General features: G+C 50.9%; 50 protein-coding genes and 2 tRNA genes (2 of these 52 cut by a window edge). 30 read left to right on the forward strand and 22 right to left on the reverse strand.

Translation table 11 applies throughout. From position 1 onward, the window contains the following. A protein-coding gene (locus L6J37_RS15040) for an ABC transporter ATP-binding protein (protein ID WP_330872802.1) crosses the window boundary here: on the forward strand, nucleotides 1–100 show its 3' portion. It extends 467 nt beyond the left edge of the window; only the last 100 of its 567 coding nucleotides appear in the window; the start codon falls outside the window, past its left edge; the stop codon is at nucleotides 98–100. Continuing rightward, nucleotides 93–863, forward strand: a complete 771-nt coding sequence (locus L6J37_RS15045; protein ID WP_237795716.1) for an ABC transporter permease — start codon at nucleotides 93–95, stop codon at nucleotides 861–863. The genes L6J37_RS15040 and L6J37_RS15045 overlap by 8 nt, the downstream gene beginning before the upstream one ends. Here L6J37_RS15045 and L6J37_RS15050 read toward each other — a convergent pair. Further along, nucleotides 852–1,766 carry a LysR substrate-binding domain-containing protein gene (locus L6J37_RS15050; RefSeq protein ID WP_218387080.1) on the reverse strand — a complete coding sequence of 305 codons (915 nt, stop codon included), beginning with the start codon at nucleotides 1,764–1,766 and terminating at the stop codon, nucleotides 852–854. The two genes, L6J37_RS15045 and L6J37_RS15050, sit on opposite strands and share 12 nt — an antisense overlap. A 202-nt stretch (nucleotides 1,767–1,968) precedes the next feature. Here L6J37_RS15050 and L6J37_RS15055 point away from each other — a divergent pair, with 202 nt between their 5' ends. The 3 genes from L6J37_RS15055 to L6J37_RS15065 all read left to right on the forward strand — a co-directional run bounded on the left by L6J37_RS15055 (nucleotide 1,969) and on the right by L6J37_RS15065 (nucleotide 6,354). Beyond that, nucleotides 1,969–3,222 carry a D-amino acid dehydrogenase gene (locus L6J37_RS15055; protein WP_237795718.1) on the forward strand — a complete coding sequence of 418 codons (1,254 nt, stop codon included), beginning with the start codon at nucleotides 1,969–1,971 and terminating at the stop codon, nucleotides 3,220–3,222. A 326-nt stretch (nucleotides 3,223–3,548) separates the two neighbouring features. Further along, the gene (locus L6J37_RS15060) at nucleotides 3,549–4,265 is read left to right on the forward strand and encodes a DUF2799 domain-containing protein (RefSeq protein WP_192017192.1); all 717 of its coding nucleotides are present in this window, start codon (nucleotides 3,549–3,551) and stop codon (nucleotides 4,263–4,265) included. A gap of 301 nt (nucleotides 4,266–4,566) precedes the next feature. Next, entirely contained in the window at nucleotides 4,567–6,354 is a 1,788-nt protein-coding gene (locus L6J37_RS15065) for a M28 family metallopeptidase (RefSeq protein WP_237795719.1), read from the forward strand. Between the two features lie 69 nt (nucleotides 6,355–6,423). On the opposite strand, the gene L6J37_RS15070 is transcribed toward L6J37_RS15065, so the two are convergent. Continuing rightward, nucleotides 6,424–6,609 carry a hypothetical protein gene (locus L6J37_RS15070; RefSeq protein ID WP_237795720.1) on the reverse strand — a complete coding sequence of 62 codons (186 nt, stop codon included), beginning with the start codon at nucleotides 6,607–6,609 and terminating at the stop codon, nucleotides 6,424–6,426. A 322-nt stretch (nucleotides 6,610–6,931) separates the two neighbouring features. Between L6J37_RS15070 and L6J37_RS15075 the strand changes: the two genes are divergently transcribed. Beyond that, nucleotides 6,932–7,576 carry a CatB-related O-acetyltransferase gene (locus L6J37_RS15075; protein ID WP_237795721.1) on the forward strand — a complete coding sequence of 215 codons (645 nt, stop codon included), beginning with the start codon at nucleotides 6,932–6,934 and terminating at the stop codon, nucleotides 7,574–7,576. Nucleotides 7,577–7,611: 35 nt separating this feature from the next. Here the strand turns inward: L6J37_RS15075 and L6J37_RS15080 are convergent, their stop codons facing one another. Further along, entirely contained in the window at nucleotides 7,612–7,803 is a 192-nt protein-coding gene (locus L6J37_RS15080) for a hypothetical protein (protein ID WP_192017189.1), read from the reverse strand. A 234-nt stretch (nucleotides 7,804–8,037) separates the two neighbouring features. Here L6J37_RS15080 and L6J37_RS15085 point away from each other — a divergent pair, with 234 nt between their 5' ends. Then, nucleotides 8,038–8,595, forward strand: coding sequence for an NAD/FAD-utilizing enzyme (locus tag L6J37_RS15085; RefSeq protein ID WP_192017188.1), 558 nt, complete (start codon nucleotides 8,038–8,040; stop codon nucleotides 8,593–8,595). A gap of 39 nt (nucleotides 8,596–8,634) precedes the next feature. Here the strand turns inward: L6J37_RS15085 and L6J37_RS15090 are convergent, their stop codons facing one another. Genes L6J37_RS15090 through L6J37_RS15110 form a run of 5 tightly spaced genes read right to left on the reverse strand, consistent with a single transcriptional unit; the run spans nucleotide 8,635 to nucleotide 13,273 of the window. Next, nucleotides 8,635–8,982, reverse strand: a complete 348-nt coding sequence (locus L6J37_RS15090; RefSeq protein WP_192017187.1) for a cytochrome C oxidase subunit IV family protein — start codon at nucleotides 8,980–8,982, stop codon at nucleotides 8,635–8,637. A 24-nt stretch (nucleotides 8,983–9,006) separates the two neighbouring features. Next, a complete protein-coding gene (locus L6J37_RS15095; RefSeq protein WP_192017186.1) occupies nucleotides 9,007–9,729 on the reverse strand; it encodes a cytochrome c oxidase subunit 3 in 723 nt (240 codons plus the stop codon). A gap of 33 nt (nucleotides 9,730–9,762) precedes the next feature. Next, nucleotides 9,763–10,377, reverse strand: a complete 615-nt coding sequence (locus tag L6J37_RS15100; RefSeq protein ID WP_192017185.1) for a cytochrome c oxidase subunit 3 — start codon at nucleotides 10,375–10,377, stop codon at nucleotides 9,763–9,765. After that, nucleotides 10,374–12,134: a cytochrome c oxidase subunit I gene (ctaD, locus tag L6J37_RS15105; protein WP_237795722.1), complete on the reverse strand. Its 1,761-nt coding sequence runs from the start codon at nucleotides 12,132–12,134 to the stop codon at nucleotides 10,374–10,376. The genes L6J37_RS15100 and ctaD overlap by 4 nt, the downstream gene beginning before the upstream one ends. A gap of 20 nt (nucleotides 12,135–12,154) precedes the next feature. Further along, entirely contained in the window at nucleotides 12,155–13,273 is a 1,119-nt protein-coding gene (locus L6J37_RS15110; RefSeq protein WP_237795723.1) for a cytochrome c oxidase subunit II, read from the reverse strand. 338 nt (nucleotides 13,274–13,611) lie between these two features. Between L6J37_RS15110 and L6J37_RS15115 the strand changes: the two genes are divergently transcribed. The 6 genes from L6J37_RS15115 (at nucleotide 13,612) to fhuB (ending at nucleotide 20,197) form a co-directional block, all read left to right on the forward strand. Further along, nucleotides 13,612–14,529 carry a DUF808 domain-containing protein gene (locus tag L6J37_RS15115; protein WP_192017182.1) on the forward strand — a complete coding sequence of 306 codons (918 nt, stop codon included), beginning with the start codon at nucleotides 13,612–13,614 and terminating at the stop codon, nucleotides 14,527–14,529. 55 nt (nucleotides 14,530–14,584) lie between these two features. Next, nucleotides 14,585–15,277: a hypothetical protein gene (locus tag L6J37_RS15120; RefSeq protein ID WP_192017181.1), complete on the forward strand. Its 693-nt coding sequence runs from the start codon at nucleotides 14,585–14,587 to the stop codon at nucleotides 15,275–15,277. A 300-nt stretch (nucleotides 15,278–15,577) separates the two neighbouring features. Next, nucleotides 15,578–16,360, forward strand: a complete 783-nt coding sequence (locus tag L6J37_RS15125) for a siderophore ferric iron reductase (protein WP_237795724.1) — start codon at nucleotides 15,578–15,580, stop codon at nucleotides 16,358–16,360. 63 nt (nucleotides 16,361–16,423) lie between these two features. Then, entirely contained in the window at nucleotides 16,424–17,209 is a 786-nt protein-coding gene (locus tag L6J37_RS15130) for an ABC transporter ATP-binding protein (protein ID WP_218387100.1), read from the forward strand. Between the two features lie 75 nt (nucleotides 17,210–17,284). Further along, entirely contained in the window at nucleotides 17,285–18,223 is a 939-nt protein-coding gene (locus L6J37_RS15135) for an iron-siderophore ABC transporter substrate-binding protein (protein ID WP_237795725.1), read from the forward strand. Nucleotides 18,224–18,226: 3 nt separating this feature from the next. Further along, nucleotides 18,227–20,197, forward strand: coding sequence for a Fe(3+)-hydroxamate ABC transporter permease FhuB (gene fhuB, locus L6J37_RS15140; RefSeq protein WP_237795726.1), 1,971 nt, complete (start codon nucleotides 18,227–18,229; stop codon nucleotides 20,195–20,197). Between the two features lie 138 nt (nucleotides 20,198–20,335). Here the strand turns inward: fhuB and L6J37_RS15145 are convergent, their stop codons facing one another. Continuing rightward, nucleotides 20,336–21,058: a YebC/PmpR family DNA-binding transcriptional regulator gene (locus L6J37_RS15145; RefSeq protein ID WP_192017176.1), complete on the reverse strand. Its 723-nt coding sequence runs from the start codon at nucleotides 21,056–21,058 to the stop codon at nucleotides 20,336–20,338. Nucleotides 21,059–21,372: 314 nt separating this feature from the next. Here L6J37_RS15145 and L6J37_RS15150 point away from each other — a divergent pair. Next, a tRNA-Ser gene (locus L6J37_RS15150) sits at nucleotides 21,373–21,463 on the forward strand. A 42-nt stretch (nucleotides 21,464–21,505) separates the two neighbouring features. Beyond that, nucleotides 21,506–21,582: transfer RNA gene (locus L6J37_RS15155), tRNA-Asp, on the forward strand. Nucleotides 21,583–22,127: 545 nt separating this feature from the next. On the opposite strand, the gene L6J37_RS15160 is transcribed toward L6J37_RS15155, so the two are convergent. From L6J37_RS15160 to L6J37_RS15180, 5 genes are all read right to left on the reverse strand, one after another. Continuing rightward, nucleotides 22,128–23,774, reverse strand: a complete 1,647-nt coding sequence (locus L6J37_RS15160) for a methyl-accepting chemotaxis protein (RefSeq protein WP_192017175.1) — start codon at nucleotides 23,772–23,774, stop codon at nucleotides 22,128–22,130. A gap of 389 nt (nucleotides 23,775–24,163) precedes the next feature. Further along, a complete protein-coding gene (locus tag L6J37_RS15165; RefSeq protein WP_237795727.1) occupies nucleotides 24,164–25,282 on the reverse strand; it encodes an ABC transporter ATP-binding protein in 1,119 nt (372 codons plus the stop codon). Nucleotides 25,283–25,284: 2 nt separating this feature from the next. Beyond that, complete coding sequence (locus L6J37_RS15170; RefSeq protein ID WP_218387106.1) at nucleotides 25,285–26,127, reverse strand: carbohydrate ABC transporter permease; 843 nt, start codon at nucleotides 26,125–26,127, stop codon at nucleotides 25,285–25,287. 8 nt (nucleotides 26,128–26,135) lie between these two features. Further along, a complete protein-coding gene (locus L6J37_RS15175) occupies nucleotides 26,136–27,125 on the reverse strand; it encodes a carbohydrate ABC transporter permease (RefSeq protein WP_218387110.1) in 990 nt (329 codons plus the stop codon). A gap of 51 nt (nucleotides 27,126–27,176) precedes the next feature. Next, the gene (locus tag L6J37_RS15180; protein WP_237795728.1) at nucleotides 27,177–28,391 is read right to left on the reverse strand and encodes an ABC transporter substrate-binding protein; all 1,215 of its coding nucleotides are present in this window, start codon (nucleotides 28,389–28,391) and stop codon (nucleotides 27,177–27,179) included. Between the two features lie 239 nt (nucleotides 28,392–28,630). Between L6J37_RS15180 and L6J37_RS15185 the strand changes: the two genes are divergently transcribed. Together L6J37_RS15185 and L6J37_RS15190 are read left to right on the forward strand one after the other, a co-directional pair. After that, a complete protein-coding gene (locus L6J37_RS15185) occupies nucleotides 28,631–29,710 on the forward strand; it encodes an ROK family transcriptional regulator (RefSeq protein ID WP_192017170.1) in 1,080 nt (359 codons plus the stop codon). Between the two features lie 9 nt (nucleotides 29,711–29,719). Then, complete coding sequence (locus tag L6J37_RS15190) at nucleotides 29,720–31,519, forward strand: family 20 glycosylhydrolase (RefSeq protein WP_237795730.1); 1,800 nt, start codon at nucleotides 29,720–29,722, stop codon at nucleotides 31,517–31,519. Nucleotides 31,520–32,103: 584 nt separating this feature from the next. On the opposite strand, the gene L6J37_RS15195 is transcribed toward L6J37_RS15190, so the two are convergent. From L6J37_RS15195 to L6J37_RS15215, 5 genes are all read right to left on the reverse strand, one after another. Beyond that, nucleotides 32,104–34,299 carry a DEAD/DEAH box helicase gene (locus L6J37_RS15195; RefSeq protein WP_237795732.1) on the reverse strand — a complete coding sequence of 732 codons (2,196 nt, stop codon included), beginning with the start codon at nucleotides 34,297–34,299 and terminating at the stop codon, nucleotides 32,104–32,106. Then, entirely contained in the window at nucleotides 34,296–35,606 is a 1,311-nt protein-coding gene (locus tag L6J37_RS15200; protein ID WP_237795734.1) for an ATP-binding protein, read from the reverse strand. The genes L6J37_RS15195 and L6J37_RS15200 overlap by 4 nt, the downstream gene beginning before the upstream one ends. After that, on the reverse strand, nucleotides 35,607–38,081 hold the full coding sequence (locus tag L6J37_RS15205) for a tellurite resistance TerB family protein (RefSeq protein WP_237795736.1): 2,475 nt from the start codon (nucleotides 38,079–38,081) through the stop codon (nucleotides 35,607–35,609). It lies immediately after the preceding gene. Between the two features lie 608 nt (nucleotides 38,082–38,689). Beyond that, entirely contained in the window at nucleotides 38,690–39,040 is a 351-nt protein-coding gene (locus L6J37_RS15210; RefSeq protein WP_218386774.1) for a type II toxin-antitoxin system RelE/ParE family toxin, read from the reverse strand. Next, nucleotides 39,018–39,299: a type II toxin-antitoxin system Phd/YefM family antitoxin gene (locus tag L6J37_RS15215; RefSeq protein WP_218386776.1), complete on the reverse strand. Its 282-nt coding sequence runs from the start codon at nucleotides 39,297–39,299 to the stop codon at nucleotides 39,018–39,020. The genes L6J37_RS15210 and L6J37_RS15215 overlap by 23 nt, the downstream gene beginning before the upstream one ends. Before the next feature lie 257 nt (nucleotides 39,300–39,556). Here L6J37_RS15215 and L6J37_RS15220 point away from each other — a divergent pair, with 257 nt between their 5' ends. Together L6J37_RS15220 and L6J37_RS15225 are read left to right on the forward strand one after the other, a co-directional pair. Further along, nucleotides 39,557–40,297 carry a hypothetical protein gene (locus tag L6J37_RS15220; RefSeq protein WP_237795738.1) on the forward strand — a complete coding sequence of 247 codons (741 nt, stop codon included), beginning with the start codon at nucleotides 39,557–39,559 and terminating at the stop codon, nucleotides 40,295–40,297. A gap of 318 nt (nucleotides 40,298–40,615) precedes the next feature. Further along, nucleotides 40,616–41,815 (forward strand): type III PLP-dependent enzyme, encoded by a 1,200-nt coding sequence (locus L6J37_RS15225; RefSeq protein WP_192014506.1) that lies wholly within the window; start codon nucleotides 40,616–40,618, stop codon nucleotides 41,813–41,815. A gap of 98 nt (nucleotides 41,816–41,913) precedes the next feature. On the opposite strand, the gene L6J37_RS15230 is transcribed toward L6J37_RS15225, so the two are convergent. Continuing rightward, entirely contained in the window at nucleotides 41,914–42,204 is a 291-nt protein-coding gene (locus L6J37_RS15230) for a hypothetical protein (RefSeq protein ID WP_192014505.1), read from the reverse strand. Between the two features lie 184 nt (nucleotides 42,205–42,388). Here L6J37_RS15230 and L6J37_RS15235 point away from each other — a divergent pair, with 184 nt between their 5' ends. Further along, complete coding sequence (locus L6J37_RS15235; protein WP_237795740.1) at nucleotides 42,389–42,745, forward strand: hypothetical protein; 357 nt, start codon at nucleotides 42,389–42,391, stop codon at nucleotides 42,743–42,745. A gap of 23 nt (nucleotides 42,746–42,768) precedes the next feature. On the opposite strand, the gene L6J37_RS15240 is transcribed toward L6J37_RS15235, so the two are convergent. Both L6J37_RS15240 and L6J37_RS15245 read right to left on the reverse strand, forming a co-directional pair. Further along, entirely contained in the window at nucleotides 42,769–43,416 is a 648-nt protein-coding gene (locus tag L6J37_RS15240) for a MalM family protein (protein WP_192014503.1), read from the reverse strand. A gap of 927 nt (nucleotides 43,417–44,343) precedes the next feature. Beyond that, nucleotides 44,344–44,958, reverse strand: a complete 615-nt coding sequence (locus tag L6J37_RS15245) for a LysE family translocator (RefSeq protein WP_218386853.1) — start codon at nucleotides 44,956–44,958, stop codon at nucleotides 44,344–44,346. A 522-nt stretch (nucleotides 44,959–45,480) separates the two neighbouring features. On the opposite strand from L6J37_RS15245, the gene L6J37_RS15250 reads away from it, so the two are divergent. The 10 genes from L6J37_RS15250 to L6J37_RS15295 form a co-directional block, all read left to right on the forward strand. Continuing rightward, nucleotides 45,481–46,536: a substrate-binding domain-containing protein gene (locus tag L6J37_RS15250; protein ID WP_225445010.1), complete on the forward strand. Its 1,056-nt coding sequence runs from the start codon at nucleotides 45,481–45,483 to the stop codon at nucleotides 46,534–46,536. A gap of 64 nt (nucleotides 46,537–46,600) precedes the next feature. Beyond that, complete coding sequence (locus L6J37_RS15255; protein ID WP_237795742.1) at nucleotides 46,601–48,136, forward strand: sugar ABC transporter ATP-binding protein; 1,536 nt, start codon at nucleotides 46,601–46,603, stop codon at nucleotides 48,134–48,136. Nucleotides 48,137–48,153: 17 nt separating this feature from the next. After that, on the forward strand, nucleotides 48,154–49,173 hold the full coding sequence (locus L6J37_RS15260; protein ID WP_237795744.1) for an ABC transporter permease: 1,020 nt from the start codon (nucleotides 48,154–48,156) through the stop codon (nucleotides 49,171–49,173). A gap of 13 nt (nucleotides 49,174–49,186) precedes the next feature. Next, nucleotides 49,187–50,146, forward strand: coding sequence for a sugar-binding transcriptional regulator (locus tag L6J37_RS15265; RefSeq protein ID WP_218386784.1), 960 nt, complete (start codon nucleotides 49,187–49,189; stop codon nucleotides 50,144–50,146). 35 nt (nucleotides 50,147–50,181) lie between these two features. Further along, complete coding sequence (locus L6J37_RS15270; RefSeq protein ID WP_218386786.1) at nucleotides 50,182–51,168, forward strand: aldo/keto reductase; 987 nt, start codon at nucleotides 50,182–50,184, stop codon at nucleotides 51,166–51,168. A 41-nt stretch (nucleotides 51,169–51,209) separates the two neighbouring features. After that, a complete protein-coding gene (locus L6J37_RS15275; RefSeq protein ID WP_237795746.1) occupies nucleotides 51,210–52,961 on the forward strand; it encodes a glycerol-3-phosphate dehydrogenase/oxidase in 1,752 nt (583 codons plus the stop codon). Further along, nucleotides 52,948–53,787 (forward strand): class I fructose-bisphosphate aldolase, encoded by an 840-nt coding sequence (locus L6J37_RS15280; protein WP_027251177.1) that lies wholly within the window; start codon nucleotides 52,948–52,950, stop codon nucleotides 53,785–53,787. The genes L6J37_RS15275 and L6J37_RS15280 overlap by 14 nt, the downstream gene beginning before the upstream one ends. Nucleotides 53,788–53,820: 33 nt before the next feature. After that, entirely contained in the window at nucleotides 53,821–55,317 is a 1,497-nt protein-coding gene (locus L6J37_RS15285) for an FGGY-family carbohydrate kinase (RefSeq protein WP_237795748.1), read from the forward strand. Between the two features lie 201 nt (nucleotides 55,318–55,518). Continuing rightward, the gene (locus L6J37_RS15290) at nucleotides 55,519–56,679 is read left to right on the forward strand and encodes an iron-containing alcohol dehydrogenase (protein ID WP_237795749.1); all 1,161 of its coding nucleotides are present in this window, start codon (nucleotides 55,519–55,521) and stop codon (nucleotides 56,677–56,679) included. A gap of 2 nt (nucleotides 56,680–56,681) precedes the next feature. Continuing rightward, nucleotides 56,682–57,671, forward strand: the 5' portion of a protein-coding gene (locus L6J37_RS15295; RefSeq protein ID WP_330872803.1) for a CoA-acylating methylmalonate-semialdehyde dehydrogenase. It continues 507 nt past the right edge of the window; only the first 990 of its 1,497 coding nucleotides appear in the window; its start codon is at nucleotides 56,682–56,684; the stop codon falls past the right edge of the window.

A 57,671-nucleotide genomic window follows, 5' to 3' on the forward strand; every position in this document is an offset into this window, starting at 1 on the left:
GCTGGCGTTACAGCCACTCACGTGTGTGTCTGTGTCACATGATCCCCACTGGCTGGCATCGGCTGAGTATCAGATTGAACTGGGAGTCAGTCATGAATAATGCCATTGTGATTTCAAACCTGTCACTGGCCGGTTTCTATCTGTTGTTGCTGGTGCCGCTGGCGCTGTTTTACCGCTGGCAATTGGGACTGAGTAAGCCGACCGTCACTGCCGTGCTTCGCATGACCTTGCAGCTTGCGGTGGTGGGTTTGTACCTACAAACCCTGTTTGATTTCCAGCATCCCGGTCTGAATCTGTTATGGCTGGGAATCATGGTGACAGTAGCAGGTTTCAGTATCTGTCGTCGCGCGGGGATTGCGCTCGGAAAAGCGACACTGGCCGTGATCGCTGGTTTGCTGGTGTGCTTATTTGTGGTGCTGCCACCTATGCTGGTGGGTTTGATCCATGCTGATCCCTGGTGGCAGGCGCAATACCTGATCCCAGTCGCCGGAATGATTCTGGGCAATGCCCTGACCGCTAATGTACTGGCGCTGGAGCGCTGGTATGCCAGCCTGAAAGAAAAAAATAACGAGTATCAGTTTTATCTGGCAATGGGTGCGCCGCACCCGATCCAACCGTTTCAGCGAGAGGCGGTCAAAGCGGCGTTAATGCCGCAGTTAGCCAGTATGAGCACTCTGGGGATAGTGGCCTTGCCGGGTATGATGACAGGTCAGATCCTCGGCGGCACGGAACCTGTTCTGGCGGTGAAGTATCAACTGGCGATCATGATCGCTATTCTTGTTGCCGTCTCTGTGAGTGTCGCGGCCACCTTAGGCATGATGAGCCGGTTTGCCTTTAACCGCTATGGACAGTTAGTGCTCTAGGGGCATAGAGTCAATCTGTGCTCTCAGCCATTGCACAAAACAGTCAATGGCCGCGGAATGGCGGTGGCTGATCAGGTAATAACCCGCATTGGCCTGCAGGGGAGCAAACGGTGACACCAGCCGGCCTTTGTTGACGTCATCACCTATCAATGCCTGCCGCGCCATGGCGACACCCAGTCCGGCTTCGGCTGCTGCCATTGCCATGTCTGTCCGGTTAAAAAAGTGGCCTCGCCGGCTGTCGGCCTGTATGTGCATGCTGTTAAACCAGTAGCGCCACTCGGTATCCCGCTCCGCCTGACGCCACGGCATCGCATCATGCAGTAACGTCACCTGGTGCCAGGCTTGCGGATGCAACCAGTCGAACTTTGCCTGATAGTCGGGACTCATGACAGGCAGCAGGGATTCCGCCATCAACAGACTGGTTTTGCCGTCATCTTTAATTTCGTCGTCACGGCGGTAATCAATCACTAAATCGCAATCTGTGTCCCGGCTGTCGACCAGGGCACCATCGGCGTATGTCTGGATATTGATGTCAGGGTAGTGCTGATAGAAATCATGCAATCTGGGCACCAGCCATTTGAAGGCAAATGAAGGGGTAAGTCTGAGGCGAATTTCACCTTCGGGCTGGGGATCAGTCTGAAGCTCCCGAATAACCTCAGCAATGTCAGTCAGGCTCCGGCTGACAACCTGATGCAGCCGCTGGCCCTGCTCGGTCAGGATGATGCCTCTGGCATGACGTTGGAACACCGGGAAGCCAAGTTGTTGTTCAAGCTGCCGTATTTGCTGGCTGACCGCACCTGTCGTGATATGTAACCGACTGGCAGCACCGGTAAAGCTGGTGGTTCTGGCGGCGACATCGAAAGTAGCCAGCGCCGCCAGCAGGTTGCCTTTTATGACTGACATGTTTTCTTAATCTCTTCGGGTCGCGCTGACATTGCCAGTCAGCTAGGCTTTCAGTATAAGCTTATAGAATAACTATACGCTGATGTTAATAATTATCGATTGTTAAGGTGATGTAAATCGCGCAATCTGCGCTTTTATTAAGGTGTGGAGAGCGTATTTGCGTTTTCTTACCGAAACCCAGCCACAGCGAAGAGAGAGACGTATGGAAGTCATTGTATTAGGAAGCGGTGTTGTCGGGCTGACGTCAGCCTGGTATCTGGCGCAGAAGGGGCATCAGGTGACGGTTATTGACCGCCAGTCCCGCAGTGCAGAAGAAACCAGTTTTGCTAATGCCGGGCAGATTTCCTACGGCTACTCTTCACCGTGGGCAGCGCCTGGCATTCCGGCGAAAGCCATTAAGTGGCTGGTACAGAAACATGCGCCGCTGAAAATCAAACCGTCGTTATCGCCGGATTTGTACAGCTGGATGGGTAAGATGCTGGCCAACTGCAACTATGTCAGTTATCAGCGCAATAAAGCCCGCATGTTACGCGTCTCAAATTACAGCCGGGAAAGTTTGATTGAGTTGCGCCAGCAACACGATCTGCACTACGAAGGCCGTCAGAAAGGCACATTGCAATTGTTACGTACTCAAGCTCAGCTTGATGCGGTCGGTAAAGATATTCAGGTATTGGATGAAAGCGGTATACGGTTTGAACTTCTGGACGCCGCTGGATGTATCGCAGCAGAACCGGCGCTGGCTAAAGTGCGGGAGAAAGTGGCGGGTGGCTTACGATTGCCGGATGATGAGACTGGCGATTGCTATAAATTCTGCCAGCAACTGACCGCTCTGGCTGAGCAGGCCGGTGTCACTTTTGTGTTTGATACCCCAATTAAAGGACTGCGACATGAAGCGGGGCGCATTGTGGCTGTTGATACCGATAAAGGTGAGTTCAAAGCCGATGCTTATGTGGTGGCGCTGGGCAGTTACTCAACAGCCATGCTGGGCACCTTAGGTATGCAACTGCCGGTTTACCCGGTCAAAGGGTACTCGCTGACCATGCCGCTGAAAGACAGCGACGGCGCCCCTGTGTCGACCGTGATAGATGAAACCTATAAAGTCGCTATGACACGGTTCGATAACCGTATCCGTGTGGCCGGTACGGCCGAGCTGGCGGGCTTTAATCTGCACCTGACCGAGCAGCGAAAAGAAACCATCGCTATGGTTGTCAATGATCTGTTCCCTGAAGGCGGCGATCTGAATCAGGCCGAGTATTGGACTGGCCTGCGTCCGATGACACCGGATGGCACCCCGGTTATAGGCAAAACGCCTTTTGATAATCTTTACACCAATACCGGGCACGGCACGCTGGGTTGGACCATGGCCTGCGGGTCTGGTCGTTTACTGGCCGATATTGTCAGTGGTAATGACACGGATATCGACACAGACGGCTTATCTATCCACCGGTATCTGTAACCGGCACGTAAATGCTATCTCCCGGTCAGGCTGCGTCCGCCTGATCGGGGCTACTCCCTCAATCTACATATCTTCGCGTTATTCACGCCTTACTGCCCGCACTTGGGTGATTCAACGTCAGTATTCAATACCTACCAGGCATTTCACTGCGCCTATGCTAAAGCTTTGATATGACATCGGTTGTACTGTATCTTTACGGGCTTTATACCATGATGCGCAGGGTATCCTGACGCCATCTGGTTATCTGCAGTTAACAAATAAAGACAGCGCGCCGCTCTATTTTAAGGAAAGAGAGTGGCTTACTGTGAATCAGGGAAATCTGGATAATGCATAAACGATATGTGATGTCAGCCGTGGCAATGATGTTGACCATGTCTGGCTGTTCTTCAATCAGTGAAGAAGAATGCCGGCTGGGTGATTGGCATCAGATGGGCTTGGCCGATGGCCAGAAAGGGAAAAAGAATTACTCGGCCATTTACAGTGAAGAATGTGCGGAATATGGTGTATCTGTTGATCTGAAATCTTACCAGCAAGGCCGACGTGAAGGATTAACCTCATACTGTACTTACGAAAATGGCACTCTGGTTGGTCAGTCCAATGCAAGCTATGACAATGTCTGTCCGGCAGACTTAGCCAGAGATTTTCTGTCAGGTTACACGCCTTACCATAATCTGGCCCAAGCGCAATCCAGGTTGGACTCGGCAGAAAGCAGTGTGAATAACTACAAAGCGAGGCTGGAAGAGGACACGCTGTCCAGTGATGACAGAAAAACATTTAAAGCGGAGCTGAAATCGGCCAAGTCGCGGATGGAGCGTGCGGAGTTTGATGTTAACCGTTTTGAATATGAACTTGCCGTTCATAAGATTGACAGAGAAATGACTCAGATTCATAGTCAACTGACCTCGGAAACACTGCCTCAAACGCAAAAGACAGCGCTGAATCAACGCCTTGCCAGTCTGAACAATCAGCGTAAATATTACGAGACCTTATCGACAACAGAAAATACGATTCAGAATATCAAAAATATTGCTGATTTATTTTAAATGTGACTGAGTGGTGATCTGAAACTGCCTTAGTGTTTATTATCATCAAATTTAGCATTAATGAATTTAATGTCTGTTTTTGGGTAAAAACACAGTTTAAATTAACAGTATTATCATTATATAAAGAATCTTGTTGAGGTCAGGGTGTGATCTTGAGTTAAAACTTTAATTCTTGTTGCATAGCATGTGCGCACATAGTTTGAAGTCTGCCTAGATTTAACAAAACAACTCCAATTTAACATTTTTGTAACCTTGTGTTTCGTCAACAATGTGTTGGCTAACAACACACAAGGAGTCACACATGCAAGTATGCATAACAACAAAAAAGACGCTTCTCGCCACTCTCATCAGCTCAACCATGTTGACCGGTTGTTATTGGGATGACCCGAAAGAAGCCGCGGCTTACGTCAGTAGCGAAATTGAACATGAAGATGTGGTAGAGCATTTGGTGGAGTTGGAAGCGCGTGCCACGCCGACATCGGATGGCAGCTCTGTGACCCGTGCTGCCGGCTCAGACGGATACCAGTATTCTGTTGATTACATCATCGAAGTGATGAAAGAACACGGCTATAAAGTGTCTACACAGGAGTTTGATTTCCGCGCCTGGGAAGAGCTGGCCGGAACAACGCTCAATGTTGACGGCGCTGATCTGATTAGCACTCGTGAGGCTGGAGAAGGTGTTGAAGCAGACTATGCCGTGATGTCCTATTCGGGTGATTCAAATGGTCAGCTGGTTGGTGACATCGTATTTGTCACGCCGGATTTTAACTTTGACAGTCCGAATTACGATGATACCGATGGTTGTGAAGCCACTGATTTTGAAGGTAAAGCGATCACCGGGAAAGTGGCAGCCATCCAGCGCGGTGGCTGTAACTTCACAACGAAAGTGGTGAACGCACAAAATGCCGGTGCCAAAGCGGTGATCGTCTTTAACCAAGGGAGCGATGAAGGCCGTAAGGGTGTGGTTAACGGTACGCTGGGCAGCGATACAGCGGCGACAGTACCCGCTTTTGGCGCCCGGTATGAAATAGCTAAACAGTGGTTCGATGCCAGCCAGACTCAGCCCGTCCCTGTGGTACTTGCGGTCGATGTCAAAGACGAAATGGTCGTAACCCAGAACGTGATTGCGGAAACCAGACGCGGTAATCCGAATCAGGTGGTGATGCTGGGGGCGCATCTGGACTCAGTACCGGAAGGGCCTGGTATCAATGATAACGGTTCAGGTACGGCCGGTTTGCTGGAGTATGCAATTACGCTGGCTGACACCAGAGCGCCAGTGAAAAACAAAGTCCGGTTCGCTTGGTGGGCAGCAGAGGAAGCAGGCTTAGTGGGTTCAGAGTATTACACTAACACATTGTTTGCCCCTATCTATGATCAGGCTCAGAACGAGATTCTGGCAGAACTGGGACTGGACGATCCCAGCCAGTTGACAGAAGAACAGGTTGAGCTGGTTGAAGCCCGCTACACTAAGCTGAATAAAGTGAAGCTGTACCTGAACTTTGACATGATCGGTTCGCCAAACTATATCTTCGGTGTCATGGATGGCGACCTGTCGGATACCAAAGACAGCCCGGACAATGCCTATACCGGTGATTTCAAACCGCCATACGGTACTTCCGACATTGAATCGACATTCAATGAGTTCTTTACGGCAAAATCTGAGTTCACTGTGCCTCAGGCGCTGTCTAAACGTTCTGATTATGCAGGTTTCGCTGATTGGGGTGTGGCGTTCGGTGGCCTGTTCACCGGTGCTGAGAAAGTGAAAACGGCTGAAGAAGTGGATCAGTTTGGCGGTGAAATTGATGTGGCTTACGACAGATGTTATCACCAGGCCTGTGATGATCTGAATAACGTCAGCCAGAAAGCCTTGTTCGTTAATACTCAGGCCCTGGCCTATGTGACGACTTACTATGCGTTCAGTAAGCCATTATTCCCTGAAGTTGCTGAACCGGCAGTGAAAACCATGTCGCGTATGCCAAGCGACATGAAACCAACGCAAAAACTGCGTATTGGTGAGAAGCTGAAAGCTGCAGAGAGTCATTCGGATCACGGTCACTTCCACGGTGACTTTGATCAGGATCGCCAGTAATGACCAGCGATTAACGCTAAACATAAACAGCCACGCAAATGCGTGGCTGTTCTTTTATATACGGCAGTATTACTCGGCTGTAATAATATCCATCACCAGCTTGCCATCTTCGCGAATCGGGCCGTCTTCTTTCGCGCCCAGTGTGTATTCAAACACGCCGGTTTTCATCCCGCCATCTTCACCGTGGAGCATTAGCATCTCGCCAGTGTCGACAACACCGAAAGCGGCCGGGCATATATGTATCGGGAAATTCAAACCGACTCTTTTGTGTCGGTATTGGTGTATTCATAGCGCCTGTCTGCGACAAAAGCACCTGCGCTTGAGTATTTTCGGGCAGAGGATTTGATTTGCATCGATCTTTGGATTGCATTCCCGAGTGAATGGGTTTACCCGTTCGGAAGTGGACGTTAAGATAGCGCCACACATATTCTGATATTCTGAAAAGCAGACTTCATGAAACTGATCCCTTTGCTCAAACAACCCCGAATTCACTGACGCCGCTGGCCGTTAATCAACATGGGCCTACAGCGGAGATTTCCCTGTGGGTGAAATTATTGAAAGTGTAAACAGGTTGAAAATGAGCGAAAAACATTGGTCGAAAGTTCAGTTGTTACATGAGGTTGTGACGAATCCGAACATCTTTGTAAAAGGGACTCGCAGTTATTATAGCGATTGCTGGGATGACGGGTTTGAAGCATCCGTGGTGCGTTATCTGCACGGAGATGAAATCAGCCGACAGTGGGAGCCGAAATGGCCGATCGATCAGCTTCGAATCGGCGATTGCGTGTGTATCGCTGCTGAGGTGGTCATTTTAATGGGGGGCAACCATACCCATAGGGCTGATTGGCTTTGTCTGTATCCTTTTATGGATTTCATCGAAGAAGCCTATGTCGGCAAAGGTGATACCGTGATTCAGGATGGCGCCTGGCTGGGGATGCGTTCGATGATCATGCCGGGAGTGACGATTGGTGAAGGTGCCATTGTTGCGGCCAATAGTGTCGTGACCAAAGATGTTGCACCGTACAGCATTGTTGCTGGTTCTCCAGCGAAGCTGGTGAAGTTTCGGTTTGAAACTGCAGTGATTGATGTTCTGCTGGCATTGAAGGTATACGACTGGCCTGCGGAAAAGTTCGAAGCACTGAAAAGGTATCTTTGTGCCGATGATATCGGGGCACTGAAACAGGCATCGGATGCTTACGATCAGTCAAAAAGCATTGGCTGACACCAAACTGCATTGATGTGAAAAAAGCCGCTGAATTAGCAGCGGCCTTTTTTTGCTTGTCCCGGTGGGCAGAAACTGCCGTTGCCGCCATGATGGTGATCATCATAGTCACCATTGGTGGTGGCTTTGATGTTCACACCGTCTACTTCACCTTCAACATGTGTCAGCTGACAACCGGTCAGAGACAGGCTGATGGTCAGTAAACCGAGCAGAGTTAATGATTTCATTGTTAACGCCATAAAATGGGAAAAGCGGGCACTGTAAATGATTTTCGCAAGGCCTGTGTTAGCCTGATGTCAATGATTGCTGAGCCTGTCAAAATCCGCTTCTGGCAGGATAATCTGACAATATTGTGAAAAATTAGTTTTCATTCTGGTAAAAAGTTCTGCAAAGCCATTGTAAACTGATAGTAACCTTTGAAATAGCGACCTTCTTCGTTGGCTACCTGTCAGGAGGCAAACATGAAACGGGTCTTTTATATCAGTGATGACCTGGATGAACTTGAGCTGGTTGAACATGAGTTGGAACTGAGTGGTTTTACTTCTCCGCAAATCCATGTTCTCAGTAACAAAGATGCTGATGTGTCGAGCCACAAGCATTTGCATCCGGTGCAATCTGTGATGCGCAATGACGTTGTGCACTCAACTGAAATTGGCGCTGTGATCGGGGCGATTGCCGCAGCCGGCGTATTAATTGCGGCCTATGCCTCCGGGGTGACAGATGCGGTTGGCTGGGCACCTTTCATTTTACTGGCGATTGCGATTCTGGGATTCATTACCTGGGAAGGGGGATTGTTTGGATTTCAGGAACTGCATTATCAGTTCCGCCGGTTTAAAAACGTCCTGAAATCCGGCAAGCATGTATTAATGGTGGATGTTGAGCCGGAGCAGGAACTGCAGCTGGCCAGTATTACCCTGGCGCACGACAAACTCAAACCTGCCGGAACCGGGAAATCTCCTCCGCACTGGGTGGTCGCCATGCAGCAAAAATGGCAGCGGATGATGAAAACCTTGCCTTAACCGCTTGGTTCTGGCGCTGACAAGGTGTCTGCCGGGTCATTATCCGCCCGGCAGACTGAAAAACCATTCTCTGAGAGCAAAGATATAGCTTGCTTCGCTCGCCATCAGACCTACCAGGACGAGCAGGACTAACGGCGGAAGGAAAATGGTATACACCAAAGCGAGCCTTTCCCAGCGCATGTGCATGAACACGGCGGCAATCAGCCCGGCTTTCAGTGCCATAAACAGCAGAATAAGGCTCCACCGTAACATGCCCTGCAAATGGAAATAGTCGACCAGATACGAGAGGGTACTGAGCACAAAGAGCAGTCCCCATACTTTAAGATACAGGCTGATTGGATGCTGCTGCTTCACTGAATCATGAGTGAGTTCAGAATTTGCCATCATGGCCTCCTTGACGGTTTGCCTGAGTTACCACAGATAAAAAAAGGCGAATATAAATACCCACACCAAATCAACGAAATGCCAGTACAGTCCGGTGATTTCAACAATTTCGTATTTTCCTCCTTGTATTCCCGTGGCATGTGGATCCACCTGTTTTTTGTCATATTTCCCCAGAGCGACCCGAATGGCGACTATCGTCAGGTACAGCACGCCCACACTGACATGCAAACCGTGAAAACCGGTGATCATGAAAAATGCCGCACCAAACTGTGATGCTCCTTCTTCATTTCCCCACGGGCGAACTCCTTCGGCAATGAGTTTGCTCCATTCGAACGCCTGCATACTGACAAAGGCCAATCCCAAAAGCGCGGTTAACAACATCAGTAAGGCAGTGGACCAGCGCTTTCCCTGATAGCCGCAGTTGACGGCCATCGCCATGGTTCCGCTGCTGGTGATCAGCACAAAGGTCATAATGGCAATCAGGATCAGGGGGATGGAATGACCGGCAATCGTTAAGGCAAAGACCTCGCTGGTTGGTGGCCAGATGTCAGTCGTGGTCATGCGGACCGACATATAGCCCACCAGAAAACAGCCGAACACAAAGGTGTCGCTGAGCAGAAAAATCCACATCATGGTTTTGTTTGCCGAGACGTGAAATGCCGCACGATCGCCGGCATAGTCGTTGACGACCCCTGTCCAACCTGTTTGGCTGCCCAGGGTTGGCGTCCGGGATGGTTGGGTTTCACTCATAATCAAGACCTCTCGTTCTGCCGGCTGTGCGGATCAGGTTAATCGCAGTAAGCCCAGCAGAAACAGCCAGATGAATAACAGGAAATGCCAGTACCGTGCGCAGAGCTGCAACCATAAATGCAGGTTGTCCCTTTGCCCCCGCCAGACCTGATACACCACTACACCCAGGGCCAGAACCCCACCGATTATGTGCAGTGCATGCAGGCCGGTCAGGAGATAAAAAAAGCTGTTAGCCGGGTTGGCCAGCACGCCCTGGTTGATCTTGACCAGCGCCTGCCAGGCCCATAACTGTGCGAGAATAAAGCCGAGCGTAAAACAGACCGCCATTATCAGCTCGGTCTGGCAGGCGGCAAGGGCAGGCAGCAAACGGGCTTTACGGCCGGCAAGGTGCATGGCCACACAGCCCAGTACCAGCAGTGATGTGCTCAGCATCAGTTGCCACGGTTCATTGAGCGCTTGCCAGTCACTCAGCGTGTGGCGGATGTAATAGGCCACGGTAAACAAGAAAAACAAGGCGCCAATAACCCCCATGAGTACCCACAAACCGGTCGAGGCAATCGCATAGGTGCTGGCAGGCTGGTAGTGGGCATTCGGGGCCGGACTCAGGTTGCCCGACGCCAGTGTCGAGAGTGCAGGCTTACGGCTCATGTTTCGGACTCCTCAGGCTCGCTGTCGGGCATATCCGTCGCGATATCGTCGGGCGGCTGGTTCTGCGGCAGATAATCTTCTTTGGCGCCGGGCACGCTGAAATCATAGGCCCAGCGATACACCACAGGGAGCTCATCGCCCCAGTTGCCATGTTTAGGTGGCGTATCAGGGGTTTGCCACTCCAGTGAGGTGGCACGCCAGGGATTGCCGCCCACAGCTTGTTCATGACGCCAGCTCCAGTACATGTTGAAGATAAACAGCAGTTGCGCCGCCCCGACAATCAGGGCCGCGATGGTAATGAAGGCATTGAGCTGCTGCGCCGATTCGGGAATAAAACTGTAGTCTTCCCAGGCGAAATAGCGCCTTGGCATCCCCATAACACCGAGATAGTGCATAGGAAAATAAATGGCGTAAGTCCCCAGAAACGTAAACCAGAAATGGATATGGCCCATGGTGTTGTTCAGCATTCTGCCGGTGACTTTGGGATACCAGTGATAGAGCCCGCCGAAAATCGCCAGGATCGGTGATACGCCCATCACCATGTGGAAATGGGCCACCACAAAATAGGTGTCCGACAAGGGAATATCGACCACCACATTGCCCAGAAACAAACCGGTTAAGCCACCGATGACAAAGGTGCTGATGAAGGCCAGAGCGAACAGCATAGGCAGCGTGAGATGAATGTCACCTTTCCAGAGCGTAAACAGCCAGTTGTAGACTTTAATCGCGGTCGGAACGGCGATCACCAGGGTGGTGATGGCAAAGAAAAAGCCGAAGTACGGGTTCATACCGCTGACATACATATGGTGCGCCCAAACGACAAAGCTCAGTACCCCTATGGCCAGAATCGCCCATACCATCATCTTGTAGCCGAAGATGTTTTTGCGGGCATGAATGCTGATTAAGTCTGACACTATGCCAAAGGCAGGCAAGGCGACTATGTAGACTTCAGGATGACCAAAGAACCAGAACAGGTGCTGGAACAGGATAGGGCTGCCGCCGCCGTGCTCGGTAAGCTGTCCCATGGATATCACGGCAGGCATAAAGAAACTGGTGCCGAGCAGTTTATCGAACAGCATCATCACCGCACTGACAAACAGGGCAGGGAAGGCCAGCAAAGCCATGGCTGAGGCGGTAAAAATACCCCAGACGGTCAGAGGCATGCGCAGCAGCGTCATGCCCCGGGTCCGCGCCTGCAGCACAGTGGTGACATAATTCAGCCCGCCCATGGTGGCGGCGACGATAAACACCGCCAGCGATATCAGCATCAGCACAATGCCCCAGTCGGTGCCGGGTGTGCCGGGCAAAATGGCCTGCGGCGGATAAAGGGTCCAGCCGGCGCCGGTTGGCCCGCCGGTGACAAGGAAACTGGCCAGTAAGATCAGTGAAGCCAGCAGATAAAACCAGTAACTGAGCATATTCAGAAAAGGGAAAACCATGTCTCTGGCACCCACCATTAACGGAATCAGATAGTTACCGAATCCGCCCAGAAACAGCGCCGTCAGCAGGTAAACCACCATGATCATGCCGTGCATGGTCAGCGCCTGATAATAGGTATTGGCATCAATGAAATCGAAGGTGCCGGGAAAGCCCAGCTGCAGGCGCATAATCCAGGACATGACCAAGGCAATCAGGCCCATAAAAATGGCGGTCAGAGAATACTGAATGGCAATGACCTTATGATCCTGGCTCCAGATATACTTGCTCCAGAACGATTGCGAATACCCGGAGCTGTGTTGGTGAGTCTGTGCTGTCATATCTCCTCCCGTCGCGAGCACTATTGCGCCAGAGACTGGATATAAGCGATCAGGGCATCGATTTCCTGATCATTCAAAGTATACGCAGGCATGACCGCAGGGTAGCCTTTTACCAGTTCGGCTTTGGCATCCAATATGGCCCGTTTCAGATAAGCTTCATCGGCCTGAAGCTGTGTATCATCTGACAGGGTTCTTGTATTGCCGTACAGCCCTTGCCAAGTCGGTCCGATGCCGGTCTTGCCGTCGCTGCTGTGGCAGGCGATACAGCCGTTGACTTGCGATAACGTCTCGCCCATCGCAATCAGATCGGTTTGTGAGAGTGCCTCGCCACTCGCGGTCGTGTCTGCGGGGCGCTGGGTTTGGGCAAACGTCGGCTGTGCGGCCAGCCAGCGACCAAACTCTGCTTCGTCTTCAACCACAACACGCCCGCGCATATTGAAATGCCCGACACCACAGAGTTCGGCACAAAGAATGTCAAACTGTCCGCGCTCAGTGGGCCTGACCCAGAAATGGGTGACGGTGCCGGGAACCAGATCCATTTTTGCCCGGAACTGGGGCACGTTGAAATCATGGAGGACGTCTTTGGATCGCAGCAGCACTTTGTAGGGCGCGTAAAGGGGCAAGTGCAGCTCGGGCAACAGAATTATCCGATCATCTGCACCGGCAGGATCATCCGGGTCAATGCCTAACGGGTTGGTACTGGACACAAACCGGGTGTCACTTTTGCCCAGTTGAGCGTCATTACCGGGAAAACGGAATCGCCAGCGCCACTGCTCACCGACGACTTCGACAATCCGTGCCTCATCAGGCACGCTGACAAATTGCCCGTACACCACCAAGCCCGGGGCCAGTAAAGCGATAATGCCGACAGAGGTAATGCCGATCAGCCAGGCTTCCAGCTTTTTGCTGTCGGGCTGAAACTGGGACTGGCGGCCGGGTTTATGTCTGAAGCGAATGACCAGCCAGGCAAGCACCAGGTTCAGAACGATAAAAAACGCTCCGGTAATGATGAGAGTCAGGTGCAGCGCATTATCTATCTCCCCCCAATTTGACGCAGCAGGCGTCAGCCACCAGGGGCTGTAAATATGGAAGGCAATGGAAGCAACGACAATAATGATCAGGGCAATGGCTATTGCCATATATCACCTTTTACCGAAATTGGTCGCATCCATGAGAGGAACAAAAATCGGTAACCCGAACCCTGAAAGTCAAACAGTATTGTTGCCCGCGCAGTGAAGGCTTTATACACAGCTGCCAGCCAGAAAAATGACAAAGTGGCTGTGTTTGATAGTCATATTGATTAAAAGCTTAGTGGACATCACCATGCTGTGCGAGTGATCTGAGGGCTTTCTCTGCAGACGGTTCGTAAATGAGAAAGCTGGGTTTCACCGAAAAATGTCTTACTATGAGAGAGGTTATTCAGGCACAATCGCCTGATAGTCAATAAGATAAGCTTTCCCAAAAATGAGGAGGGGATGTGGCTGGTGCAAGTTTGTTAACCTTGCTGGATGATATTGCAACCGTACTCGATGACGTTGCCGTAATGAGTAAGGTCGCGGCCCGGAAAACCGCCGGGGTGCTGGGGGACGATCTGGCCCTGAATGCCCAGCAGGTGGCCGGGGTAAGAGCAGAACGAGAAATCCCGGTTGTGTGGGCGGTGGCAAAAGGTTCGTTTAAAAATAAGTTGATCCTGGTGCCGGCGGCCCTGTTAATCAGTGCTGTTGCACCCTGGCTCATCGTGCCATTGCTGCTGACTGGCGGTTTGTTTTTGTGTTTTGAAGGTGCAGAAAAAGTCATTCACAAACTCACTCATGATGATGCAGAAGAAGAGCTGAAAGATCACGATCAACTGCCCGATGGCATGGATATTGATGAATACGAGCAGAACAAGATAAAAGGAGCAATCAGAACCGATTTTATTCTGTCAGCCGAAATTATCGTGATTGCATTAGGCACCGTTCAGGGCATGTCTTTGATGACGCAATTGCTGGTAGTCAGCCTGATTGCCCTGACCATGACAGTGGGCGTTTATGGCTTAGTGGCAGGGATTGTCAAACTTGATGATGCTGGCTTTTATCTGGTGAAGCAGCATCAGGAGAAGAGCCTGTTGCACCGTTTTGGTCAGCTGTTGATCGCCGCCGCGCCTAAGCTGATGAAGTTACTGGCCGTTGTCGGCACCATCGCCATGTTTTTGGTCGGCGGCGGTATCGTGGTTCACAGTATTCCCGATTCGCATCACTGGCTGGTGGTTTTAACTGAGCGGTTGCAAGCTCTGCCCGGTGCATCATGGCTGGTGCCCATGATGACCAACCTGATAGTCGGTATCGTTGCGGGCCTGCTGGTACTGGCTGTCATTTCGGCCTGGCAGCGTTTGCGCGGTAATCAGGCAGCATAAATCATTGACTTAAGGTATGCTGATGTCAGCTTGAGATGTAAGTATAAGAATGAATATGACGAAAAAGCCAAGACGCAGACCTTTTGTGATGCTGAACCGCCTGCCTTTGCTGGCGGTTCTGTTTTTCCCCGGTATCACAGCTGCCAGCAGTGAGCCGGGAACCGCAACAGTACAGGGAGCGGTATTATCCCAGAACACTGCCTCAGTGCTGGCAGATGCATTCGAACAATCAGCCCAACTGTGGCGGCGAGATGCTATCGCTTATGCCCGGTTGCCCAGCCGTGATGATATCGGCCAGATACTCACTACCTACGGGTTAGATGCGGCAGGAAAACCGGTTCCTGTCTCACAGCAAGACATTGTTCAGGAAAGTGTTGTTGTCCGTGATATGCAGCCATTGGTCGGGGCGGTTTATCACGAATATCTGATGACCAAAACCGCCTGGTTCGAACAATACGGCATGATGCCAGATACGCTGTCATTCCACAGTTATCAGTCGTTGCGTCAGGTACAGGTATTGACCGTGGATGCACAGCTGGTGTCAGCACTTGGCAGCCTGGACGGTAAATCTGTCGAGATAAAAACCAGTGATTTCCCGGCATTAATTGATGCAGACCAAGATGCAGAGACTGCTCTTTCCACCGTTACCCTGATGTTAGGCGATCGGGTGACAGATGCTGGCGAAGTGATAGCGATAGACACACTGCAACAGCTCTATAGCCTTCAGGGCGATCTCCCTCAAATCTGACAGGAACCAGCCGCAGGGCTGGTTTTTTCATCTTTATCTCCCGCCGATACCGCAGCAATGTCACTGTGGTATTTTTTGACTGATCATTTTGAGAATAATTGTTATTATTCTTCCCATTACTTTCCAGAGTGTCGCAGCGACGCTGGTGTGATTACACCAAACGGTAGAAAGGAATGTGCCCCAAAAAGATAATTCAACTTGAATGATAATAGTTATTATTTATTCTAGTGTTATTGGCCTGGTAAGAATTTGCGTTTGCTCAAAGTGCAGCAAGCGAGTCCATGATAGTTTGGTGAATGGATGACAACAGCGTTGAATACAAAACAGAGCTCTGAAGCTGGCCGCTTTCCCAGCACCATTGCGCGTGCCGTTCAGCCGGAAAATTTGATTCGGTTGTTCAATGATGCGGAGCGTTTGATACCCATAATGAAAGGTGTTTCCGCGCCTGACACCTTGTTTTGTATTAAGCGTGATGGCAACAACGATCAGTTGCTGGCCAGCCTGTATCAGTACTGGCAGCAGAACTATCCGGAAGCTGGGCAGCCTTACTGGACGACACGTAGTTGGTCTATGCTGACCTGGCAGCCGCTCTATCTGGCTTTTGTCTGTGTTTACAGTGTGCAGTCGGTGCCGCCACTGAGCCGTATCGTTCAGCAATATAACAATGCAGGGTGGGTGGCTGGCTACAGTTTCAGCCAGAATAGCCAATGGTGCGAAGGCAATACCCAGCAGCTGATTCAGTGCGCGGGCCGTGAGCTGGTCGATCTGTATGACGATCTGCGAGAGCAGATGGAACACCATACTCGTATTCGTCCTGGTTTTACCCGCCAGTTACTGGCGGATGCCGTCCTGGCGGTGCTGCTGCGTTACCACAATGCATTACCTGAGAAGATGCCGGCGGACGATGTACCCCAGCATGCCGCTTGGTGGCTGGAAAGTCTTGGCTTGCCCGCCAAGCATATTGAGACCCTGTACCGCTCCGAAGCCGACGGTCAGTGGCAACAACTGCGAGTCAGTTGCTGTATGCATTACCGGCGTGATGATGGCAGCTATTGCGAAAACTGCCCGAAGAATAAACTCTAGGCCTGGTTGTGCCGCACGCGATGCGTTGATCACAATCTTGCAGTGTAAGTCATAAGAAAAACTATGTTTGAACTCAACAACATCCGTGTACACCGTGGTGGGCGCGATATTTTGCGTATCGATCAGCTCACTATCGACAGCGGGGCTTTTACCATGGTGCTGGGCCACAATGGTTCAGGTAAATCAACGCTGGTGAACTTGCTTGCCGGACAAACGGCGCCCGATGAAGGCGACATTCTGCTCAACCAACAGCCACTGACTACGCTGTCTGCCAAAGCGCTGGCACGTGAAGTGGCTTTCCTGCCACAAAAGCTGCCGGACGTTGCCGGCTTGACGGTCAGAGAACTGGTGAAACTGGGGCGCTTTCCCTGGCGCGGCACATTCGGTCGCTGGCAAAAAGATGATGTCGCCATCATTGAAGCAGCCATGCGCAAGACTGGCACCTTACGCTTTGCCGACAATCTGGCCGACCAGCTCTCTGGCGGGGAACGCCAGCGCGCCTGGGTGTCTATGCTGCTGGCCCAGCAGTCACCTGTCCTGATCCTCGATGAGCCGACCTCGGCACTGGATATTCATCATCAGTATCAACTGATGTCTTTGCTGGCAGAGCTGAACCGAGACACAGGCTGTGGCGTAATCGTCATCTTGCACGATCTGAATCTGGCTTTGCGTTTTGCCACGCACGTGGTGGCCCTGAAGCAAGGGCGCATTGCCTTCACCGGCCCGAAAGACGTGTTACTGGATGAACCAAGACTGTCTGCATTGTATGAGACGGACATTAAACTCATTGATCACCCTGTCAATTCAGATCACCTGACTGGCCAGAAAGTTGCTGTGGTGTGTGAATAACAGTGGCACGAAAAACAGAGAAGTTGTCGTTTTATGTTGAATAAATGGTTGAAAAATATGGGCCCAGTGGCGCGAATGAGCAAATGGACTGCCGTGGCAGCCTTGCTGTTCTCCGGTCAGGTGTTTGCTGAGATAACGGTGACCGACAGCCGAGGTGAGCACACACTGACTGAGCAGCCCCAGCGTGTGGTTGTTCTCAACTGGGATCTGGCTGAACAAGTACTGGAACTGGATGTCACTCCTGTTGGTATGCCAAATATCAGTGGCTATCAGGAATGGGTTGTTCAGCCTGCCATACCCGCCGGTGTGGCGGATATCGGCACCCGCACCGAACCGAATCTGGAGAAAATTGCGGAACTGAAACCGGATCTGATCCTGGCTGCCTCACCGCAAAAAGATTTGATCCCCCGCCTTGAAGCTCTGGCACCTGTGTTGTACTACGAAACCTACAGCCAGTCGCTCAGCAGTGCAGAAGCTGCCATTGCGAACTTCCGCCAACTGGCCACAGTCTTTGATCAGGAAGCGCTGGCTGAGCAGAAACTCACGGCCATGTCTGAACGTTTTACTGAACTGAAAAATCAGCTTAATCAGGCGTTTAATGGTGAGTCACCCAGTGTGGTCGCGATGCGATTTGCCAATCAGACCTCTGTGTATATCTATGGCCAGAATTCCACCACTAATTATGCGCTTGAGCAGTTGGGTCTGACACCGGCCATGCCTTTACCTGCCACCGAGTGGGGCATTGTGCAGAAGCGGCTGACCGACCTGCAAAAAGCGGGTAGGAGCTATGTGCTCTACTTCCGGCCTTTCAATGAAGAGAAGCAGTTGCAGCGCTCGGTTATCTGGAATGCCATGCCTTTTGTCCGCGATAAGCACGTAAACAGTGTTGCTTCTGTCTGGAACTATGGCGGGGCCATGTCAATCCGTTATATAGCCGAAGCCATGGCCGACAGCCTGTTTGAAATTGCGCCTGATCAGGATGTGGTTTCCTCCGTTAAGGGCGGGCAGGACTGATTCATGACCCGCTCTTTGTCTTTCTTTCCCATACTGCTGCTGGCCTTGTTGTCAGCCGTTGTTGCCAGTCTTCAGATTGGCTCTGATCTTTCTCTTTCCCGTCAGCTTGCCATAGTCACCGGCACCCAGGCTGAAGAATTTGCCGACATCATGTTTAGCTATGCCCAGCTGCCGCGCCTGGTGATGGCGTTGATGGTGGGCGCTATGCTGGGGCTGGTTGGCAGCCTGATGCAACAACTGACACAAAACGCGCTGACCTCACCGCTGACACTGGGCACCTCTTCCGGCGCCTGGCTGGCGCTGATCATAGTCAACGTCTGGTTCCCTGAGCTGGTGGGTGATCACAGTGCCCTGGCCGCTATGGCGGGTGCCATGCTGTCTCTGTTTCTGGTGATTTTCATTGCCGGGCCGAAAAATATGACGGGGTTGCCCCTAGTGCTGTCGGGCATGGTGGTGAATATTCTGCTTGGCTCAGTGGCAAGCGCTATCATTTTGCTGAACGCGGAATATGCTAAGAACGTCTTTATCTGGGGCGCCGGCGATCTGACTCAGAACGGCTGGGAATCTGTGCAGTGGTTGTTGCCCCGCTTGTCAGTGTCACTCCTGCTGCTGGTGTTTGCGCCGCGCATTCTGACCCTGATGCGTTTGGGTCATCAGGGTGCCACAGCACGTGGTCTGAATGTCGTTCCTGCTTTTATCGTGCTGATGGCTGTCGGCTTGTGGCTGGTGGCCGCGTCTATAACAGTGGTCGGTGTGATAAGCTTTATCGGACTGCTGACGCCAAATATTGCGCGGGCACTGGGTGCCAGAACCCCGAGGTTTGAGCTCACCATGAGTGCTTTGCTCGGGGCGCTGCTCTTAGTGGTGACAGATGCCGCCGCCCAGATGCTCAGCCAACTGACAGTTGACGCTATTCCGAGTGGCACCACGGCAGCAGCCATCGGTGCGCCGGCCCTGTTGTGGTTCAGTCGGCGTAAGATGAAAGCGCAGGATCAGGTGTCGATAAAACTGCCTCCGAGCCGGGATCGTCTTTCTGCTTTGAGCCTGCCAGCATTGATGCTGATTGTCGCTGGCATACTGTGCCTGACGGCTGTGTTTGTGACTGACGGCCACAGCTGGCATGTCGCGCTGCCAACGGCTTATCAGTGGGAACTCCGCTGGCCGAGGATGCTGACCGCTCTCAGCGCCGGAGTCGGGCTAGCCATTGCGGGCACTGTGCTGCAGCGGTTGATCTACAACCCGCTTGCCAGTCCGGATATTCTGGGGATCTCTGCCGGCGCAACCTTTGCTTTGGTGGGGGCCAGTGTTTTCCTGGGCATGAACATTTTTGCGGTGGGCTCTGTGCTGGCATTTGCTGGCAGTATGCTAGTGCTGGCCGTGTTACTGGTGCTGGGACGCCGTCATCAGTTTGCCCCTTCCAGCCTGATTCTGATCGGTATTGCCCTGACTGCTCTGATCGACGCCTTAGTGCAGTTTGCTCTGGCGAAAGGCACGCAGGACAGCTACAGTATACTGACCTGGCTGGCAGGCTCAACCTACCGGGTGACACAAGGCAAAGCGGTATTTCTGTTCGTTGGGGTGGCCGCCTTGTTCGTGTTCACACTTTCCACCTCGCGCTGGCTGACTCTGATTTCTGCCGGCAGACAGTTTGCGGCTGCTCGTGGTTTGAATGTCCCTGTCAGCAGCGCTTTGTTACTGGGGACTGTGGCTTTATTGTGTGCTCTGGTGACAGCCACTATGGGGCCGGTCGCTTTTGTCGGTTTGCTGGCACCACATATGGCGGTGATGCTGGGTGCCAAGCAGGCCAAAGAGCAGCTCTTAGTGGCGTCACTGGTTGGTGCATCTGTGATGTTAATTGCTGACTGGGTAGGGCAGACTGTGCTGTTCCCGGCTCAAATCGCGGCCGGCACTCTGGTGTCTGTGATAGGCGGCAGTTATTTTCTGTTTTTGCTGATTCGCGGCAGAAGCCGATAGCAATACAGCGCTTCGATTGAGCAGATAAAAAAGCCGGGTTAGCAGCAATGCAACCCGGCTTTTTGTTGTTACCCTTAAACCACCGCCTATGGCGGTGGTGATTGTTTAAAGCCGCCTTCTCAGAAGGCGGCTTATGGATTAACCTTCGATTTCCGCGTTGTGGTAAACGTTCTGCACATCGTCGCAGTCGTTCAGCATGTCGAGGAATTTGTCAAACGTGGCTACATCGTCGCCGGTGACCGGATGCATTGCCTGAGGAACAAAAGTGATTTCTTCCACTTCCATCACCAGATCAGGCATGGCGTCAGACAGGGCATTTTTCACTTTGAAGAATTCAGTGTGCGGTGCGAAAACAGTGATCATGCCGTCTTCCGCTTCGATGTCGGTCACATCTGCATCACCCATGATCAGGGCTTCCATTACGGCTTCTTCGTCATCGCCTTTGAACTGGAATACCGCCTGATGATCGAACATGTGAGCAACAGCACCTGGCGCACCGATTTTCGCGTTGTTCTTCACAAAACACTGGCGAACATCCATGTAGGTACGGTTGTTGTTGTCGGTCAGACAGTCAACGATTACAGAGCAGCCGCCAGGTCCGAAACCTTCGTAGCGTGCCGTTGAAAAATCTTCACCGCCGCCACCGCTTGCTTTATCAATAGCTTTTTCGATCACGTGACTAGGCACCTGATCTTTTTTTGCTTTTTCCATCAGACGGCGCAGAGACAGGTTGCTGTCCGGATCTGTACCGCCGTTTTTGGCGCTCATGTAGATCTCTTTACCGTACTTGGAATAGACCTTGATTTTAGCGCCTTGTGTTTTAGCCATTGAGGCTTTACGAACTTCGAAACTGCGTCCCATGGGGAATCACTCTCTGTAATTGATACTTTCGATATGTAGGGGCTGATTTTATCAGCACGGTCTGTATTTAGGCTAGTGCCTAGTTTCGCATTTACCAGCCGAAACGACAATTTGCCATAATCTGACCTGTGAACACCGGCTATTTTAGCTTGGTTTCCGCCCTTTTAAGGCGAAGAGACTATAAAAATAACCGTTTTGGTGATTAAAAATAGTCCAGATACATGAAAAACACGGTTTATGGCTCAAAAAATAGACATTTGAATATCTTGGTACTTTACAGTGTGAATTGAGCTGGTATGATTCACCGCACTTACGGAGAGATGGCTGAGTGGTTGAAAGCACCGGTCTTGAAAACCGGCATACGTTAATAGCGTATCTAGGGTTCAAATCCCTATCTCTCCGCCACATTCCATAAAGTTGCTGTTTAACAGCGGTTTTAAAAGAATTGGAGCGGTAGTTCAGTTGGTTAGAATACCGGCCTGTCACGCCGGGGGTCGCGGGTTCGAGTCCCGTCCGCTCCGCCACTACACGAAACCCTAGCCGAAAGGCTGGGGTTTTTTGTATTTAAGCGCCCCCGAAAGTGCTGCGCACTTTGGGTCGCGGGCCGGAATGCCGGACCATCGATTCCCGTCAGTCCGCCACTACAGCGAAGCCTCAGCAGAAATGCTGGGGTTTTTTTGTATCTAAGCGCCCCCGAAAGTGCTGCGCACTTTGGGTCGCGGGCCGGAATGCCGGACCATCGATTCCCGGTCGTGTGCGACCCCAGCCGTCCGCTCCGCCACTACAACGAAGCCTCAGCAGAAATGCAGGGGTTTTTTGTTATGCATTGAATCTATTTCCGCCCTATGGTCGGATGAGTCCCGGTCGTGTGCGACCTCAGCCGTCCGCCAGCACACCAAGCCTCAGCAGCAATGCCGAGGCTTTTTGTTATATGTTGGGTTTTTATCCGTTCTGTGGTCGGATAGCTGAAAACCGGGATGGTGATTTGTGCTGTGGGCAAGCCTCTTCTGTGTCGAAGAGGCTTGTTGGATGTGGAGGAGGTAGTGGCGAAACGATCTCGCGAAATGATTTACAGCTTGAAGCGGCCAACCAGTTGATCAAGTTGCTTCGACAAGGCCTGAAGCTCGCCGCTGGATGCAGTGAGTTCGTTGGCGATGTCGGCGGTCTCTGAGGTTAAATGGTTGATGTCTTCAATATTGCGGTTGATTTCATGTACCACGGAGGATTGCTCTTCCGTGGCGGTGGCCACCTGAATGTTTTGCTCGCTGATTTGATCGATATAGGTGGCGATCTGGGCGAGTGACCCGGTCGCCTGGTTCGCTTGTTCTGCGACATCAGAACCTTGCTGGCGTCCCTGAGAGATAGCGTTGACGGCTCTGGTCGATTCATTCTGCAGTCTGTTGATCACTTCCTGTATCTCTTCGGTGGAACCGGCAGAGCGTGAAGCCAGGGTTCTGACTTCATCGGCAACGACCGCAAAGCCGCGACCCTGTTCACCGGCACGGGCAGCTTCAATGGCGGCATTCAGCGCCAGCAAATTAGTCTGCTCTGAAATGCTGCGGATAGTATCCAGAATGGCACTGATATCGGTGACCTGGTGCGCGAGCGCTTCAATCACACCGGTAATGTCACCCAAGTCATTGCTCAGCTCGCTCATTTTCTCTCTGGATTGCTCAACCACCTGGCTGCCATCCTGAGCCTGTGTGGTGGCTTCTTTTGCGATATGCGCCGCCTGGGCTGCGTTATTGGCGATTTCATTAACTGTCGCCCCTAACTCATTAATGGCCGTCGCCACCTGTATGGTTCGGTCTCGCTGCGTTAAGCAGTTGCTTTGTGTTGTCTGTGCAGTTGATGCCACGGCTTGGGCTGTTTTGGCTAAGTTTCTTGAGCTTTGCGCCACTTCTTCCACAGAGCGGTGAATCTTGGCGAAGAAATTATTCAGCGTCTGGCTGATCGCGTTCAGCTCATCGTTACCGTCCAGTTCAATTCTGGTGCTGAGCGCCATGTCCTGTTCAGCCGTTTTAATGGTTTGCTGAAGAATCGCTACCCTTGAGCGCAGGTTCTGAATAATGATGAAAGACACCAGGAAAGAGACGATCAGCGCAACAATGATAATCATCACCAGATTGCGTTGCCCGTCATTGAAACTGCTCTGGGCTTCATTGTTGAAGGTTTCGGCCTGAGTTAACAGGGTATCCAGCAGCGTATTGGTGTCTTGACGCATGACGCCATAATCGACGGCGTACTGGGTGTAATAGCGGTAGGCATCGGACAGATTACCTTTTTCCAGCGCAGCCAGCATGGGGTTGAGATCTGAGGCGATCGTGGCTTCAAAGCGTTGTTGTAATTTCTGCGCTTCCCGGCGTAATTCAGGGTTAATCTGCGCAGCTACCGATTGCTCAATTGCAGCACGCATTTCCGGAATGTCTTCGGTGCGTGTTTCATTGATCCTGGTCTGTACGCCTTTGGCGTCTTTCAGGCCATCAATTTCCTGAAATAACATCATGTCGATCCCCACGCGCATTCTCGGAATGCGTGAAGCGACTTCAGCCATAGCGCGCATTGGCGTGGCAGTATTCATGTAAAGCCGTTCTGACTTTAGCCCTATTTGAGACATGGTCGAATAACTGATTATGCCGACAAGTAATAACATGATGCACGGAAGCAATACCGCGAGTATCAGCTTTGTTCTTAAGGTCAGTGTATTTATTAGCATTGTTATCTCTTATTTACATATCCATAGAATGAAAAGGGGCGGAATAACACTGAGACGTGGGGGAGTTTGCCGGTGTTAGCCTGCCTTTGTAACCCGATGTGAGCGACTTATTGTGTCTTTATTGCCTTGACTGATTTGAATACAGACAAGGCTATTATGTCATCGCACATCATTCGTTTATTTATTCATTTCATCAATGTCATTTTGGTTAATTATCTGAGTAAATAAATGAAGTTGGGCTGGAAGTAACACCTTTGGCTATGCACCATCGTTCGAAAGCGGGTATCGGTGCCTTTTTCAAACAGCAGCGACCAGTCAGGTATGACGGAATGTTGCACAAAGACGGGCTTTGTTCAGCCCCCTGACTGCAGGGGGCCGGTTGTTCAGGTTCAGCATGCGGGTGGTAATGACTGCGTATTCTGATCAAATAAATGGCAATACTCAGCGCGCAGGGAAACGGCCATACTGGCGCCGTTCTTCAGGTCATGCAGCAATGCTTTTTCGCCATCCATCATCAGGCTCAGTTTGTCTATGTCGCCGGAATAGCAGTGAATATACGACAGCGCACCAAGGTATTCCGCCACATTGATCTGCATATTTAACACTGTGCTGCCATCATCCATCGAATCCGGTGTTGCAACCAGCAAGTGCTCAGGGCGTATACCCAGTGTGATGTGATCGCCCGGTCTCACTGTGCTGCCGTCCCTGTTGATAGTGATCTGGTGCTGATCGGCTACAGATACAGTGGTGCTGCAAGCATCAGCGCTGATAACTGTAACCGGAATGAAGTTCATTTTGGGCGAGCCGATAAAGCCTGCCACAAACTGGTTTGCCGGATGGTAGTAGAGATCCAGCGGCGCGCCCACCTGTTCAATACGGCCATCACGTAGCACCACAATTTTGTCGGCCAGCGTCATGGCTTCCACCTGATCATGGGTCACATACACCATGCTGGCCGACAGTGAGCGATGCAGCTCGGCAATCTGGATTCGCATGTCGACCCGCAACTCGGCATCCAGATTGGACAGCGGCTCATCAAACAGGAAAAGCTTAGGGTTGCGGACTATGGCCCGGCCGATTGCCACACGCTGTCGCTGACCGCCCGACAGCGCCTTGGGCAGGCGATCGAACAGGTGATCGAGTTTAAGCATCTTACCGGCCAGCTCGACTTTTTCTTTTACTTTGTCTTTGGGTTGCTTATCAATATTGAGCGCAAACGCCATGTTTTCCCATACTGTCATCTGCGGGTACAGGGCATAAGACTGAAACACCATGGCGATGCCTCTGTCGGCCGGTGCTTCTCGGGTGACGTCTTCCCCATCAATAAAAATAGTGCCGGACGAGGGCTCCTCAAGGCCTGAAATCATTCGCAATAAAGTGGATTTCCCGCAACCGGACGGGCCGACAAAGGTGACAAATTCCCTGTCATTGATTTCCAGATCGATACCTTTCAGTACTTCGGTCTGGCCGTAGTGTTTTTTGATGTTTCTCAGTTGAATGTGAGCCATGGCTATTCCTTAATTCCACCTTGGGTCAGACCTTGAATAAAGGCTTTTGATGCGAGTAAGAATGCGATCAGTGTGGGTGCCATCATGATGATCAGTCCGGCAAACATCATGTGCCACTGGATGGCAAATTCGTTCTGAAACTCCTGCAGTCCCAGCGTTAGCGGATATAAACTGCGATCTTGCAAAAACAGCAGCGGGAAGAGGTACTCGTTCCAGGCACTGACAAAAGACAACAGGGCAACCGTGGCGATGGCAGGCTTGACCAGAGGAAGCACTATCTTCCAGTAAATCTGAAAGGGCAAAGCGCCATCGACCCGCGCCGCCTGCTCAATTTCCGGTGAAAGGTGTTTAAAGAAGGTACTGAGAATAAACACCGCCACAGGCATCATGCTGGCCGCCTGCACCAGAATAATTCCCAGCAGTGAGTTGAGCAGATCCAGACTTTGCACTACCACAAAAAGAGGCGCCATTGCCAGACGCAGCGGCACGATCACCCCGATCATAAAAAGAATGAAAATGGTGCGGTTGCCCCGAAACTCAACCCGGGCCAGCACAAAGGCCGCCATGGTACTGAACAAAACGGCAACCGCGACGGTGCCAACGCTGATAATCAGCGAATTCATAAAGTAACCACTGAAATTGGCCATTTCCCAGGCCGCGGCATAGTTATCAAACTGCCAGCTGTCCGGCAGAGAAAAGGGCGCACGAATCACCTGGCCCAGGCTGCCTTTCATGGAGTTGATAAACGCCAGGCCAAAGGGGATGGCGACCACCAGAGCCCAGGCCAGTAACAGAAACTGCACCAGTACCTGCTCCATTGGGCGAAGTTTGAAAATCCTTTCCATAAGCTGTCCTATCGGTTGCGCATATTGCGAAGCGCGAGATAAATGGTGGCCGGTAAAATCAGCACTGATATCACCATGCCGATAGCGGCAGCCATGCCAAGATCGGCAGTGCCGGAGCCGCCGCTGGTGCCAAATGCGGTACGGTACTGAAAGGTGCCTAAAATATCGGTGGAATAATAAGGACCGGCATCCGGGCCCATCAGAATCAGCACGTACTCGGCATTATTGAAGACATCGACCATGGTCAGAATGGTAATCAGCACGAAGGCGGGCGCCAGCACGGGAAAAACCACATGACGGATACATTGCCAGCGGTTGGCGCCGTCCAGTACTGCCGCTTCCAGCAAATCAGCCCGTACGCCCAGAATGGCCGACAGAATCAGCATGATGGAGAAGCCAAGCTTCTGCCAGGACTGAAACAGGGCAATGGTTGGCAGCGCGGTATCGGCTTCTCCCAGAAACATCAGCGGCGAGCTGATCAGATCCCAGTGCATCATCAGCTGATTTAACGGGCCGCGCACGTCAACGATTAACTGACCAAGAAAAGCAACGGCCACGGCAGCCAGCGGATAAGGCATGAAAAACAGCAGTTTATATGCTGATTTACCGGCGGTGTTCCAGCTCAGCAACAGCGCGAAGGTTGTGCCTAATCCCAGAAAAAGACTGATACAAATGGCAAAAAATACAAACGTCTGCTGAAACGCATTCCAGAGCTGGTTGCTCATGTACTCATCGGCGAGCAACTTGGTGAAGTTGTCGAAGCCGACAAAAGTTGCCGGCCCGATTCCCGGCCAGTCGAAGAAGGACAGCACCAGTGTGCCGATTAAAGGTAACAGGTTGAATATCCCGTATAACAGACAGCCGGGGATCAGCAGCAGGGCGTACTGGAGTTTCTCTTTTTGCCGGAAACTCAAACCTTGCGCTTTCTTAACATCGCCGCGCAGCAGCTCAGCGGGCAGATCGTCTGAATAGTCATCAGGGCTAGGGGCGTGTGGCATAACGACTCCGTTTGGGGAAATGGCCTGCCGGAGCAGGCCAACAGAAAAAGGTTACAGGTTCTTCGCTTTAAAACCGTTTTCGATTTCCTGCGTCAGACCCTTGGCATCGACTTTACCTGCCAGAAATTTCTGGTAAGCCGGGCCGACGATTTCCTCATACTGCACGTTAAAAGGCCCCTTCCAGGTCAGGTAGGGTTGCGCGTGCTGTGAAACAAAGCTGGCCGCTTCGGCCTGATATTTCCCCTGGTAGGTAATGCCTTCGGCGTAAGTCGACAGCTCGCCAACATGATCTGCAAATAACTGGGCGAATGCTTTGGTGGCGGTGAAGGCCAGCAATTTATCGGCAGCTTCGCGTTTACTTCCTTTGGCATTGACCAGATAAGCACCGTCTGCAAAGGCATAGACTTTGCCGCCGTGCCCCGGAATTGGCATCAGGCCAAGTTCTACACTGGGATCGGTCTGCGCGATAGTCGAGAGTGGCGAGGTGGACCACAAACCATCAATGATCATGGCAGAATCACCCAGCGCGATATTCGCCCGCATTCCGTTATAGTCCTGTGCCGCTGCCGATGGATTAATGTACGGCTGCCAGCTGGCGAATGTGTCGGCTACCTGCTGATAACCCTCAGCGGTAAAGGGAGACTGACGGCTGGCGACCTGTTTCATGCCTTCGCCGGACAGACCGGCTTCCAGTCCGGCGCTCATCATTGCCAGTGCCCAGCCAGCGCGGCCCGGTACTTCCAGCGGGATCACCCGGTTCTCTTTCAGGGTTTTCATCACAGCCACGAACTGCTCAGCTGTTTTGGGCTCGTCGAGGTTCAGCCGGTTGAAAATGGCCTTGTTATAAATGATCTGAACGGTCTGCACCGCAAAGGGCACGCCATAGATCTTACCGTCGGAACCGGTAGCTGCAACCAGAGTGGCTGGCGAAATACCGCTGATATCGACCGTGGCGGGCAGCGGTGCTATCACGCCGGCATTGGCGTACTGATCAATAAATGAAGCGCCGGGACGCCCCTGAAACAGGTCAGGCCCGTTGTCACTCTGCAAGCCCAGTCGTAAACGGGAGTTGTAATCGACGCCCTTGAAAACTTCCACCTTGATGTTGACGTCATCCATGGCTTTCGAGACCGCCTCCCATAGCGGGCGCTCCTGTTTGCGCCAGGTCCAGAGGGTGAGGGTTTCTTCCGCGAATGCAGACATGGGGGTGGCCACCAACAAGCCCAGCAGGGCAGAGATTGCGGTAATTCCTGACTTACGTTTCATATCGCCTTCCTTATGATATTTAGTTTCGGTTGGAAACTAAGTAAAAATGTAGAGAAATTAGCCGCGGATGCAAGGATCAAAATCACAATTATGTTAACAAGAAGATAACAACTATAAGGGTAACCTTGGAATGCATGGTTAAGTTAACAGAGTTAGAAATAAGGGAAATTAAGCCTTGAATTCAGCGGAGAGATTGATTAACAATAAATTCAACACAATAAGTTTCTAATGGAAACTAAATGATTAGAAAGGCACCAAACATCAAACAGGTTAACACCTCTCGCGTTATAGACGTGCTGTGGCGATACCAGAACATTTCCCGTATTGATATTGCAGACCGGCTGGGACTGGATAAATCGACAATTACTAAAATCGTCAGTTCGCTGGCAGAGAAACAACTGATTACTGAAGTGTCCAACCGGAACGGCCCCCCCCAGAGCGGACGGCCAAAGGTGTCTTTGCAACTGAACAAGCAACTCGGTGTTCTGGTTGGCGTAGAGCTAACCGACAGCCAGATCAACCTGTCGGTGCTTAACCTTGCCTGTCAGATCCTGTACCGCAAGATAGTGAGCTATCACCCCGGCACGCAACCGCTTGAGCAACTGGGAGATGTGCTGGCGCCTGTGCTTCGCGAGGTAGAAAGCCGCTGGGGCAAGGTACTGGCTATCGGGCTGGGGATGCCGGGTCTGGTCACACCGGATACCGGGGTCGTCTCTGTTTCCAGCGCCTTTGAGATCTCGCAACCTGTCGCTCTGGCAGAGCGGCTCTCGGCACAACTCGGCTACCCAGTGTACTGCGATAACGACGCCAACTGTGCGGCCTGGGGGCAGATTATGCTGTCGCGGCCACAGGGCAGCGGCAATCTGTTGTACGTGCTGTTCACCTCGCACCACCGCCATGACGACAGCCGGCATTTGGGCATAGGGCTGGGGTTCGTACTGAACGGCCAGTTGTTTTACGGTGATGACTGCCTGTCTGGCCAGTTCGATGTCGAAACCGGGCCGCACCAGAGCCCGGTGAGCGAGCCTGAGATACTGGCCCAGTTTGTTGATAAATTAGCCACCTTAGGCCGGTTGCTTAATGTGCACCAGATTGTTTTTGGTGGCGAAGTTGAGCCCTATGTCAGGGACATTGAACGGCTGATTCACGCCAATTTGGCCGCATTCAAAGGCCATCAGACCTGGCAACCGGCCACAGAGATTTCGACACTGGGTACGCAAGCCGTATCGGCGGGCGCTGCCGCTCTGGCATGGAGTAAAATCACTTCGTCAGACTTGGTGTTGTTCGAGGTACTGGACGCTCAGCGCATTTTATCGTAAGGACGCAATATGACCCCGGATTTCAGCCAGCTCTTTCCGCAGCCAGCAACCCTTAAACTGGATCACAGTGCAGCGCGGACCGACTACAGCGCCTTGCTTGCCGTGATCCCTACTACGGTGGCGCAGGTGATCCCCTCGCCGAGCGTGAGCTATCGGCAGGATGACAGTCTGCCAGGTCAGGGCTTTGTGATTCGGATAGCCGCCAGCGGGATTGAAATCGCCATGGCAGACGAGCCCGGCCGCCTGTATGCGCACTATTGCCTGGCACAGCTCATCGAGCTTTGTCACGGCCAGGTGCCATCACTGACTATTAGCGATCAGCCTGCGTTTGCCAAACGCGGGGTCATTGTCGATATCAGCCGCGACAAAGTACCGACTATGGCGGCCTTGTTTAAGCTGGTGGACTTCTGGTCGGCATTGCGAATCAACCAGTTACAACTGTACACCGAGCACACTTTCGCCTATCCGCAGCATCAGGCCGTATGGCAGGATTATTCGCCGATGACAGCCGAAGAGATTCAGGCGCTGGATCGCTATTGCCGGGAGCGGGGCATTGAGTTGATCCCCAATCAGGCCACCTTCGGGCACATGGAAAAGTGGCTGTGCCATCCGCAATACCGGCACCTCGCTGAGCAGACAACCGGCTTTTATGATCATCGGGGCGACTTCCGGCCAGAATCCTTTGGCCTGAACCCTCTTAGTGACAGTGTCACTGAGTTTATTGCTGGCTTACTCGATACCCTGTTGCCGAATTTCTCGTCCGATACCCTGAACCTGAATTTTGACGAAACCATGGATCTCGGCGCAGGCGCCAGCCAGCAGGCCTGCGAGCAGCAGGGCAAAGGGCAGGTTTACCTCAATTACCTCAAGACAGTGCTGGGTCTTGCCCATGCTCGGGGAAAATCGTGCCAGATTTTCAGTGACATGCTGTTTCAGTATCCGGACATTTTGCCGCATCTGCCGGACGATCTGGAATTGCTGAACTGGGGCTATGAAGAAGATCATCCTTACGATGACGAGCACCGGCAGCTGGCTGAGTTTGGCTACCCGTTTCAGGTGGTGGTATCGACCAACACCTTTGCCTCAGTGGCTGGCCGGGGGCAGGCCGCCAGAGTGCACATGCGCCGGGCCGCTGAATCGGCCCTGAAATACGGCGCCTGCGGTTATCAGGTTTCCGAATGGGGCGATATGGGCCACGCGCAGCAACATTTCACCGCCTTACCCGGTTATGTGTTCGGCGCCGCCATGGCCTGGGATCCGCATCGCCATGCCAGTGTGAACGCCGGGCTGTTAGTTTGCACTCACTTTGGGGAAGCCTACACGCAGGCACAGCCTTTGATTGATCGCCTGCAGGATGCCTATCTCACCAGCGGCGTGGTCACGCCGAACTGCGCCTTCTATGGCCCGTTCGTGTTTGACCAGCGCTCAGGCCGCCATATCCGCCGCGCCGAGATCGCCAGCGCCGAGCAGATTGCCGCGGCAATGGACGACTTATCCAGCCTGAAAGCCGACATCGCCGGACTGCCCGCTTCCGCACTGCAAGCCGAGATGTTATGGACGGCAGACTGCATGCTGCTGGCCAGTCAGATCGCCCTGAGCTACGCCAACGCCGGGCATCGTGATATCACCGCTTTACCGCAGCAAGAAAAAGCCCGCATTCTGGACAAACTCGCCCTGGTTGAAGAGGCCTACGCCGATCTGTGGTTGCTTCATTACCGCCCCGGCGGTCTGCGGCAAAGTGCCTCGCGGTTGGGGTATTTACGGGCGTTGTGTCAGGTGGAATTGGAGCCTGAGGTTACCGAGAGATAGAGGGTATGTCGCGCTTGAGTTCGGTGTTTCCTTTAGCCTTGTGTGATGCGCGCCAGACACTCTTTGCTGGCCCAAAGAGTGCCCAGAAATGCCTGCTTGTTCGTTGATGTTGTCCGGGTCGGTTGTAGGCGCTCCCGGCGCCGACAACCTGAAAATTCGTCCTGAATTTTCCCCTGGGGGAGTGACTAATATGTCATTCCCGCGCAGGCGGGAATCCATACAGCGACTGTGGTTTCTGTATTTTTCGAAAAGCGATTCACTGAGTAACTAGACATCAAGGTATGTCGCGCTTGAGTTTCGTGCTTTCTTTAGCCTGGTTTGATGCGCGCCAGACACTCTTTGCTGGCCCAAAGAGTGCCCAGAAATGCCGACTTGTTCGTTGGTGTTGTCCGGGTCGGTTGTAGGCGCTCCCGGCGCCGACAACCTGAAAATTCGTCCTGAATTTTCCCCTGGGGGAGGTGGTGACTTGTGATTTTTTTGGTGTTGTGGGCCGGTGCTTTGGGTGAGGCATGTAGGTATGTCGCGTTTGAGTTCGGTGTTCCCTTTGGCTTTGTGTGATACGCGCCAGACACTCTTTGCTGTATTTATAAATGTACATTACTTAAAAGCCACTCTTTAGCTCTATTAATATCAAATACTTTTGCGCCATACCCAATAGATAGGATCTCTTCAGGCAATAGGTGATCAAACTTCTCTATTTGTTTCTCTAATACAGAACTGGCTAACTCTGTTTCACTTGGTAGTTGTGTTGATGCAAGACTACGAATAGTTGTCATAACATCTTCAACAGATGCTTTTTCCACTTCAATAGCTCCAGCATAAGCACCAGCTTTATATCCATTAATGATGAGGAGGGCGACTATTGTATTAACCACCTTATCCCCTAACCACGTGAAAATATAAGTCGTACTGCCAATTTCCAGCAGTGAGTTACTTGCTAAATTAGCCTTATGAAAAAAATTAAAGCTTTCGTCAAATAATTCTTTTGCTGTCGAATCAATAAAATCAACTTTTTTATCACCGACAATAATTCTGTAATCACCTTTTTTAAGTATGTTAAACATTTCTTGGCGAACGGCGTCATGTATACTTATTCCATTACCACCAAATTTTGGAGGCTTACCACCTTTAGCGTTTTCAACGTAAATGTTTTTTTTGCCACTATCGATATCATTTACTTTCCATCGTTTCCCTCCAAATACAATGTGCTGCCCAACTAGCAATAGTGAATCAATTGGTATACTTCCCAGTGTTTTTGTTCCGCTAACAACTCTGTATTCCTCAGGTGTATTAAAGACAGCATAAAATGAATAATGACTTGTAATACGCTCACCTAATAAGCCTAAAACTAACTCTCCGTTGCCTAACTGGGTAATTAGTTCTTTATTTCCCATATGTATTAGTAGTGTTTTAAAAATATCTACGCTGATCTGTTGGAATGACCCTTCTTTACATAGCAAATTAAATAGTTGTTCGGCTCTAATACCACCCCATTGAGCAATTACTGCGAGTATTTGATGCAGAAGTGTAGAAAAATGATAAAGGGATGTATCAGCTGGTTCATATTCTTTATTGATGAGTAGCCTGATCATTGCAAGAGATTGTATTAACTCTAATCGGAGTATATCGACAACATTTGAATCCTTTGTGAGTTCATCTTCTGCAATCAACATTCGGAGTATTGAAGGACCACCACGCCTTCCTGATCGTCCCATTCTCTGCCGCAGGCTCGAAATAGTGTGAGGAGCAGTGACCTGTATGACGGAATTCACTTTTCCAATGTCTATACCCAGCTCAAGAGTCATTGTACACACAGCTGTTGTAGGGTATTGCTCTTGTTGAAGACGTTTCTCTAGGTTTTCTCTCAGTTCCTTGGAAAGTGAGCCATGGTGAGGGTAAAACTCATTCGGCACGGATTGCTGCTCACAAAAATCACTGAGCGTTGCAGCAATGCTTTCGGTTCTATTCCGGCTATTTGCAAAGACTAGATGGTTTCCTCCTCGACAAAATTTAAACAGGTCTTGGCAGATTTTGTATTCAGCATCGATTGGCGTTTCAACATCTACCTGAGCGGGGTTTACATAGCCTTTGACTTGCACCTTAAGTGTCGTTGTCGAACTTGAATCCTCAACTATTTCACAAGGTAAAGATTGATTAGGTCGAAGCGATAATGGAACTTTGCTTATATTACCTAGGGTTGCACTTAATGCAACTCTAGGAATGGGTGTCTTCAATCTCCCAAGAAGATGCTCTAGTCGATGAAGCAAAGAAAGTAAGTGATGCCCGCGCTCTGTGCCAAGAAATGCATGAAACTCATCAATGACGATATATTTCAAATCAAGAAATGCGTTTTTCATCCATCCCGAATCTCGGATAAGTAATGATTCGAGTGATTCAGGTGTAATTAGTACAATACCTGCTGGTGTAGATTTTAACTTGTTCTTTCGGCTTTTAGGGCTATCCCCGTGCCAGGGGGTGACAGGTATATCCAGTAAATCTGAAAGGCTTTCTAAACGTCTATCTTGATCATTAATTAAAGCTTTAAGTGGGCTGATATAAAGGATACCAATTCCTTCCTCTTGATTGGCAATAGCGCTCAGAGCCGGAAGAAAAAATGCTTCGGTTTTTCCCGCAGCAGTCGATGCACTAATCAAAACGTCAGTGTTTGCAGAAAGTATCGGCGCAATTGCTTTGCATTGAATTTCACGTAGGTTTACCCAACCTTGTTCAAATATCCAACGTTGAACTCGAATATCGAGTTTTTCATGTTCATTTATCATAGTTTGAAGTCAGCAAAGCCATCGTCACTTTCATCTAATTCAAGTTTAACATCAGAGGGCTTATCTTCTTCAATTCCAACCGATGAAACCAGTTTGTTCCAACTTATCGTTGGATTTTGGTCGATTACCGCGAGCATATCCAAAAAAGCCTTTATCGTGTTTCGCGGAGTTCGAAAGTAGGCTTCTCCGATAGTCTGACTGCAATGTTTTAGGAACGCCATTAAGGATTCGTCAGGAACAAGATATTTGCTTTCATCACCTTCAGCATAAACGTGACGTAAATTCTTTAGTAGTATATAAAGCTCTTCCGGGGTCAAGCTTGCAAGGTGCAGTGCTGGAGATGAGTAATCGATAAGACCGGCTTGCTTAGCAAAGTTATTAGCCGCAAGTCTGGATTGAAGGGCTTCATAGCTATAAAGACCTTTCCTAGGGTCCAGTAGGAATTCAGGTGTTCCACCAAGTAAAAAACCTAAATATTCACTAGTGCCTTGTAGGCAATCGTTGAGAATTCGTAATATCTGTTCATAGTTGGAAGTCCTAGCTGTTGTGTTATTCAACTTATACAGATTTACCATTTCATCGAGGTTAACGAGCAACCCCTGATATCCCGCTTGGCGAACGAATAGACTCATTAATTTGAGTGCATCATAAAAAGATGTATCCGAAATTATCGTTCTGACACCTAAATCTTTGCGGGCATCCGTTTTAGTTGAATATTCAGCGCGTAACCATTTTATTGCATTAGCTTTTTTTGTGTCATCGTCTTGTTCATGTCCAATCCAATAAGCCTCGATCACTTTGGCGAAGTCATATCCACCGACAAGATCAGAAAGTGAAGATAGCTTTTCATGAATAACGGTATTGATGCTTTTTCCAGTCGTATCAGCTTCCTTTCTCGCTTCAGTTATAAACTTTTCAACGACGCTGGTTAGTGCATTTCCATCTGGTTTATTGCGCGTAGACATATTACGCATTAGCTCTGAGTATAGGTTTCTCGCTTGCCCCGCAGATGCATGCATTCGTCTATCTGGAGATAGGTCAGCATTAACAGTTACCAATTTTCTTTCTAAAGCGATAGCTCGAACAACGCTCAAGAAAAATGTTTTTCCTGAACCATATTCTCCAATAATAAGCCTAAAGGCTGAACCACCATCGGAGATCCGTTCAATGTCTTGAAGAAGTGCTTTTAGTTCGCTAACCCGGCCAACTTGAATATGTTGAATCCCAACTTTGGGAGTCACGCCAGATTTCAGCGACTGGATAATTGCATCTCTTTCTTTTGCACGTATTTTTTTTGCAACCATCATTTAACCCTTTAATTCTTCGACAATTTCGAGATCGACGTATATATCACCATCATCATCCAACACAGGAGCATCTACTTTTTCGTAAGCCCAATCATTGATGGTTTCTATTGCACCATCAACCATCAAGTTAAGTTTGCTGCAAAGTTCATGAACTTCATTTCGAGGCCATATTTCTTTGCTAAGCAGCATATCGAACAGATCTTTATGCTCATTATCCAGTCCGCCATGACCTATAGGGAGCGAATTTATCGTCTCTATTTCTGGCTCATTATCAACCGCAAATATGCTTTCTAACATGCTCTTGGCATCGCTGGTATCACTCTCATGCATCGCCAGAATGTCCTGATCCAACTGGAACGTCTCTGTACTTTCGTTGGCAGTTGTTACTGAGGAAGAGTTAGGTGTTCTCGTGGATGTTAGGTTGTGAATGTCGCTCGTAACAAGTGATTTATCCAATCCCAGGCATGTATAGAGTTTCTCAATTTGTTTTATTTCAGATGAATCGACACTACCGTCAGCAAGAGCAATGGAAATTATAGATTTCTTTAAGGATTCAATTTGTGTTGAATCGAGCATCTCAATTCTGGATTTTAACCCAGCAATGTTTGCTGGACTATTCAATCGCCACGTCAAATAAGCTTTCAATGAACTTTTCTCGAATGGAGACAAGCGCTTATCATGCTCAATCAAGCTTTGCAGCGTTAATTTTTCATCATGGTCTACAATACCGTCAATATTAGCCACCATTGCACCAAGCCTGATAGCCAGACTTACTTGGTTGAAAGCAGTACCAGGTTCAAAAAAATCGCTATGGCCAGGGGTGAACAACACAATGTTGCTATCAGCTTTGAACTTGACTTGATGAAAACGCATATCTGGAGCGATACCTATATCAGCTTTAGCGGCAAGTTTAATAAGGAGATCATTTTCTTTCTTGTTCATTGCCTTGGGAAGCGGTATTCCTGTGTGAGACCAGAACTCTTTAACAGTTGTCAACCCGTCATCATTCTGAATTACCTGAACAGCCCATGACTTAAATGATTCAATAACTGGTGAGTTTGATTCATTTGCCAGTTCTTTTGGTAGTAACATCAATGCAGCTATATCATTTTTGGAGGTGTCAGCCTTCCCTAAGTATCGACTATAGCTACCTAATTCTTCCGTGCATTGTTCTGCAATGGGGATGAGTTTTTTTATGGGACCTTTGAGAATACTTGGATCAGGTAACTCTTCCATACCTAAATCAACACTATTAATGCAGTTGCTTGCTGCATGATATCTGATTCGAAGCTTGGTTTTGTTTGGCTTTACATAAACACCTTCGCAAAATTTTTGAGAGAACCTTATTTCGAAAAGCTTGCGAAACTCCTCTTCACATCTACGGGCAGGCATTTTTAGCGAATATTCAAATGTATTCTTTAACCACTCTAAAGCCAGCTCAGCGCCAACAGGGTGTCCATTAACTATGGTTTTGGCTAGTTTCAGCTTGAATGATAATGCATTGTTTGTATCTGGTATTTCTGCAATCCGGTGCTCAAGTAGAGCAGGCCTGAGCAGAGCCATCAACTCAAGAAAAGTGGTTGAATATCCTCTAAAAGAACGGTTTGTGTTGAAGACCTTATTGAGGCGTAAAACCTCTTCAAATAATGTGGTGAATTCTTGATCTGATACCTGAGAGTTAGTTTGGTTTTCAATTATTCTTCTTTCAAAACCATAGAAGTAAATGAATACGTATCCGATTGGTGTGTTTGGATCAGAGCGGTCAGATGCTAACCAGTCTAGATAGGCTCCTCTGCACTCTTTTGATAAAGAGGAATAACTTGGCCAGTATCCCAGTGTTTCGTCGGTATGTAATTCTGATCCGATGTTAATTGAAGGTTTCGATACGGGGCGTTCCTCATCGATAAGAGATGGCTCTAACCTATATCCATCAAGTGAGTTCATTACCCCACCAAAGTAAAAAAGACCTTTATTGAGCTTTCTTCCGATAATGGTCAGTTGTTCACTCTCACCAATCCATCGGCCCTTTTTCTTGTTCGGAGATTTTTCTGGTTCACGACCAAAACTTGTGTGAACAGTGAATGTTGCAAACTCATCATCGTCATTATGTGAAAAAATCGATATCGTTTTTGTGCTATTACTGTGGTTTGTTTGAGAGGCAAGTTTTGAGGCTGAATTTTTTTGGGATGAGCTGTTAACGTTTTGGAATTGTTCGTTTTCACTAATCCATCGGTTTTCTTGATAGTTCGACGATTTCTCAGTTTCTTTCTCAAGGCTTGTGTGAGTTGTGAAGGTAGTGATCACATCAAGGTCACTTGTAGAGACTGATGTCGTTTTTATGCTATTGGTATGGCTTTCTCGAACAGAAGGCTTTGAGGTTGTCTTATTTTGGAGTGGACTGTTAGCGGATTTAGGTTTTTTAGTTATTAGTTTGTACAGAATATAAATAAAAAGTACACCAACAATAAATTCCATTTTCTTCCCTCAGCATCAATGAATATCATTCAAAGAAGTCTACATCTACCCAGAATTTATTGAATGATCCAAGGTTGATTAATATTTTGCATAGTGATGTATTAGTTAAATTTGGTCAAATGGATGTATAACAAAGTGTGAGGCGCATTACTGATAAAATGTTTCAGGACATTTGTCTGTATCAGTCAAGGCAATCTCCCCTCACTAGGGAAAAATTCATGGATGAATTTTTAGGTTGTCGGCGCCGGGAGCGCCTACAACCGGCCCGGACAACACCAGAGAACCAAAGGCATTTCTGGGTACTCTTTTTGCCTAAAAAGAGTACCTGGCGCGCACAAGAAAATGCTGAGGTGTGCTCTGAACTTGAAGCGCGACATACCACGATATAAATACTTCTACGCTATCAAAGTGTGAAGAGCGGTTTTGGCTCTTCAGCAAAGACACATGCTGGCTACACACTTTCCAGTTGTACGTTACTGCGAAAAAATCTGGGGCTAGACAAGCCGTATTTGAGGTGTTGAACAAGCTTAGTACTGAGATAACAACTTGCCGATGTGCTATGGCAATGGGAGTTCGGTTGGTGGGCGCTTCACGGCTCCATCGGAAAATTATTTATGCAACAGACAATAATTAATTAAAGCCTGCTCAATATTCTGCTTCTGAGTTAGGAAGACGTCACCGAAAATGATGGTGCTCTCTTGCGTCTCAATGACGCGGTAAAGCAAACGAAAACCGTCATTGTTGTATTCCCTGAATAGGGTTATTCCAAGATCCAGCAAGGTCTGTGAAATTGGGGCGGCGTAAGGTGTTGAGCCTACTAAATTTTCGAATTTATCTATCGTTTTCTCTAGCCGTTTCAATACCTGCGATTCACTGGTATGCGGTGCCAAGTGGTCGATGACATCGTCAAAGGTGTTTGCGAAAGTGTCGGTATAATTAATCTGTACTGGCTTGATCATTATCACTTTTCTCTGAATTAGCACGACGTTTAGCCATTCTTTGTTTGAAGTCCGAACTGGACATCACACGGCCATTGTTCGCGTCATCAACCGAGAATGACAAAAGCTTCATTAAGGCGACTGCTTCATCGCGTTTCTTCCGTTCTTCATAGGACTCAATCACATAGGCTGGTTTCCCGTTCTGTGTGATCGTCATAGGTTCATCAAGCGGCAGATTCGCTGCGTGCTTTTTGAGATAGCTGATGGTTTCCACTTTCATGGTTCTCTCCTGCCTTGCGTATGGTTTCTCAGACGTAATCACATCCGAAGACTAGCATAAAGCTAAATTTAGTCCATATTCAGGCCATTGTGGCGGGTGTTCCTTTCTGGCCGCTCGGCGAACGTCACATCCAGCGGGGTTAAGATTTCTTCGTCGCCACTATTCAACTCGCGATTGTTGTCACATTTGATAGCAGAGCGTGAAGTACCGCGTTTACTTCAGCTCAAGCAATCCCCACACCAGGGAAAAATTCATGGATGAATTTTCAGGTTGTCGGCGCCGGGAGCGCCTACAACCGGCCCGGACAACACCAGAGAACCAAAAGGCATTTCTGGGTACTCTTTTGGCCTAAAAAGAGTATCTGGCGCGCACAAGAAAATGCTGAGGTGTGCTCTGAGGTTACGCGCGACATACCACTACATATCCCTGCGTTACCAGATGAGAACATAGAGGTTAAAACGCTTTGGGTAAAAATCTCGCTGAGTAAGTACATGCTTGCTGCTAAACGGTTCCGAAGTACCGCGTTTACTTCAGCTCAAGCAAACCCCACACCAGGGAAAAATTCATGGATGAATTTTCAGGTTGTCGGCGCCGGGAGCGCCTACAACCGGCCCGGACAACACCAGAGAACCAAAAGGCATTTCTGGGTACTCTTTTGGCCTAAAAAGAGTATCTGGCGCGCACAAGAAAATGCTGAGGTGTGCTCTGAGGTTACGCGCGACATACCACTACATATCCCTGCGTTACCAGATGAGAACATAGAGGTTAAAACGCTTTGGGTAAAAATCTCGCTGAGTAAGTACATGCTTGCTGCTAAACGGTTCCGAAGTACCGCGTTTACTTCAGCTCAAGCAAACCCCACACCAGGGAAAAATTCATGGATGAATTTTCAGGTTGTCGGCGCCGGGAGCGCCTACAACCGGCCCGGACAACACCAGAGAACCAAAAGGCATTTCTGGATACTCTTTTGGCCTAAAAAGAGTATCTGGCGCGCATAAGAAAATGCTGAATGGGGCGCTGAATCCAGGCGCGACAAACCAATACACACCACCTAAACCCACCATAATAAAATGCTATCGTCACCACAAAAATTTTTTGTGTTGAGCGCCCAATTTTTTATTGCGCGGAAAACATGATGACTTTACTATCGCGCCGCTTCTTGATGATAGCCAATCCGAGTACATCACAGCTGATATTGTGGCAAGGCGATAGAGCAACTATCCAAGAGTGACTTTGACTGCGCTTGTGCGCTTTTTTTGACGCTCCACTTTTCATCATCGCGGATGAAAAGTGCTATCGATTGTTGGAGGCCAGCTATGGCTCATGCTCACTCTGTATTAGATTTTCATTCTTTCACCGCTCAGACACTGGCGGCTGACGAGGTTCAGTTAATTGAATCTTCAGTGGCACAGTTCGGTGCGCCGTTATTACTGCTCGATTGCGATGTGATTCGCCAGCAGTATCGTGCACTCAATAATGCGTTGCCTAATGTGACCCTTCACTTCGCGCTCAAGCCGCTGCCGCACCCGGCTGTGGTGAGAACTTTGCTGGAAGAAGGGGCCAGTTTTGATCTGGCAACCAGTGGTGAAGTGGAGCTGGTGGCGCAGGAAGGTGTCCCTGCCGAGCGCACTATTCACACCCACCCGATTAAGCGTGACGCTGATATTCGCGACGCGCTGGCGTACGGCTGCACTGTGTTTGTGGTGGATAACCTGAACGAGCTGGCGAAGTTCAAACCGTATCACAACGACGTTGAATTGCTGGTGCGTCTGAGTTTCCGTAACGCTGAGGCCTTTGCCGATTTGTCGAAGAAGTTCGGCTGTTCACCGGAGCAGGCGCTGACGATTATTGAAACGGCTCAAGCCTGGAATATCCGTATTAAAGGCCTGTCGTTCCATGTGGGATCACAAACCCTGCATCCGCAGAAATACGTTGATGCGATCCGCACTTGTAAGCAAGTGATGGAGCAGGTGGTGGAACGTGGTTTACCGGCGCTGAGCACGCTGGACATTGGCGGCGGTTTTCCGGTTTCTTACTCGCAGCAGGTGATGCCGATTGACCAGTTCTGTGTGCCGATTAACGAGGCGCTGAACGAACTGCCTGAAACGGTTCAGGTGCTGGCAGAACCGGGCCGCTTTATTGTGGCGCAGTCGGTCACCAGTATCGCGTCTGTGATGGGGCAGGCTGAGCGTGACGGTCAGATGTGGTATTACCTGGACGACGGGATTTACGGTTCGTTCAGTGGTTTGATGTTTGACGACGCCCAGTATCCGCTGGTGACTCTGAAGCAGGATGGTGAGTACGCGCCGAGTGTACTGGCCGGCCCGACCTGCGACAGCATTGATGTGATCGCTGAAAATATCATGCTGCCGAAACTGGATAACGGTGATGTGATCATCGGCCGCATGATGGGCGCTTACACCAGCGCGACCGCGACCGATTTTAACTTCTTTAAACGTGCGCAGACGGTATTGCTCAATGAGCATGACCAAAGCTGCGAACGTATGATTGGCTGATGGAATCAGTAAGCCCTCACTTCGGTGGGGGCTTTTTCTTTGCGGCTTGTTCTACGCGGTTAGATACAGAGAATGGCGGTGCGATTGTTCATCGAAGGCTAAGTCTTGCCTTTCTGATGCTCTTCATTTTCAAGCGCTTTGCTGGTGATTTCCTGATATAGCCCGATAAGGCTCGTGACCAGGTTTTGCCACTCGGGGTGGCGCTCAACAATAGGCATGATACGCTGAGCATCTTCGAAGACTTCTTTCAGAAATTGAATATCATGTTCATTCAGGGTTTCACCATTGTCTACCCGCTTTTTCATGGCTAATGCTCTGGGTAAACGCTGAGATTCCAGGCGCACAGCCAGAGCCTGTAAAATCCCCGCCTCTTTTTCTTTGTTATCCATAGAAGTACCTGCAAATCGACAGAACAGATGACTTGAGTGTAGTCGCTGATTTTGGAGAGGGCATGCTGACGATTGCTTTGCCGGCTGGCACAGGATCGTGAGGTATTCACAGACAATTTGAGGTGAGCGCCTTGCTCGCTGTTTACTGATATGCTGATTGTGATGACAGAGACGAGGACACATTATGAGTGATCAAGTTTTATCGCTGGTACTGGCACTCAATACTGAGTTGCCGGATCGTGATGCGCAGATTAACGCGGCGGTGAAGTCGGCGGAAAGTGAGTTTCAGCCATTGCTTCATCAACTGGCCTGGACGGATGATCGGCACATGAGCATTGTGCCGGATTCGATGACGATAAAAGACATTGTTATTGCGGGAACAAAGGTCACTGTGACAGTAGATTTTAACTGGTCGATCTTTGAGGCTTGCCTAATTGTGGATCATGTCTCAAAGAACGAAGCAAAACTGCAGTTTGAACTGGTGGACGATTCGCTGGTGATGAACCAGGCATTTCCGCCGCGCTGGCGTTACGACCAATAATCATGGATGTCATCTGAGGCCGATTATTTGGCACGGTTCAAAATCAGCGTTCCTGTTGGTGCGTGTGGGGCAATGAACCAGGGGCGGGGCATGATATCCAGACCCAGGTTGCGATCATACTTGGATTCAATGTCAAGCAAGGGGGTGTAGGTGTCCATTTCGCTCTGGCTGGTGTAAACCAGTACATAGTGAACCGGAGGATGGTACAAACTGAGAGGCAGGGTGATTTCGAGTCTATCCGGCTCCTGATAGGAGAAAGGGCGGTAGCGATAGGCTGTCAGGCTGTCGATCAGCAGGAAATCTTCAGTATAAAACTGCACTTGGGGGGCAAAGACGGTCTGGCTGACGAGGCTTGTCAATATCAGATCTTGCCGTCTGAGGTGAGGGGTGAGTTTTATCAGTTTGACGAAACTGCGCCCGGACGATAGTTCTGCGATCACATCATCGCGCGAGAGGGTAAAAAGCACGGGTAATTCATCGCAGCAGTCCAGCGAAGGTAATTCCCTCACGACGGTAAACAATCTGGTCGCTGAGTCTAAGTGCTGACGTGCATTTTTTGATTCAGTGACACTGATATTGGGCACGCCATTGACCGTGTTGGGACTAAAGCCGTCTGTCAGCGAACAACTTGTTAATATCAGTGCCAGTAAGCAAGCAGGCAGGAAGCGCATATTGGCCTCAGTAGTGTTTTACCACCATGTTTCAAACATAGCATCTGCTGCTGCGGTTGATGGTGTTCAGCGCGACAAGCCGCTGGTAAAGCCAGCCGTCCTTTTCCTCACACTTTCATTTTCGTATTGCATGTCTTGCAGCGGTAGATTGCACGGCAGGTAAACTTTTCCCATAGTGTTCGTTTCACACGGTAGAGCATTGGATTATCGCAACACATTGTTCCCTCAGATCTTTCAACAGAGACGGATGCCGCCAGTGTAATCCGTCCCCTTACTTATCAGTGTGACAGATATCACATCGGTTTTCTTGGTGACATAAAGCTGACTGCTACGTGACGTTAAATTGACTTTTCGTAGCGGTTTTTTGCTTCTTAGACTTTTGAAACAAGACATTGCGTATGAAGTATCGGGACTGTGTAAGCAGGGTAAGAGGGAAGAGGGAAGAGGGAAGAGGACAGGAAGTGTTCAGGCGTTCGTTCAGGCGTTAATGGGAGCTTTGCTCCCATTGAAAATGAATGGTAAAGCTCAAAAGGAGGGGAACTCAGAAGGCCGGAATCTGATTGATGCAGCGTTAGACTTTCGTTTTCTTGTTGCAGTTTTTACAAAGGTAGATGGCTTTACAGGTCAATCGTTGCCAGATGGCACGTTTAACCCGCATTAAATCAGGGGAATCACAACACATTTTTTTTCCTTTTTTCGTGTGTTTTTTGACGACCAACAGATTGTAATGCACATCGTTGCTCAATGGAAAGTGATATTGCTCGCAAAAAACTGCGGTCGGACATAGTAATGGCGTTGAATGGAGGGGTTTTTGACGCTGAAGTTCAGGGGATTAGTGGCGTGTGACGAATTTTTGACGAGACGCAGGTATAAAAAATGCCGAACAAATGCCGGCATCATTTTGACGATTTCCATTTGTTATCTGGTTCAGCCCAGCGCCAGCCAGACACCCACACCCATCATTAACGTGCCGGCAATGCGGTTGAGATAACGCAGGTTGTCCCCTTTGGTCAGGAACAGCCGCAGGCTCTTGCCGCCGTTGGCGTAAACCAGTAAGGCAACGAACTCTGTCATCAGAATGACAGCCAGCAAACCTGCCATTTGAGGTGCCATCGGCATGTCAATGTTAATGAAAGGTGGCAGCAGAGAGATCATAAAGGCCCACCCTTTAGGGTTGGCAATAGCCGTGATGAATCCCTGAGAAATAAGCTGTCCGCGCTGTGTCACCGTAGGCGTTTCCAGGTTCAGCGACATTTTGCCCCGGTTACGCCACATGTTGATGCCCAGCCAGAACAGGTAAGCACCGCCAACCCATTTAAGGGCACTGAAAAGCTGAGGATAGTTCAGCATAACTGTGGCAACCCCCATCACAGCGGCAATGGCGACCAGAGCCACACCAAGCAATTCACCCACCATCATCCAGAGTGCGCGTTTAACACCAATGCTCATCCCCAGTGTCATAGCGAGTGTCATACACATACCAGGTGTAATAGAAACAAAGAAAAAAGTAGGGATAAATGCGCTTAGTAAGGTGAAATCCAACATATACATCCTGACATATGTGTTAACAAAACAGATTGTCAGTGTAATCAGTTCGCTGAGGCGATGGTAGTGTTTTGTGACATGACTTTTGGGTTGAAGACCCGGCGGAATGAAAATAAACAGTGAGGCGCTTCACGCTTTAGTACTCTCATTTTTTTGTCGTGGATCAGCACAGGTCTGACTGTTTTTATTGTGAGTATTGTTAATAATTTGACTGATTATCAGCCTGTTAGCGATTAAATGCTCGCTATCATAAATCGTTCTTGCCATAGAAGAGCTGGACAGTAATCGTGGTTTTAGAGTTAAAATGAGACTTTTGATATCAATTTAATTTGACGCGGCCGTATTTTGTGCATAAATTTAACTCAAATGAAATACCTTTAACATCTCGTAAACATCTTTCACTGAGAGCAAAAATATTTCATTCACTGGTTTATTTCTCAATCTGAAGCTTGGTCGCGGTATCACAAGCTGGTGGCAGTAGGTTGAAAGTTCGTAATCCCCCAAACAAAGGAGAGTGGGATGAGCAAGTTACGTGTCATGAAGAAATCGCTTCAGATGGTTACCGCCACTGTTGCACTGTCCATTCTGTCCGCTACCTCACCAGCTATGGCTGAAACCAAAGCGCCAACGGCGTTCAAGTGTAAGCCGGGTGAAACCTATTACATGAACGTGATGGTGTCCGGTGTGGAGTACTGGTTCCCTGTCTATGAAATGATGAAGGAAGCAGCACGTTCAATGGGCTGTAAAACTGTCTATACCGGCACGCCGGAATACGATGTGAATAAACAGCTCGCGTCATTTGAGCAGATACTGGCGAAGAAACCGGCCGGAATTTTGCTGCACCCCATGAACCCGGATCCCTTTATTGAACCCATTAACCGGGCGGCAGAAATGGGTATTCCTGTTGTGACCTTTGCAGCGGATTCACCTAACAGTAAGCGGGTGTCCTTTATTACCTCTGATAACTATCAGGAAGGTAAGTTCGCCGCCGATGCCGTGGCGGAAGACATGGGCGGTAAAGGTGAGTACGCGGTGCTGGAGAACCCGGGCCAGGATAACCACGACCGACGCGTGAGTGCTTTTATTGCGCGCATGAAATCAAAATGGCCTGACATGAAGCTGGTCTCGCGTGCGGCCAGTAATACCGATGCCACCAAAGCCTATAACTCTCTGATGACTATGGCACAGGCGCACCCGAACCTGGGCGCTGTCTTTATGCCTGAAGCAACCTCTGCCATGGGCGCAGCGCAGGCAGCCAAAGAGCTGGGCGGAAAAATCCGTGTGTTCAATGCCGACGTGAACGCCAAGATCCTCGACATGATCAAGCAAGGTGAAATCTTCGGTGCGGTGAACCCGAACCAGGGTATGCAGGGCTACATGGGCATGATGCTGCTGTATATGGCGGCGCATCCCGGCCTGATCGATCCGATGAACGATCATGACCGTGCCGGGTATAACCCAATGAGCGTGCCGTTCGTCGATAACGGTTTCTCTATCGTCACCAAAGCCAATGCTGATGATTTCTACTGGGATAAGTACCTGTCGAAACGCGGCACTAAAGGTATCAACGAGTAAATCCTACCCTGCTGAGGCCCGGTATCCGGGCCTCTTCCCTCAGCATACTCATGGAGGAGAGACGGTGGAAACGTCCAACACAACGCCAGTGCTTGAGATCCGAAATGTGACCAAAACCTTCGGTTCGACAACCGCGCTGAATAATATCCGCTTCGATTTACTGCCCGGTGAAGTGCATGCCATCGCCGGTGAAAACGGTGCCGGCAAGTCTACGCTGATGAAAATCATCGACGGCATACACCAGCCGGACAGCGGGGAAATGTTTATCAATGGCGAAAAAGTGGTGGTCAGCAGTCCGTTAGAAGCACAGAAGCTGGGCATCGGGTTTGTTCATCAGGAAATCGCACTCTGCTCTGATGTGTCAGTGGCTGAAAACATCATGATGGCGAAAATCAACAGCTCGGATGGCTGGCTGGTGGATTACAAAACCTTATATCGCGAAGCCTACGAGGTGGTCAGCCAGCTGGCCGATATAGACCCAAGACAGAAAGTGTCTGATCTGACTATCTCTAATCAGCAACTGGTGGAAATTGCCAAAGCTCTGGTGCTGGACTGCAAAATTCTGATCCTGGATGAGCCGACAGCGGCGCTGACGGATCAGGAAACCGACATCCTGTTTGCCATTATGCAGACGCTGAAAGCACAGGGGATCAGCATTATTTATATCAGTCACCGCATGGCGGAGATTTTTGAGCAGTGCGACCGGGTCAGCGTGTTCCGCGACGGTCATTACATACATACCAAACGGATAGAGGACACCACACCGCAGGCGATTGTTCAGAGCCTGGTCGGGCGTGAAATTGCCAACCTGTATCCGCCGAAATGCCAGGGTCAGGTCGAGAATAATCCTGTGATCCTTGACGTTGAAGGCCTGTCAGACGGGCAGAGATTTAACGACATTGATTTTAAGGTGTATCAGGGTGAAATCTTTGGCGTCGCCGGTCTGATTGGCGCCGGGCGTTCAGAAATGGTCAAGGGCCTGTGCGGCCTGTACACCAAACAGCGCGGCCAGCTGAGATTCAACGGCCAGCCGATCACCATTAACTGTTATCGCGATGCGATAGACAAAGGCATTGTCTATCTCTCGGAAGACCGTAAAGAAGAAGGTCTTTTTCTGGATTTATCCATTGCCGTTAATGTCTCTGCGCTCAAGCTGGAACTGGTGTCTGAGCACGGTCTGATCAGCAAAGACAAGGAATTTGATCAAACCCAGACCCTGACCGACAGACTGAACCTGAAAAGCGGCAGCCTGCATCATAAGGTGTCGTCGCTCAGCGGGGGCAACCAGCAGAAAGTCGCCCTGGCCAAAATCCTGTCGGTGAACCCTAAGCTCATCATTCTTGATGAGCCAACCCGGGGCATTGACGTGGGGGCAAAATCTGAAATTCACAAACTGATCCGCGATCTGGCAAACACAGGTGTCGGCATCATTGTCATCTCTTCAGAATTACCGGAAGTCATCGGCCTGAGTGACAGAGTCATGGTGATGCGCGAGTCGCGTCAGATGGGGCTGCTGACCGGGGATCACATTACTGAGCAGAATATCATGCACCTTGCGTCCGGTTCCGCGGAACTGACGCAGGCAGCCGTACAGGCGTAATGCAGGAGAACATAATAATGACTATTGAACATGTATCTACACCCGGCACTTCGGTTGCCGGTAAAAAACGTTCCTTCCGTGATGCGCTGGTGCGCGTCAGTCAGATGCGGGAATTCACGCTGATCCTCATCATAGTGGCGATGTTTATCGGCATGAGCTTTGCCTCACCGTATTTTCTGACCTGGGCCAATATGAAAGCCATGCTGCTGTCGTTTTCCACCGAAGGCATTGTGGTAGTCGGCATGACTATGCTGTTGATTGTCGGCGGGATTGACCTGTCGGTCGGCGCGGTGATGTGTCTGGCCATGGTGTTCGCCGCCAAGCTCTTCATGCTGGGCATGAACCCCTGGCTGGCCAGCCTGGCCTCCATTGGCTTCAGTGGTTTCATCGGCTGGCTGATGGGGCTGTGCGTCACGCGGCTGGGCCTGCACCACTTTATTGTCACTCTGGCCTTTATGGGGCTGGCGCGGGGGGCCAGCATGATCATCACTCAGGGCACACCCATTTCGCTGTTCACTCTGCCGCCTGAATTTAAGTTTGTCGGTCAGGGAACCCTGTTCGGAGTGCCGTTCTCTATCATCATTTTCTTTGTGGTGATCATTATCAGCGACTTCCTGCTGCGAAATGCCAAAGCCTTCCGCAAGATTTTCTACACCGGCAGTAACGAGAAAGCCGCGCAATATTCAGGCGTCAACACCAACAAGGTGAAGCTGTACGTCACCGTCTTGTCCTCCGCGCTCTGCGGTCTGGCCGGGATCATCTATATGTCGAAATTCGGTGCGGCAACGCCCAACTTCGGGGTCGGGCTGGAGCTGAACATTATTGCAGCAGCGGTGATCGGCGGCGCGAGCCTCAAAGGCGGCGAAGGCACCATCTTCGGAGCGATTCTGGGGATAGCGCTGCTGAGTGTGGTGTCCAGTTCACTGATTCTGCTCGATGTGTCTGTGTACTGGCAGGAGTTCATTAAAGGACTGATCCTGCTGGCGGCTGTGGCGGCGGATCACCATTTGCACCAGAAGTCGAAAGCCAAATCCTGAGAGGGCTGAACCTATGCAAACCACAACGAAAAGCCTGGATGTCTCCCGTCTGGTGAGCAAGGTGCTGTTCTCGCATTACAAAGAGAATCGCAGCCAGGCGGAGATCTCGAAAAGCCTGGATCTGTCACCGGCCAAGGTGAACCGCATTATCCGTCAGGCGCGGGAAGAGGGGCTGGTCGAAATTATCCTCAACATTCCGCACATGGGGGTAATGGAGCTGGAAAAGCAGCTGATGGCACGTACGGGTCTGCCTAAAGCGGTACTTTGTCCGTCCTATGCCGATGATCCTGTCGTTGGGTTTACGCAGATAGCGGAAGTGGCGGCGGAATTTTTACAGGACACCCTGCGTAAGAATGATGTCATCTGCATCAGCGGCGGCAAGGCACTGGCCACCATAGTGGATGTAATGAAGCCGGTTAAAGGCATGAAGGTGACTGTAGTGCCGGCCACCGGCGGGGTGCAGGGTACGCATTTTACCGATGTGAACTACCTGGCCTCGGCGCTGGCGGAAAAGCTGGGAGGCCGCTCGATGCAGCTTCATGCGCCCTTGTTTGCAGATACGCAATCGGACCGCGACATGCTGATCAACATGCGGGCCACCAAGGAAGTGCTGGAGATGGCCCGGCACGCCGACATTGCGCTGGCGGGCATCGGCGCGGTGGCGAAAGGCGACGAAAGCTATTTTGACTTGCGTCACTGGATCAACGGCGAAAAAGCCCTGGTGGCAGAGAGCCAGTGCAAAGGGGAAGTCTTTGCGCATCTGTATGACCAGTCCGGCTCGGCCTGCATTCCGGCGCTGAACAACAAGCTGGTCGGCCTGTCGCTGGCGGAAATGCGCCAGATCCCGGTCAGTATCGGCGTCGCAGCCGGGGCTGAAAAAGTGATGCCGATTGCTGCTGCGCTGCGCGGCGGTTTTCTCAATACACTGATCACTGATGAATCGACCGCACAGGGTGTGCTCGATGCATATTGAAACATAGAAGAATTGTTAACTTGAGAGGGATGACCATGAACAAAAGACAGTTAGGTTTTTCAGGTATTGATGCCTCGGTGATTGGCCTGGGCACCTGGGCTATGGGTGGCTGGATGTGGGGTGGCACCAATGAAAAGGAGGCCGTTGCCGCGATTCAGGAATCGATCACTTGCGGTGTCTCGCTGATTGACACGGCCCCGGCATACGGACTGGGCCGCTCGGAAGAACTGGTTGGTAAAGCCATCAAGGGCCAGCGCGATAAAGTGGTGCTGGCCACCAAATGCGGCCTGGTCTGGCACACTCAGAAAGGCAACCATTTCTTCGATGAAGAAGGCAAACCGGTACACCGTTATCTTGGCCGCGATGCTATTCAGTACGAACTGGAACAGAGTCTGCGTCGTCTGGGGACAGATTATATCGATCTCTACATCACCCACTGGCAGGACCCGACCACACCGATTGAAGAAACCATGGCGACCCTGATGGAGCTGAAACAACAGGGCAAGATCCGCGCGATTGGTGTCAGCAATATCAGCCTGGAAGGCCTGAAGCATTATCAGCAGTTCGGCACCGTCGATGCGGTGCAGGAAAAGTACAACATGATAGAACGTGAGCTTGAGCAGAGCCTGTTGCCGCATACCCGCGCCACCGGGGTGTCCTGCCTGAGTTATTCCTCGCTGGCACTTGGTCTGCTGAGCGGAAAAATCTCTGCCGACCGTAGGTTTGACGGCGACGATCAGCGGTTGTCGAATCCGTTATTTTCTCAGCCAAACCGTCAGATAGTGCAGCAGTTCTGCCAGTTGGTCACGCCGCTGGCTAACGATTATGGCATCTCGGTTGCGCAGCTGGTCATTGCCTGGACGCTGTCACAGCCGGGCATTACCTATGCCTTGTGCGGCGCCCGTAATCCGATCCAGGCGGCTGAGAATGCGCGGGCCGGAGAGGTAAATCTGGCTGCTGTGGATGTGGATACCATCAGCACGCTGGTGGCTCAGTCGCTCAGCCAGTTACAGACTGACTGATGTGATTCCCACCCACAATAAGAATCGATAAGGGGAGCAGTATGGCAGGCGATGGAACACAAAGGCGGGAACGATTACCCCAGGATGCGCATTTCGATGTAGTGATAGTCGGTGGCGGTATTAACGGTATCAGTGTGTACCGGGAGTTGTCTTTGCAGGGGGTGAAAGTCTTGCTGGTGGAGAAAGAAGATTTCTGCAGTAAAGCCAGCGCCGCCCTGTCGCGGATGATTCACGGTGGCTTGCGGTATCTTGAAAACGGCGAGTTTGCCCTGGTCAGGGAATCACTGGCAGAGCGTAACCGCCTGCTGGTCAATGCGCCGCATTATGTGCAGCCGCTGGTTACCACGATACCGATCTTTTCTCGCTGGTCCGGGCTGTTTTACGCGTTGTTTAACTTCACCGGACTGATGGACAAACCCAGTCGCCGCGGGGCGCTGGTGATTAAACTGGGGCTGTGGTTTTACGACTTTTTCACCCGTCGCGATCAGCGTCTGCCGAAACACCGTTTCTTTTCGCAGTCTGAAACGGTAGCACGCTGGCCACAGTTTGACTCTGCCGTCGCCTGCAGCGCCGATTATTACGATGCCTGGATCAGTGCCCCTGAGCGTCTGGCAATGGAGGTGCTGAGCGACACGGGCGAGCAAAGCGGCAGTCTGGCCTGTAACTATACCGAGCTGCTGGCACGGGACGGTCAGCGTTTTACCCTGCGTGACACCCTGACGGGGGAAACCAGCACGATCAGCGCAGACAAACTGGTCAATGCCACCGGGGCCTGGGTCGATCAGACCAATGATCGTCTGGGACTGGCCTCGGGCTATCTGCAGGGCACCAAAGGCTCGCACATTATTGTCCGCCACCCTGAGTTACTGGCCGAGCTGGACGGGCACATGGTGTTTTACGAGAACCCGGAAGGGCGGGTATGCATTCTGTTTCCCTACTACGGCAACGTACTGATCGGCTCGACAGACATTCCGGTGGCAGATCTGGATGCCGTGACCTGTACCGGTGAAGAAATTGATTACATGCTCGACTCACTGAAAGCCGTGTTTCCGGCACTGGTGATTGAGCGGGAAGACATAGTGTATCAGTTCAGCGGCGTACGCCCGTTGCCGTCGGTGAAAACCTCGACCACAGGGCAGATCCCGCGCAGTCATGCTCTGCGGGTGGACAGCACGGAAGACGGTCAGGTTCGCCTTTATTCTCTGATCGGCGGCAAATGGACGACATTTCGCGCCTTCGGGGAGGAAGTGGCCGATCAGATCTTATCGGATATGGCGCACACCCGCCGGATCTCAACCGCCGACCGGCCCATAGGCGGCGGCAGGGATTTCCCTGTGACAGATATCGAACGCAAAGCCTTTACTAAAGCAGCCCATGTCAAATATGCCCTGAGCGAAGCCAGAGCAGAGATGCTGCTGCAACGTTACGGCACTATGTGCCTGGCGGTGATGGCCTACCTGGCCGCCGGTGAGGATACGGTGCTGACCAGCCTGCCGGCGTACACCAGGCGCGAGCTGATGTATCTGATTGAACACGAGGTTGTGTGCCGCACGCTGGATGTGCTGCAGCGCCGCACTTCGGTGGCGATTCAAGGAGAGATAGACAATCAGGTGCTGGCTGAGGTGACTGAGCTGGTGGCCGCGACGCTGGGCTGGAATGAACAGCAAACGAAACAGGATCTGGCAGAAAGTTGTCGTCAGTTGCAGCTACATCATGGTCTGGCCGTCAGCACTGAGCAGGTTGAGCAAATCTGGACCACATCTTTTTCAGGAGGAAACTATGTATATCAGTAAGAAAGTAAGGATGAACCGGCTGTTTAACAACGGCCGTTGTCTGGACGTGGCACTGGATCACGGGGTGTGTAACGAGCCGTCTTTTCTCGATGGCCTGGAAAACATGGACTCTGTGGTCAGCCAGCTGGTGGAAGCCAGACCGGACGCGATTCAGATGAATTATGGTCAGAGCGACCTGCTGCAAAACGTTGACGGCAAAGACAAACCGGCTCTGGTGATGCGGCTGGATATGGGTAATCCGTACAACACGATTCGCCACCGTCATATGTGGGCTGTGATGCAAAATGATCAGGAGCCGGTACTGCAGGCGCTGCAGATGGACGCGGCTTGCGTGGTGGTCAACCTGTTTATGTTGCCTGATGAGCCGGATCTGTTCCGCCAGTGTGTGGTGAATATCAGCAAAGTGAAAAACGACTGCGACAAATACGGTATGCCGCTGATGATCGAGCCACTGGTGATGCAGCCGGCCAGTTCGGGTAAAGCCTATGCAGTAGACGGTGATGCGGAAAAGATAGTGACTCTGGTGCGTCTGGCCCGCGAAATGGGGGCAGACATCATCAAAGCCGATCCAACGGCTGATGCGTCGGAATTCCACCGTGTGGTCGAAGCGGCGCGTTGTCCTGTGCTGGTTCGCGGCGGCGGCAAAGAAGATGTCGAAGTGGTCTTCAGCAAGGCGCGTCAACTGCTGGATCAGGGCGCATTGGGTATGGTGTATGGCCGGAATATTTACCAGCACCCTAACCCGAGCCGCATCGTGCAGGCATTCATGGCAATGATCCACAACAACGCCAGCGTGTCTGATGCACTGGCCATTTATCAGCAGTAATTTTTCACTGTCAGCAAGAAAAGGAAGCAAGCAATGACACCATACGTACTGGGTATAGACTGCGGAAACACGGGAATAAAAGTGGCGCTCTTTGATTTACAGGGCCGCGAAATCGGTGCGCTGGGTGACAAAGTGGCGACGCATTTTCCTGCACCGGGTTTTGCTCAGTGCGATATGGCAGCGCTGTGGAGTCAGTGCGCGGTCCTGATACGTCGCTTACTGGAAGAATGGGCCGTGCAGTCCGGACAGGTGGTAGCTGTCGGGTGCAGCGGTCATGGTAACGGGCTGTATTTGCTGGATCACGAGGCGATGCCCCTGCTGGCGATCAAATCGCTCGATTGCCGCGCCGGTGATCTGGTGCAGACGATAAAAAATCAGCCCGACTATGAGTTGATTCAGGAGCTCAACCGTCAGGGTGTCTGGCCGTCGCAATCGGCCACACTGCTTTGCTGGCTCAAACAGTATCACCCGGAGACATACCAGAGCATCGGCAGCGTCCTGTTCTGTAAGGATTACCTGAATTTTTGCCTGACCGGCGAGATATCGACCGAGTACGGGGATCTCAGTGCCTCGGGTTTATACGATTTTTCAGCAGGAGAGGCGTCGGCCGCTTTACTTACTGCATTAGCTATTCCAGAGATGCAGCAGGCGATTCCCGACATCAGGGAATGTCAGGATGTTATGGGCCGGGTGAGCAGGGAAGCAGCGGCGTTAACTGGACTGAGCGAAGGCACACCTGTGGTCAGTGGCTGTTTTGATATCGTGGCCTGCGCTATCGGCTCAGGGGTCTGGCAAAGCCAGGCCGCCTCTGTGATTGCCGGTTCCTGGAGCATTAATCAGGTGGTGACGGACACCTTACCGGGCAGGGATGTCTTTATGGCCTGCCATTTTCCCGGCCAGCGTTATCTGGCGGTGGAGTCGAGTGCGACCTCGGCCTCGAACCTCGAATGGTTCATCTGTGAATTTTTCAAACAAGAAAAACAGCAAGCCAAAACCCACAATATTGATCTTTTTCAGCAACTTAATGCCATGGTGGCTGACACTGTGATCAGTGACGATCTGCCGCTGTTTCACCCTTACCTCTACGGAGGCTGTGATAATCAGCCGGTGCAGGGGAATTTTTTCGGGCTGGCCGGATGGCATAAAAAATCGGACTTACTCTATGCCGTTTATGAAGGCATTGTCTTTGGGCATTTAGAACATGTTGGTCAGCTCAGGCTGGCGGGTCAGCATATCGACACTGCGGTTCTCAGCGGCGGGGCCGCCAAAAGTCCGGTCTGGAGCCAGTTGTTTGCGGATGTGCTGGATGTCGCGATTCAGACCTCCGACTGCACCGAAGCCGGTGCCAGAGGAGCGGCGATGGCTGCCGCAACCGGTGCAGGCTGTTTCCCGGCTCTGCAGCAGGCGGTAGCCGCTATGGCCAAGCTCAATACGCCTCTTACGCCCAGGCCACAGCAGCAAGCCATTCTTCATCAGCGCTACCAACGCTACCTGGCGGTGTCGAACGCCTTGAAAGGGCTGATGTCATGACTCTCAGATAATTCACTTAATATCAATGGGTTAACTTCGCTGTTTCGGTGGCTGTGCTACCGGAACGGCTTTGCCGATCCTGATGTTCACCGACTTTGCTCACCCTCTCAAAATTGATTTATTTTGATATTTTTTGTCTCATTTTTATCGGTATGTGCTCTATATTATTAAGATGATTAAAAGGTGGAAAGGATGAAAGGGATGACACAACGAATCGTAATGCCCGGCCTGATGGAAATCGGGGCTGGCGCGCTGGATAAAGTGGCAGACATGCTGAAACTGCTGTCTTGCCGTCAGCCATTGATTATCAGCGACCGAGTGATGTCTGAGCTGGGTTATGTACGCCGGGTTGAAATCGCATTGGCGGCGGTAGGGTTGGAGTGCGGTGTCTTTCTGGATACCGAGCCGGAGCCGACTGAGGCCTCTATCCTGCCTGCGGTTGATCAGGTGGTGACAGGCCAGTTTGACTGCCTGATTGCGCTGGGCGGCGGGAGTGCCATTGACAGCGCAAAAGCCATTGGTTTACTGGCACAGCACGGCGGTCAGATGCGTGACTACAAAGTACCGCATGTGGTGACAGAAGCCATCTTGCCCGTGATTGCCATTCCGACCACGGCAGGCACGGGGTCGGAAGTTACCCGGGTGACCATCATCACAGATCAGGACACAGACGAGAAAATGCTGTGCATGGGGCCGGGACTGATCCCCCAGGCGGCGATCATCGACTATGAGCTGACCCTGTCGGTGCCGGCCCGTATCGCTGCCGATACCGGGATTGATGCGCTGACACACGCCATTGAAGCTTATGTCAGCGCCAAAGCCGGGGTGTTTTCCGATCAGCAGGCGCTGTCAGCCATGCACCTGATTGCGCCGAATCTTCGCGAAGCGGTGAATACCCCGGGCAATCATGATGCGAAAGAAAAACTGATGCTGGGAGCCACACTGGCCGGTATTGCGTTTTCCAATGCTTCTGTTGCTCTGGTGCACGGCATGAGCCGTCCGATTGGCGCCCATTTTCATGTCCCGCATGGCATGAGCAATGCCATGTTACTGCCCGCGATTACCGAGTTTTCTATTCCGGCCAGCATGACGCGTTATGCCGACTGCGCCCGCGCAATGGGGCTGGCTGATGACATCGTCAGTGATGAAGAAGCCGTGCAACGCCTGATGTCTGAGCTGACCCAGCTCAACGTCGATCTGCAGGTGCCGGCCATGTCGGATTTCGGGATTGATAAACAGCAATATCTTGAGTTGCTGGACACCATGGCGGAGCAGGCGCTGGCATCGGGTTCACCGAATAATAATCCGCGCATTCCGAGCAAGAATGAAGTGATTGAACTGTATAAAAAGGTATGGAGTTAATGATGATTGGAAATTACATCAACAGTGAATTAGTGCCAGTGACCTCAGATCGCAATCTGCCGGTCACGGATCCGGCCACCGGTAAAGTGATCGATCAGGTTGGCCTGTCCAGCGTGGCGGATACCGAGCAGGCAATCGCCAGCGCGGAAGCGGCATGGCCGGCCTGGGCGCAAATGACACCGCTTAATCGCTCGCGCATCCTGTTTCGCTTCAAAGCCTTGCTGGAACAGAACATGGACGAGCTGGCAACACTGATCAGCCGCGAGCACGGGAAAGTACACAGTGATGCGTTAGGCGAATTGACCCGCGGGCTGGAAGTGGTCGAATTTGCCTGCGGGATCCCGCACCTGCAAAAAGGCGAACACAGCCGCAATGTGGGTACCGACGTAGATTCGCATTCAATGCTGATGCCGCTGGGTGTTTGCGCGGGGATTACCCCCTTTAATTTCCCGGTCATGGTGCCCATGTGGATGTTCCCGATTGCCCTGGCAACCGGCAATACCTTCGTGCTGAAACCGTCTGAGAAAAACCCGTCCGCGGCACTGAGACTGGCGGAATTGCTGACCCAGGCCGGATTGCCGCCAGGGGTGTTTAATGTCGTGCAGGGCGATAAGGAATCGGTGGATGTGCTGCTGAGCGATGCCAGAGTCAAAGCAGTCAGTTTTGTCGGCTCGACTCCGATTGCGGAATACATCTATTCACAGGGCTCGGCACACGGCAAACGGGTGCAGGCACTGGGCGGTGCGAAAAACCATATGGTGGTGATGCCGGATGCGGATTTGGATCAGGCGGTTAATGCGCTGATGGGCGCCGCCTTTGGTGCGGCCGGAGAACGCTGCATGGCGATTTCTGTCGCGGTTGCCATTGGTGACGAAGTGGCCGATAAGCTGGCAGAGAAACTCACAGCCCGGATTCGTGAGTTACGGGTCGGGCCGGGCTATGGCCAGTCGGTTGAGAACGAAATGGGGCCGCTGATCACAGACGATCACATG

The organism is Photobacterium sp. WH77, assembly GCF_022014395.1.
Lineage (GTDB): Bacteria > Pseudomonadota > Gammaproteobacteria > Enterobacterales > Vibrionaceae > Photobacterium > Photobacterium arenosum.

What these genes read in the sequence shown, in the direction of transcription:
- L6J37_RS15125 (WP_237795724.1), top strand. Translation starts at nt 15,578, where the DNA reads ATGACAACAGCGTTGAATACAAAACAGAGCTCTGAAGCTGGCCGCTTT.
- L6J37_RS15230 (WP_192014505.1), bottom strand. Translation starts at nt 42,204, where the DNA reads ATGGATAACAAAGAAAAAGAGGCGGGGATTTTACAGGCTCTGGCTGTG.
- L6J37_RS15165 (WP_237795727.1), bottom strand. Translation starts at nt 25,282, where the DNA reads ATGGCTCACATTCAACTGAGAAACATCAAAAAACACTACGGCCAGACC.
- L6J37_RS15080 (WP_192017189.1), bottom strand. Translation starts at nt 7,803, where the DNA reads ATGAAATCATTAACTCTGCTCGGTTTACTGACCATCAGCCTGTCTCTG.
- L6J37_RS15195 (WP_237795732.1), bottom strand. Translation starts at nt 34,299, where the DNA reads ATGATAAATGAACATGAAAAACTCGATATTCGAGTTCAACGTTGGATA.
- L6J37_RS15235 (WP_237795740.1), top strand. Translation starts at nt 42,389, where the DNA reads ATGAGTGATCAAGTTTTATCGCTGGTACTGGCACTCAATACTGAGTTG.
- L6J37_RS15290 (WP_237795749.1), top strand. Translation starts at nt 55,519, where the DNA reads ATGACACAACGAATCGTAATGCCCGGCCTGATGGAAATCGGGGCTGGC.
- L6J37_RS15220 (WP_237795738.1), top strand. Translation starts at nt 39,557, where the DNA reads ATGAATTTTCAGGTTGTCGGCGCCGGGAGCGCCTACAACCGGCCCGGA.
- L6J37_RS15055 (WP_237795718.1), top strand. Translation starts at nt 1,969, where the DNA reads ATGGAAGTCATTGTATTAGGAAGCGGTGTTGTCGGGCTGACGTCAGCC.
- L6J37_RS15085 (WP_192017188.1), top strand. Translation starts at nt 8,038, where the DNA reads ATGAAACGGGTCTTTTATATCAGTGATGACCTGGATGAACTTGAGCTG.
- L6J37_RS15100 (WP_192017185.1), bottom strand. Translation starts at nt 10,377, where the DNA reads ATGAGCCGTAAGCCTGCACTCTCGACACTGGCGTCGGGCAACCTGAGT.
- L6J37_RS15135 (WP_237795725.1), top strand. Translation starts at nt 17,285, where the DNA reads ATGAGCAAATGGACTGCCGTGGCAGCCTTGCTGTTCTCCGGTCAGGTG.
- L6J37_RS15185 (WP_192017170.1), top strand. Translation starts at nt 28,631, where the DNA reads ATGATTAGAAAGGCACCAAACATCAAACAGGTTAACACCTCTCGCGTT.
- L6J37_RS15110 (WP_237795723.1), bottom strand. Translation starts at nt 13,273, where the DNA reads ATGGCAATAGCCATTGCCCTGATCATTATTGTCGTTGCTTCCATTGCC.
- L6J37_RS15180 (WP_237795728.1), bottom strand. Translation starts at nt 28,391, where the DNA reads ATGAAACGTAAGTCAGGAATTACCGCAATCTCTGCCCTGCTGGGCTTG.
- L6J37_RS15280 (WP_027251177.1), top strand. Translation starts at nt 52,948, where the DNA reads ATGTATATCAGTAAGAAAGTAAGGATGAACCGGCTGTTTAACAACGGC.
- L6J37_RS15050 (WP_218387080.1), bottom strand. Translation starts at nt 1,766, where the DNA reads ATGTCAGTCATAAAAGGCAACCTGCTGGCGGCGCTGGCTACTTTCGAT.
- L6J37_RS15285 (WP_237795748.1), top strand. Translation starts at nt 53,821, where the DNA reads ATGACACCATACGTACTGGGTATAGACTGCGGAAACACGGGAATAAAA.
- L6J37_RS15260 (WP_237795744.1), top strand. Translation starts at nt 48,154, where the DNA reads ATGACTATTGAACATGTATCTACACCCGGCACTTCGGTTGCCGGTAAA.
- L6J37_RS15175 (WP_218387110.1), bottom strand. Translation starts at nt 27,125, where the DNA reads ATGCCACACGCCCCTAGCCCTGATGACTATTCAGACGATCTGCCCGCT.
- L6J37_RS15270 (WP_218386786.1), top strand. Translation starts at nt 50,182, where the DNA reads ATGAACAAAAGACAGTTAGGTTTTTCAGGTATTGATGCCTCGGTGATT.
- L6J37_RS15120 (WP_192017181.1), top strand. Translation starts at nt 14,585, where the DNA reads ATGACGAAAAAGCCAAGACGCAGACCTTTTGTGATGCTGAACCGCCTG.
- L6J37_RS15045 (WP_237795716.1), top strand. Translation starts at nt 93, where the DNA reads ATGAATAATGCCATTGTGATTTCAAACCTGTCACTGGCCGGTTTCTAT.
- L6J37_RS15190 (WP_237795730.1), top strand. Translation starts at nt 29,720, where the DNA reads ATGACCCCGGATTTCAGCCAGCTCTTTCCGCAGCCAGCAACCCTTAAA.
- L6J37_RS15130 (WP_218387100.1), top strand. Translation starts at nt 16,424, where the DNA reads ATGTTTGAACTCAACAACATCCGTGTACACCGTGGTGGGCGCGATATT.
- L6J37_RS15170 (WP_218387106.1), bottom strand. Translation starts at nt 26,127, where the DNA reads ATGGAAAGGATTTTCAAACTTCGCCCAATGGAGCAGGTACTGGTGCAG.
- L6J37_RS15205 (WP_237795736.1), bottom strand. Translation starts at nt 38,081, where the DNA reads ATGGAATTTATTGTTGGTGTACTTTTTATTTATATTCTGTACAAACTA.
- ctaD (WP_237795722.1), bottom strand. Translation starts at nt 12,134, where the DNA reads ATGACAGCACAGACTCACCAACACAGCTCCGGGTATTCGCAATCGTTC.
- L6J37_RS15160 (WP_192017175.1), bottom strand. Translation starts at nt 23,774, where the DNA reads ATGCTAATAAATACACTGACCTTAAGAACAAAGCTGATACTCGCGGTA.
- L6J37_RS15215 (WP_218386776.1), bottom strand. Translation starts at nt 39,299, where the DNA reads ATGAAAGTGGAAACCATCAGCTATCTCAAAAAGCACGCAGCGAATCTG.
- L6J37_RS15090 (WP_192017187.1), bottom strand. Translation starts at nt 8,982, where the DNA reads ATGATGGCAAATTCTGAACTCACTCATGATTCAGTGAAGCAGCAGCAT.
- fhuB (WP_237795726.1), top strand. Translation starts at nt 18,227, where the DNA reads ATGACCCGCTCTTTGTCTTTCTTTCCCATACTGCTGCTGGCCTTGTTG.
- L6J37_RS15210 (WP_218386774.1), bottom strand. Translation starts at nt 39,040, where the DNA reads ATGATCAAGCCAGTACAGATTAATTATACCGACACTTTCGCAAACACC.
- L6J37_RS15225 (WP_192014506.1), top strand. Translation starts at nt 40,616, where the DNA reads ATGGCTCATGCTCACTCTGTATTAGATTTTCATTCTTTCACCGCTCAG.
- L6J37_RS15065 (WP_237795719.1), top strand. Translation starts at nt 4,567, where the DNA reads ATGCAAGTATGCATAACAACAAAAAAGACGCTTCTCGCCACTCTCATC.
- L6J37_RS15060 (WP_192017192.1), top strand. Translation starts at nt 3,549, where the DNA reads ATGCATAAACGATATGTGATGTCAGCCGTGGCAATGATGTTGACCATG.
- L6J37_RS15275 (WP_237795746.1), top strand. Translation starts at nt 51,210, where the DNA reads ATGGCAGGCGATGGAACACAAAGGCGGGAACGATTACCCCAGGATGCG.
- L6J37_RS15095 (WP_192017186.1), bottom strand. Translation starts at nt 9,729, where the DNA reads ATGAGTGAAACCCAACCATCCCGGACGCCAACCCTGGGCAGCCAAACA.
- L6J37_RS15240 (WP_192014503.1), bottom strand. Translation starts at nt 43,416, where the DNA reads ATGCGCTTCCTGCCTGCTTGCTTACTGGCACTGATATTAACAAGTTGT.
- L6J37_RS15200 (WP_237795734.1), bottom strand. Translation starts at nt 35,606, where the DNA reads ATGATGGTTGCAAAAAAAATACGTGCAAAAGAAAGAGATGCAATTATC.
- L6J37_RS15265 (WP_218386784.1), top strand. Translation starts at nt 49,187, where the DNA reads ATGCAAACCACAACGAAAAGCCTGGATGTCTCCCGTCTGGTGAGCAAG.
- L6J37_RS15145 (WP_192017176.1), bottom strand. Translation starts at nt 21,058, where the DNA reads ATGGGACGCAGTTTCGAAGTTCGTAAAGCCTCAATGGCTAAAACACAA.
- L6J37_RS15250 (WP_225445010.1), top strand. Translation starts at nt 45,481, where the DNA reads ATGAGCAAGTTACGTGTCATGAAGAAATCGCTTCAGATGGTTACCGCC.
- L6J37_RS15075 (WP_237795721.1), top strand. Translation starts at nt 6,932, where the DNA reads ATGAGCGAAAAACATTGGTCGAAAGTTCAGTTGTTACATGAGGTTGTG.